This is a genomic window from Methylopila sp. Yamaguchi (genome assembly GCF_002897035.1).
Lineage (GTDB): Bacteria > Pseudomonadota > Alphaproteobacteria > Rhizobiales > Methylopilaceae > Methylopila.
Genome location: NZ_BAUX01000009.1, coordinates 1 through 56379, shown reverse-complemented (window position 1 = coordinate 56379; position 56379 = coordinate 1). Strand labels below are relative to the sequence as shown.

Sequence of the window (56379 nt, the reverse complement as noted above, 5' to 3'; positions counted from 1 at the left end):
CCAGCGTGATCAGATGGTCCGCGAGCGCCTGCAGGCCGATCCAGCCGACGACCAGCATCAGCGCGGTGAGGCCAAGCGACTTCAGCAGCACGGCGCGGAACGGCGGCGTGAACATCTGCCGCGCGGAAAGCAGCGCCGCCTCGATCATCGCTCAGCCCTCAAGCACCGGGGCGGGCGTCGAAACGCCCTCCGCCGCGTCCGGCGAGGTGGCAACTGGGCGGGCGCCGCCGCGCAGGGCGTGTGACGTCATGCGGCGGACCTGCTGCTCCAGCTCCCGCGTCAGCGTCTTGCGGTTCACCGAGGCGTCGACCCGGACCGGCGTCCCGAAGGCGACCGTGACGTCGATAGCGCCGTTCCTCAGCACCGCCCAGAGGTGCGGCACGAAGTCGATGTCGCCGTACCATGCGATCTCGGAACGAGTCCTGAGACCGAGCGGCAGCCCGTTGCGCTTGACGTAGGCGATCGACACCGGCTGCACGTAGACCGCGCCCGCCCCCTCGCCGCCGATCGCCTGCTGCGCCGCGCCGAGCAGCGCGGAGCGGAACGGGAGCACCCGGTTGCCGTCGCTGGAGGTGCCCTCGGCGAACAGCACGACGGCGTCGCCGGCTTGCATGCGTTCCGCCATCTCCCGACTGACGGCGGAGGTCGCGGTGCGGCGGGCGCGGTCGACGAAAATCGAGCGCTGCAGCCGCGCCAGCGAGCCGAAGACGGGCCAGGACGCGATCTCGGACTTCGCCACGAAGGAAACCGGCGTGATCGCGCCGAGCACCAGAATGTCGAGCCAGGAGCTGTGGTTCGACGTCATCAGCAACGGCCGCCCCTTCGCCGGCGCGCCGACGACATGGGTGGTGACGCCGATCGCGCGCAGGGCGTAGCGGTGGAACAGCACGGGGACGCGCCCGGGATCGCCAAGGCTGAACTTCAGGATGAGCGTCTGAAGGGGAATGCCGATCGCGATCACGGGCGCGAGCGCCGCCACCGTGGCGGCGGCGCGGAGGGCCTTCGCGTCCAGCCCCAAGCTCAACCCTCCCGGTCGTCGAGCGGAACGGCGTAGAGCTCCAGCCTGTGGTCGACGAGCTTGTAGCCGAGCCGCTTGGCGATCTCCGCCTGCAGGCGCTCGATCTCCTCGTCGCGGAATTCGATCACCTTGCCGGAGCGCAGGTCGATGAGATGGTCGTGGTGCTCGTCCGGGATGGGCTCATAGCGCGAGCGGCCGTCACGGAAATCGACCTTGGCGATGATGCCCGCGTCCTCGAACAGCTTCACCGTGCGGTAGACCGTCGAGATCGAAATGCGAGGGTCGACGCCCGAGGCGCGGCGGTAGAGCTCCTCGACGTCCGGGTGGTCGTCGGCCTCCGCCACGACGCGCGCGATCGTGCGCCGCTGCTCCGTCATGCGCATGCCCTTGGCGGCGCAGAGGCTCTCGATGGTGTCCGGCTTGAGGACGCTCAACTCTCAGCCTCCTCGTCTGGCGGTGCGACTCGTCGAGAGGCTTATAAAAGTCGCGCGGTCCGCCGTAAACGACGCCGGCGTCATGTCATGTCGAGCGCGAGGATCCTTGCGCCGCCCCGGGTCCCGTCGGCGCGGCGATAATAGGCCTTCCGGCGCCCCACTTCGGTGAAGCCGAAGCGGGCGTAGAGCGCGAGCGCGGCCGCATTGTCCTCGTCCACCTCGAGCGCCACGCGCCGCACGCCTTCGCCCGCGAGCTGCCCCAGATGGCGGGCGAGCAGCGCATGGCCGCCCCCGCCGCCGCGGCTGCGCTCGAGCACGGCGATCGACAGCACCTCCGCCTCGTCGACGGCAACGCGCGAGGCCGCGAAGCCCACCGGGCGCGATCGGCCTTCGGGATAGAGCGCGCAGGCCCGAACCGCCCGGTCGCGCAGCAGTTGCTCCATCTCGTCGATGCTCCAGCCGCGCGCGAAGCAGGCGGCGTGGATCGCGGCGAGATCGTCGGCGTGTCCGGCGTCCGCCGGTTCGATCGCCCAGCGTCTCAGACCCGAGGCCCAGGCGTTCCAGAACCACAGCCAGTACATCGAGACGTCAGCGGCGCGGAATGCGGCCGCCCTCCTGCGGGTGGGCGTCGGCGGCCTTGAGGTAAAGCGGCCGGGGGGGAGAGGACTGAGGATCGCACGCGGCGCCGAGCCGCGCGAGCCAGATTGGGTCCGGCGCGTGGTGCGGGCCCTCCGCCTTTCGCAGCAGGCCGCCGACCGCGGCGTCGATCACGAGCTCCGCGCCGGAGCCGACCGCAAGCGCAGGCCCGTCGCCGAGGACGGCGGCGGCGTCCGCGGCTGACACGAGGCCGGCCGGCGCGAGCGGCGCGGCGTCGGGCGCGAACGCCTGGAAGAACACGCGGCCATGGCGCGCGTCGATGGCGGCCGCCACGGGCAGGCCGTGGCCGGCCGCGAGTTCAGGCGCGGCGAGCGCCGCCAGCGTCGTCACGCCGACGATCGGGACGCCGCGCGCCAGCGCGAGGGCGCGCGCCGCGGCGAGCCCCACGCGCAGCCCCGTAAAGCTGCCGGGACCGACGGTGACGACGATGCGCTCAACCGTCGACAATCCACCCGCCGCGGCGAGCGCGTCACGGACCTGAGGCATCAGCGCTTCGGCGTGGCCGCGCGCCATCGCAACCGAGACGACGTGCGCCGGCGCGGCGTCGTCGTCGGTCTCGACGACCGCGACGGAGGCGGCGCCGAGGGCCGTGTCGATGGCGAGCACGCGCATGCCGGGAGGCCGGTCAGACGATCTTGCAGAACTCGTCGAAGTCCGGCCGCGGAAGGCGCTCGAACATGTTCTTGCCGTCGCCGTAGCCGAGGTTCACGAGGAAGTTCGAACGCAAGGTGGTGCCGGCGAAGAAGGCCTCGTCGACGGCCTTGCGGTCGAAGCCCGCCATGGCCCCAGTGTCGAGGCCGAGCGCGCGGGCGGCGAGGATCAGGTAGCCGCCCATCAGCGAGCCGTTGAGCTGCGCGCCGCTTTCGATGGCGGCGTCATTGCCTTCGAACCAAGACTTGGCGTCGGCGTGCGGGAAGAAGCGCGGCAGGTTATCGATCCAGCGCAGGTCGTAGGCGACGATCGCCGTCACCGGCGCCGCGGCGGTCTTGTCGCGGTTGCTGGCCGAAAGGGTCGGCAGCAGCTTCGCCTTGGCCTCGGGGGAGGTCACGAACACGAAGCGGCCGGGGAGGCCGTTGGCGCTGGTCGGCCCCATCTTCACCAGTTCGAACAGCGCGCGCAGTGTCGTCTCGGAGACCGGCTCGGGCTTGAACGAATTGTGCGTCCGAGCGGCGCGGAACAGCGCGTCGAGCGCGGCGTCGTCGATGGGGGCGCGGTGCGGTCCTGTCACGTGCGATCTCCTGGACACCAAGGGGCGGCGACGGCCGCTTCGGTCGCGTCCCTTTTAGCAGCCGCGCGCCGCCGCGCCAGCGGTGCGCGGACGCGGGATCGCCGCAGCCCTCAGGCGATGGTGTCGACCACGCCGCCGTCCACGCGCAGCGCGGCGCCGGTGGTGGCGGAGGCCTGTCGCGAACAGGCGTAGACCACCATGTTCGCGACCTCCTCCACCGTCGCCGCGCGCTGGATGATCGAGGTCGGCCGGTTGGCCTTCACGAAGGCGGCGCCCGCCTCCTCCAGCGTGTGGCCGGTCTTCGCGACCTCGTCCTTCAGCATCTCGGCGACGCCCTCCGACAGCGTCGGGCCGGGCAGAACGGCGTTGACCGTGACGCCGGTCCCCGCGAGGCGCTTGGCGAGGCCGCGGGAGATCGACAGCGCGGCGGTCTTGGTGAAGCCGTAGTGGATCATGTCGGCCGGGATGTTGAGGCCGGACTCCGACGACAGGAACACGATGCGCCCCCAGCCGCGCTCCGCCATGCCCTTGGCGTAGGCGCGGGAGAGCCTGACGCCCGACATGACGTTGACCTCGAAGAAGCGGGTCCATTCCTCGTCCGGGATCTCGAAGAAGTCCCGCGGGCCGAAGATCCCGACGTTGTTGACGAGGATGTCCGGCGCCGGGACCGCCGCCACCAGCGCCTCGGCGCCCTCCGCCGTTTCGAGATCGGCGGCCACGCCGCGCACCTCGGCGCCGGGAACGGCGGCGCGGATCGCCTCGACGGCCTTGTCGACCGCCTCGGCCTTGCGCCCGTTCACGACCACGGTTGCGCCGGCCTCCGCGAGGCCCTTGGCGATGGCGTGGCCGATGCCCGCCGTGGAGCCGGTGACGACGGCGGTCTTGGACGTGAGATCGATCTTCATGGGCTGTCTCCTCGCAGGGCGGGTTTGCGGAGACAGCTAGGGAGCGCACCCGCCGCGAACAGCGTGCGTTGCGCTCCGCTCGCCATGTCCGCTCAGGCGGCGGCCTTCGCCTCGGCCTCCTCCAGCGCCTTGACCTCGGCGTCGGAGAAGATGCGCGAGCGGATGTGGAAGCGGACCTCGCGGCCGTTCTCGAGGCTGAACATGCCGCCGCGTCCGGGCACCACGTCGAGCGTCAGCGCGGTGTGCCGCCAGTACTCGAACTGCGACGGGCTCATGTAGAAGCCGGCGCCGCCGACCTCGCCGAGCTTCACGTCGTCGTCGGACAGGATGTAGTCGCCGACGCCGTAGCACATCGGCGAGGAGCCGTCGCAGCAGCCGCCGGACTGGTGGAACAGCACGTCGCCGTGCTCGGCCCGCAACTCGGCGATCAGCGCCAGCGCCTTGTCGGTGACGGCCACGCGGACTGGAACGTTCTGGGTCATGGGTCGAACTCCTCCGCGGAACAACATAGGCCGGGTCCCCGCTGCGGCGAAGACCCGGCCGGATGCTCCGTTCGGCGGCCGGCCCGGGCCTCAGCGCTCGCTGTCGAGATGCGCCATCTGCGCGGGCGCGTAGCGCTCGCCGGCGGCCGCGCCTTTCGGGACGGCGCGCTCGACCGCCGCCAGGTCCTCGTGCGTCAGCGCGACGTCGATCGCGCCGAGCGCCTCCGCGAGGCGGCGAGGGCTGCGTGCGCCGATCACCGGCACGATGTCCGCGCCCTGCGCCAGGACCCAGGCGATCGCGATCTGCGCGACGCTCACGCCCTTCGCGTCCGCGATGACGCGAAGCGCCTCCACAAGCTTCAGGTTGGCTTCGACGTTGCCGTCCTGAAAACGCGGGCTCATCGCGCGGAAATCGCCGGGGGCGACCTTCGTGGGAGCGTAATGCCCGCCGATGAGCCCGCGCGACAGCACGCCGTAGGCCGTGATCGCGACGCCGAGCTCGCGGGCCGCAGGCAGCACCTTGTCCTCCGGTCCACGGGAGATCAGCGAGTATTCGATCTGCAGGTCGACGATCGGATGGGTCGCCGCGGCGCGCCGCAGCGTCTCGGCTCCGACCTCGGAGAGGCCGATGTGACCCACGTAGCCGGCCTTCGCCATGTCGGCGATCGCGCCCACCGTGTCCTCGATCGGAACCTTGGGATCGAGGCGGGCGGGGCGGTAGACGTCGATATGGTCCACGCCGAGCCGCTGCAGGGAGTAGGCGAGGAACGTCTTTACGGCCTCGGGCCGGCCTTCGAAGCCGAGCCAGCTCCCGTCGGGACCGCGCTGGGCGCCGAACTTCACGCTGAGCTGGTAGCTGTCGCGCGGCCGGCCCTTCAGCGCCTCGGAGATCAGCAGCTCGTTGTGGCCCATGCCGTAGAAGTCGCCGGTGTCGAGCAGCGTCACGCCGGCGTCGAGCGCCGCATGGATCGTGGCGACGCCTTCGGCGCGGTCGGACGGGCCGTAGGCACCGGACATGCCCATGCAGCCGAGCCCGAGAACCGAGGTCTCCGGCCCGGTGCGTCCAAGCTTGCGAGTGGTCATCGAAACCTCCTGGTTGATCGCTCCAGGCCGATGTGGACCAGATCAGGCTGTGCGATAATCCCGTAGTCGGAGAACGGACCGTGCGGAAAGGCGAACAATGGGCCAGATCGACCTCAACGACGTCGCCCGCCTTGTGACCGTGGCGGAGGCCGGAGGCTTCCGCGCCGCCGCCCAGCGGCGCACCGATTCCGCCTCCGGCCTGAGCGAGGCCGTGCGGCGACTCGAGGAGGCGCTCGACGCCCGCCTGCTCAATCGCACCACGCGCAGCGTCGCGCTCACCGAAGCCGGGGCGCGGCTGATCGACCGGGCGCGTCCGGCGCTCGCCGAACTCGCGGCCGCGCTGGACGCCGTGTCGACCGACTCCGATCGGCCGACGGGCACGCTGCGCCTGAATGTGCCGACCTTCGTGGCGCGGCATGTGCTGCCGCCGATCGCCACGGCGTTCCTGAAGCGTCATCCCGGCGTGCGGATGGACGTGACGGCGCAGGACAGCTTCATCGACGTGCTGGCCGAGGGTTGCGACGCGGGCATCCGCTACGAGGAGCGCCTGGCGCTCGACATGATCGCGACGCCGATCGGGCCGCGCCGGCAGCGCTTCGTGCTGGCGGCCGCGCCGTCCTACATCGCAGAGCGCGGCGCCCCGGCGCATCCCAATGATCTGCTGCGGCACGCGCGGATCGGCCACCGCTTCCTCGGCAGCAAGGCGCTCGCCATCTGGGAGTTCGAGCGCGACGGGGAGGTCATCCGGGTGCCGCCGGAAGGGCCGCTGACCGCCTCGACGTTCGAGATGCAGATCGCGGCGGCGGTCGCGGGACTGGGCATCATCGGGCATTTTGGGGAGGCGCTGGCGGCCGATCTCGCCACCGGCGCGCTGGTCCCGGTGCTGGAGGATTGGTGGCAGGAGTTCTCCGGCCCGATGCTCTACTACCAGAGCCGCCGCCATATGCCGGCCCCGCTCAGGGCGTTCGTGGATTTCGTGAAGGCTGGCTAGGCCGATGATTTCAGGCTGAAGCGCCACGTCATGCCCGCGCTCTTGCGCGGGTATCCACGACTGCGGCGTAGAGCTGGATGCTCTCATTAAGTCATGGATACCCGGCTCCGCCGGGCATGACGACGCGGGTGTAAGTTGGCCGATGCGAGCGACGCTGATCCCGAAGGGCTTAAAAGAAAAGGGCGGCCCGGAGGCCGCCCTTCGCAGTTTTCGATGCGCGTCCCGTCTCAGAAGAACCCGAGCTTCTTGGCGGAGTAGCTGACCAGCATGTTCTTGGTCTGCTGGTAGTGGTCGAGCATCATCTTGTGGGTCTCGCGCCCGATGCCGGACTGCTTGTAGCCGCCGAAGGCCGCGTGGGCGGGGTAGGCGTGGTAGCAGTTGGTCCAGACGCGGCCGGCCTGAATCCCGCGGCCGAAGCGGTAGGCGCGGGTGCCGTCGCGGGTCCACACGCCGGCGCCGAGGCCGTAGAGCGTGTCGTTGGCCTGGGACAGGGCGTCCTCGTCGTCCTTGAAGGTCGCGACCGAGAGCACGGGGCCGAAGATCTCCTCCTGGAAGATCCGCATCTTGTTGTGGCCCTTGAACACCGTCGGCTTGACGTAGTAGCCGCCGGCGAATTCGCCCTCGAGCTCATTGCGGCCGCCGCCGGCGAGCACTTCCGCGCCCTCCTGCTTGCCGATGTCGATGTAGCTCAGGATCTTCTCGAGCTGCTCCGAGGAGGCCTGCGCGCCGACCATGGTGGACGCGTCGAGCGGCGAGCCGAGTTTGATCGCCTCAACGCGCTTGATCGCCTTCTCCATGAAGCGGTCATAAATCGACTCCTGAATGAGCGCGCGGCTCGGGCAGGTGCAGACCTCGCCCTGGTTCAGCGCGAACATGACGAAGCCCTCGATCGCCTTGTCGAAGAAGTCGTCGTCCTCGGCCACCACGTCGGCGAAGAACACGTTCGGCGACTTGCCGCCGAGCTCCAGCGTCACCGGGATCAGGTTCTGGCTGGCGTACTGCATGATCAGGCGGCCGGTCGTGGTCTCGCCGGTGAAGGCGATCTTCGCGATCCGGTTCGACGAGGCCAGCGGCTTGCCGGCTTCGAGGCCGAAGCCGTTGACGACGTTCAGCACGCCCTCGGGCAGGATGTCGCCGATCAGCTCCAGCAGCACCATGATCGAGGCCGGCGTCTGCTCGGCCGGCTTCAGCACGACGCAGTTGCCGGCGGCGAGCGCCGGAGCGAGCTTCCACACCGCCATCAGGATGGGGAAGTTCCACGGGATGATCTGGCCGACGACGCCCAGCGGCTCGTGGAAGTGGTAGGCGACCGTGTCGTGGTCGATCTCGGACAGCGCGCCTTCCTGCGCGCGGACGCAGCCGGCGAAATAGCGCCAGTGGTCGATCGCCAGCGGAATGTCCGCCGCCATGGTCTCGCGGATCGGCTTGCCGTTGTCCCAGGTCTCGGCGAGCGCGATGGTCTCGAGGTTCTCCTCCATCACGTCGGCGATCTTGAGCAGCATCGCCGCGCGCTCGGCGACCGAGGTGCGGCCCCAGGCGTCCTTGGCCTTGTGAGCGGCGTCGAGCGCCAGCTCCACGTCTTCCTTCTGCGAGCGGGCGATCTCGCAGATCTTCTGGCCGTTGATCGGGCTGGTGTTTTCGAAGTAGCGGCCGCCGACCGGAGGCACGAAGCGGCCGCCGATGAAGTTGTCGTAGCGTTCCTTGAACGGCGCCTTGGTGAAGGCTTCCATGCGTTCCGGCTTGTTCATCGTTATGTCCTCCCGAGACAGCGTTGTGCCTGCCGCCCCTATGGCATCAGCCGTGCCAAACGCCGTTGTGCGGTTGCTCTGACGGCCGCGCGCGCCGCGGAGGGCGCTGTGGTTTCAAGGAGAAAGGCCGCCGGACCGGCGGCGCCGACCTTCGACGAGGTGGACGGACGGCCGACGGCCGTGAAACAGTGTCGCCAAAAGAAGCGCCGCCGGTGCGACAGCTGTCGCAGCATGCGACGCCAGCACAGGGACGGACGCCATGCGGCAAGACCCGCCGCGCGCCGACGTGATCCAGGCGCGCCATGATTTCTTCGACCTCGGCGCCGCGCCGACCGGCCTCGTTCCCGGCGCGATCCTGCGCTCGTGGCAGCGCTGCGCCGCGCGGGGGTTCGACAGCCACGACCGCCCCCGGCTGGAGCCCGGCCTCGCCAGCGAGCTGCGCGAACTGAAGGAGCGCAACGAGCGGCTGATCCGGCTGTCGCGTCCCGAGCTCGAAAGCCTGACGCGCGAGGCGGCGGAGAGCGGCGGCATCGTCATCCTCACCGACGGCGCGGGTTTCGTGCTGGACGCGCTGGGAGACCCGGCCTTCGCCGGCAAGGCGGCGAACGTGGCGCTGCGCCCCGGCGTGCCCTGGAGCGAAGCGACCGCCGGCACCAACGCGATCGGCGCGGCGCTGGTGGAACGTCGCGCCGTAGAGGTGCGCGGGGCCGAGCATTATTTCGAGCCGCACCGCATCCTGAGATGCGCGGCGGCGCCGATCCTCGACCCCTACGGCGCGCTGGTCGGCGCGCTCGACCTCACCGGCCACGCGGCGCTGCCGCACGACCGCGCTCTGACGCTGGTGCGCTCCTGCGTCGACCAGATCGAGCACCGCATGTTCGCCGAAGCCTTTCCGAAGGCCGAGGTGATCCGCCTGCACTCCGACCCCGAGCGTCTCGGCGTCGCGCAGGAGGGCGTGCTGGTGTTCGAGGGTTCGCGCCTCGTGGCCGCCAACCGCCACGGCCTGAAGCTGATGGGGCTCGACTGGAACGCGCTCGGCGCGCGCTCCTTTGGCGACCTGTTCGACGGCGGCCCCCGAGGCGAGGGCGAGCTCAGCCTGCTCCGCAGCCGCGACGGTCGCGATCTCCACGCCCGGCTGCGCCGCGCGCCGGCCGCGACGCCCGGCGGCGGGCCGAAGGCTCCGCCCGCGCCCGCCCCGCAACCCGCCTCCGCGCCTCAGCCCCGCCGGGCGTCAGGACCGGTGTTCGACGCGCAGACCGAGCGCGACCTCGCCCGCGCGGCCCGTCTCGTCGACGGCGACGTGCCCGTGCTGATCCAGGGCGAGACCGGCTCGGGCAAGGAGGTGTTCGCCCGCGAGGTTCACCGGCTCAGCCGCCGCGCCGACAAGCCCTTCGTGGCGGTGAACTGCGCGGCCCTGCCCGAGGGTCTGATCGAGGCCGAGCTGTTCGGCTACGAGGAGGGCGCCTTCACCGGCGCCCGGCGCGCGGGCTCCAAGGGCCTGATGCGCGAGGCGGACGGCGGCGTGCTGTTCCTGGACGAGATCGGCGACATGCCGCTCGCCCTGCAGGCCCGGCTGCTCAGGGCGGTGCAGGAGCGCACGGTGACGCCGCTCGGCGGCGGGAAGCCGCACCCGATCGACGTGCGCCTCGTCTCCGCCACCCACCGCGACCTCAAGGCCATGACCGAGGCCGGCGCGTTCCGGCCCGACCTCTACTACCGCATCGCCCAGTACGGCTTCGCCCTGCCGGCCTTCCGCGCCTTGCCCGACCGGGCCGGCGCCCTCGCCGCGCTGTGGGAGAGGGTCGCGCAGGACGGCCGGACGCTCGCGCCGGCGACGCTCGCGCGCCTGGCCGCCTACGACTGGCCCGGCAACCACCGCGAGGCGGTGGGCGCGATGCGGGCGATGGCGGCCCTGTCGGAGCCCGGCGAGCGGATCGGCCCCGAACTGCTGCCCGCCGCCATCCGCGACGTGACGCCTGCGCCTACGGCGCCTGTCCCGGCAGAGGGGCTTGAGGGCCTCGCCCGCGCCGCCATGCGCGCGGCGATCGAGGCCGCGGACGGCAATGTGGCCGAGGCTGCGCGTCGTCTCGGGGTCAGCCGCAGCACGCTCTACCGCCGCGCCGTACCGGGCGGCCCGCGCCGCCGTCGGGTAGGCGGCTGACGCGGCCTGCGTAAACCTTCCCGCATCCCGGAGTTAACCTGATGTCCCGCATCCTCGAGGTCTACCTGTCCGTGCTGTCGCCCTGGGCGCACCTCGGGCACGCGCCGTTCCTCGAGCTCGCCGCGCGGCATGGGCTCGCACCCGTATGGCGGCCGGTGCATCTGCCGGGGCTGTTCTCCGAGACCGGCGGCCTCCCGTTGGCCCAGCGCGCCATCCAGCGCCAGCGCTACCGCTTCGTGGAGCTGCAGCGCTGGGCGGAGGCGCGCGGCCGTCCGATCCACCTGCGCCCGAAGCACTGGCCGTTCGACGCGACGCTCGCCGACGCCGCGGCGCTCGCGCTGATCGCCCGGGGCGAGGATCCCGCGCCTTATCTTGGCGCCGCCATGCGCGGCGTGTGGGAGGAGGAGCGCGACCTCGCCTCGCGGGACACGATCGCGGACGTGCTCGCCGAGCAGGGCTTCGACGCCGACGCCGTGATGGCTGAGGCCGCCCGCCCGGAGACCGCCGCGGCCTATGCCCTCAACCGCGCAAAGGCGACCGACGCGGGCGTGTTCGGATCGCCCGCCTATGTGCTCGACGGCGAAGTCTTCTGGGGCCAGGACCGGCTCGAGATGCTCGACCAGGCGCTCGCCAGCGGCCGCGCCCCTTACACGCCGGACTTCTGACGCCGCCTCGGTTCCGCCACGCTCCGCGCGCTCAACTGAGACCGAGACGCGACGAGGAGGCCCGACCCATGCGCACTTTGTCCGCCATCGCCGCCGCGAGCCTCGTCGCGGCGCTGTGCGTCGCCGCAGGCCTCGGCGGGGGTCCCGCCGGAGCCGACACGCCCCGGGTCGACCGCTACGCCTTGACCCCCGCGGACGGCGGCTTCCTCAGGCTCGACCGCGAGACCGGCGCGACCGCGTTCTGCGCGACCGCCGGCGACGGCTACGCCTGCCGACCGACCAAGGAGGAAAAGGCGCTCGGGTCCGGCGGCCGTGAAGGCCGGCTCGAGGCGCGCGTGGCCGAACTCGAGGCCAAGGTGAAGCGGCTCGAGGACGGTCTGCCGCCGCAGCCTTCCGCCAAGGACGGTCCGCTGACCCGCGACGACCAGACCTTGCGGCTGCCGACCGACGAGGAGATCGACAAGATCGCCGGCTTCTTCGAGCGCGCCATGAAGCGGATGCAGCGTTTTGCGGAAAGCCTCGCGCGAGACCCCGCCCCGGAGCCGGATCAGCAACGGCTTTGAGCCGATCGCATCCGCGTGGCCTTTCGGGCGCAGCCGAGGCGCCGCCACATCACGAGACTTCGGCGACGCTTACCGTCCCAGCGCGGCGTCGATCAGCTTGAGCGCGTCGGGGCTCGCCCATTCGGCGGGGCCTGGCAGGTAGCCGATCTCGCAGCCCGCCTTGTCGAGGATCAGCGTCGTCGGCAGCCCGGCCCCGCGGCCCGCCGCGCGGAGGTCGCGGAACATCTTGTTCGACGGATCGGCATGGAACGGCAGGTCGGTGACGCCGATCTCCTTGAGGAAGGCCTTGGGCTTCTCGACGCCGCCGAAATCGAGCGCGATGGGCGCGACCGCGAAGTCGGGACCGCTGCGCGCGCGGGCCAGCTCCGCGAGCGCCGGCATCTCCTTGCGGCAGGGCGCGCACCAGGTCGCCCAGAGGTTCAGCACCACGACCTTGCCGCGATATTGCTCCAGCCCGCCGTTCGCGCCCGCCTCGTTCTGAAACACGAGTGGAGGAAGCGGTCGGGGCGCGTCGGGCGTGACGACCGCCGCCACTTCGCCGACGGCCGCCGCCTTCATGGCCTTCAGGGTTTCGGGCGAGGCGGCGCAGGCGGCTTCGCCCTTGTCCTGCGCGGCGATCCCGTATAGGGCGAGCGCGCCTAGAGCGGCGCCGGCGACGAGCGCGAGCGCCACGAGGCGGACAGCGGAAAAGCGCGGGCGGCCCGCGGGGTCGGACATGGCGTCTCGCCTTCGTTTCGGCGCGCCGTCTCCGCAGATTTCGAAGAGCGGCGGCAAGGGACCTGATCGCGATGAGCAACTCGATGTGGGGCGGGCGGTTCGCCGACGCGCCGGACGCGGTTCTCGAGGCCATCAACGCCTCGATCGATTTCGACCGCCGCTTCTACGCCCAGGACATCCGCGCCTCCAAGGTCCATGTGGCGATGCTCGCCGCGACCGGCATCGTGGCGCGCGAGGACGCGGCCGCGATCTTCAAGGGTCTGACCGAGGTCCAGGCGGAGATCGAGAAGGGCGATTTCACCTTCTCGCGAGCGCTCGAAGACATTCACATGAACATCGAGAGCCGTCTGGCGGAGATCGTGGGTCCCGCCGCCGGGCGGCTGCACACCGCGCGCTCCCGCAATGACCAGGTGGCGACCGATTTCCGCCTGTTCGTCCGCGACGCGCTCGACGCGCTCGACCTCAGCCTCGCACAGCTGCAGACCGCGCTGGTCGACAAGGCGATCGAGCACTCGGCCACGGTGATGCCGGGCTTCACCCACCTCCAGAGCGCGCAGCCGGTCACCTTCGGCCACCACCTGCTGGCCTACGTCGAGATGATCGGCCGCGACCGCAGCCGCCTCGCCGACGCCCGCAAGCGCATGAATGAATGCCCGCTCGGCGCGGCGGCGCTCGCCGGCACCTCATTTCCGATCGACCGCACCATGACGGCGCGCGGACTCGGGTTCGACCGGCCGACCGCGAATTCCATCGACTCCGTCTCCGACCGCGACTTCGTGCTCGAAACGCTTTCGGTCGCAGCGATCTGCGCCGGGCACCTCTCGCGCTTCGCGGAAGAGATCGTGCTGTGGTCGACGCCGCAGTTCGGCTTCATCAAGCTCTCGGACCGGTTCTCGACCGGCTCGTCGATCATGCCGCAGAAGCGCAATCCGGACGCGGCCGAGCTGGTCCGCGGCAAGTCGGGCCGCGTGACCGGCGCGCTGGTCGCGATGCTGACGGTGATGAAGGGCCTGCCGCTCGCCTACTCCAAGGACATGCAGGAGGACAAGGAGGGCCTGTTCGACGCGCTCGACACCCTCGACCTCTGCGTCGCCGCGACGGCCGGCATGGTGGTCGACATGACGCCGGACCCGGCCGCCATGCGCCGCGCCGCGGGCTCCGGCTACTCGACCGCGACCGACCTGGCGGACTGGCTGGTTCGGGTCGTCGGCATGCCGTTCCGCGAGGCCCATCACGTCACCGGGCGCATCGTCGCCAAGGCCTCGGAGACGGACACGCCGCTGGAGAAGCTCACGATCGAGGAGATGCAGGCGGTCGAGCCTCGCATCACCGAAGAGGTGTTCGAAGTGCTCGGCGTGCGGAACTCGGTGAAGAGCCGCACCAGCTACGGCGGCGCGGCCCCCGACAACGTGCGCGAGCAGGCCGGCCGTTGGCGGCGCATCCTCCGCAAGGAGATCGCCAAGCTGGAGACGCCGGCCGAGGAGATCTGAGGGGCGACGCCCCTCGCGCTCGCGCGCTCGGGCCAGTTGCGCGCGGGCGGCAAACCGTCTCTAAGGGTTTTCCGCCCGACCGCCGCTTTCGAGGAAGCCGCCCCGTGACGAGCTCGCTCCGCTCCGCCGCCGTCCTGGCTCTGCTCGTCGTCGCCGCCGCGCTTGGCGGCTGCGGGCGCAAGGGCCCGCTCGAGCCGCCGCCGGACGCGCCGAAGACCACGGTCACCAAACCGGACGGCACGACAGAGCAAAAGATCGTCAAGCCGTCGCGCCCCTTCGTGCTCGACGGCCTGCTGAACTGACACGCACGGGCTGAACGGCCCCCGGACGCACGCAATGCATCATTTCGCTTACGCCGAGGGCGCCCTCCATGCGGAGAACGTGCCGCTCGCTCGCATCGCCGCGGAGGTCGGAACGCCGGTCTACGTCTACTCGACGGCGACGCTGACGCGGCACGTCCGGGTGTTCTCCGCCGCGTTCGAGGGCGTCGACCATCTCGTCTGCTACGCGCTCAAGGCGAACTCGAACCAGGCGGTGCTGGCGACGCTCGCCCGTCTCGGCGTCGGCATGGACGTGGTCTCGGGCGGCGAACTTGCCCGCGCGCTCGCGGCCGGCGTGCCCGGCGAGCGCATCACCTTCTCGGGCGTCGGAAAGACCGCAGAGGAGCTGTCGGCAGCGCTGGACGCGAAGATTCTCGCCTTCAACGTGGAGAGCGAGCCGGAGCTGCGGCTGCTGTCGCAGGTCGCCACGCAGAAGGACGCGACCGCCCATATCGCGCTGCGGGTGAACCCCGACGTGGACGCGAAGAGCCACGCCAAGATCTCGACCGGCTCCTCGGAGACCAAATTCGGCGTGCCGATCGCCGACGCCCGGCGGGTCTACGCCGAGGCCGCGCGGCTTCCGGGGATCGCGGTCGCGGGCGTCGACATGCACATCGGCAGCCAGATCACCGCGCTCGACCCCTTCGACAGCGCCATCTCGCGCCTGGTGGCCTTCGTCGGCGAGCTGCGCGCGGACGGCCACAGCATCGACCACGTCGACCTCGGCGGCGGGCTCGGCATTCCCTACCGCGACGACAACGAGCCGCCGCCCCACCCCGACGCCTACGCGGGCGTGGTGAAGCGCCTGACTGAGGGGCTCGAGGCCAAGCTGATCTTCGAGCCGGGCCGGCTGATCGTCGGCAACGCCGGCGTGCTGCTCACCCGCGTGATCTATGTGAAGGACGGCGCGGCGAAGCCCTTCGTGATCGTCGACGCCGGCATGAACGACCTGATCCGACCGACGCTCTACGACGCCCATCACGAGATCTGGCCGGTCGTGCGCCCCGATCCGGACGCGCCCCGCGTAAAAGCCGACGTCGTGGGGCCGGTCTGCGAGACCGGGGACTACATGGCGCTCGGCCGCGACATGGCGCGGCCTGCGGCCGGCGACCTGCTGGCGATCATGTCCGCCGGGGCCTACGGCGCGGTGCAGGCCTCCACCTACAATTCGCGCCCCCTCGTGCCGGAGGCGCTGGTGAACGGCGCGGCCTATGCGGTCGTCCGCCCGCGACCCTCGGTCGAAGAGCTGATCGCGCTGGACCGGGTGCCGGAGTGGCTCGAAGGCTGACCGGCTCACGGCGGCGTGACGCGCGCCGCGGTCCGCGGGGTAGCGTCGTGCGTACGCCGTGCTAGTCTCCGGACTTCGAGTGCGGAACGCCTTGGGGACGGGCGCGCACGGGAGACCGGCGTTTGAACGAGACCCAGCCTGACCCACGCGGCGCGCGCGGGGCCCTGATCGACCGGCTGGTGCGCCGCGCCCGGCTCGCGTTCGTGTGGGAAGGCGTCTGGCCGGCCCTCGCTGCAGCCATCACCGTCGTCGCGCTGTTCCTCAGCCTGTCGTGGTTCGGCCTGTGGGACGCGCTGCCGCCGCTCGGCCGCATGGCGGGCGTGGCGCTGTTCGCGCTCGCCGGCCTTGCCGCTCTCGCGCCGCTGATCCGGATCGCCGCGCCGGGGCGGGGCGATCTGCTCGCCCGCATCGACCGCGCGAGCGGCGTCGCGCACCGGCCCGCCACCAGTCTCGACGACCGGCTGGCGCCGACCACAAGCGACGATCCGCTGACCCGGGCGCTTTGGCAGGCCCATCGCGACCGGGTGGAGGCCGAGGCGCGGCGCTTGAGAGCGCCCGCGCCCGCGCCGCGGCTCGCCGCGCGCGACCCCTACGCCCTCCGGTTCCTCGTCGGGCTCGTGCTGGTCGTGGCCTTCTCGGTCGCCGGCGGCGACCGAGCGGCGCGAGTTTCGGCCGCCTTCGACTGGACCACCCCCGCGGCGGAGGCGACGCCCGCCCGCATCGACGCCTGGGTCGCTCCGCCGGCCTACACGGCGCGTCCACCCATTTACCTGACGGCCGGCCGCCCCGCCGCCGCCGTCGATCCGCGCGCCGCCGCGGCGCCGGACGCGGCGCAGACCGCGGAGGCGGTTCGCGCGCCGACCGGGTCCATCCTCGTCGTGCGCGCCGCTGGCGGATCGGCGGACATCCGGGCGACCGGAGGCGTCGAACCGGTCGAGCTGCCGGGAAAGACGCCGGACGGGGTCGTCGAGCGCCGCTTTAAGCTCACGGGCGAAGCCGAGGCGACAGTGGAGACCGCGGGCGCCGAGCCGCGCGTTTGGCGCTTCGCGGTGATCCCCGATCAGCTGCCGACGATCGCGCTCGTGAGCCCGCCCCAGCGCAACGCCCGGGGCACGCTGACGGTCTCCTACGACGTCAAGGATGATTACGGCGTGGCCGGCGCGGAGGCGCGCTTCGCCCTCAAGCCCGCGCCTCCGCCCAAGCCGCTGTTCGGCCAAAAGGCCTCGACCGAGGAGCCGGTGGCGAAGCGCCCGCTCTACGACGCGCCGAAGGTCGCGCTCGGTCTGCCGCGCGCCCGGGCGCGCGAGGGCCAAGCCCAGACGCCGCTCGATCTGATGGAGCACCCCTGGGCCGGCGCCGACGTCGTCATGACGCTGCACGCCCGCGACGAGGCGGGGCAGGAGGGCGCGAGCGCCGCGACCCCGCTGCGCCTGCCGGCGCGGCCCTTCACCAATCCGCTCGCCCGCGCGCTCGTCGAGCAGCGCCGGGACCTCGCGCTTGACGCCAACGCCAAGCCTAAGGTGGCGCAGGCGCTGCAGGCGCTGATGCTGCTGCCGGAGGAGTTCACGCCGCAGGCCTCGATCTACCTCGGCCTGCGCACCGCCTACCGCCGGCTCGAGCTCGCCCATGCCGACGATCAGCTGCGCGAGGTCGCCGACTACCTCTGGCAGATGGCGCTGCGCATCGAGGACGGCGATCTGCCCGAGGCGGAGAAGAACCTGCGCGCGGCCGAGGAGGCGTTGCGCCAGGCGCTCGAGAACGGCGCCTCCGAACAGGAGATCGCCAAGCTCACCGAGGACCTGCGCAAGGCGCTCGACCAGTTCATGAAGGAGCTGGCGCAGAAGGCCCAGCACCAGCCGAATGGCCAGGCGCAGAAGAGCCCGAACGGCGCTCAGGCCGTGACGCCGCAAGACCTGCAGAAGATGATCGACCGGATGGAGCAGATGGCGAAGTCGGGCGCACGCGACGCCGCCCGGCAGGCGTTGAACGAGCTTCGCCAGATGCTCGACAACCTGCAGACCGCCCAGCGCCAGCAGCAGGATCCGAACAGTCAGGCGCAGCAGCAGCAGCTCGACAAGCTGCAGGACATGATCCGCGACCAGAGCAAGCTGCGGGACAAGACCTTCCAGCAGTTCCGCCAGAACGAACGGGCGGATCGCAACCAGCGCGGCCAGGGCCGCCGCCAGCCGGGGCAGCAGGGCCAGAAGGGCGAGCAGGACCAGATGGGCGCGCTCGCCGAGCAGCAGCAGGCCCTGCGCGACAAGCTCGACCAGCTGATGAAGGAGATGCAGGAGGGCCAGGCCGGCCAACAGCAGCGGCAGGGCCAGCGCCGGTCCGGGCAGCAGCAGGGTCAGCAGCCGGGCCAGCAAGGGCGCCAGCCCGGCCAGCAGGGGCAGGGCCAGCAGCCGGGTCAGGGTCAGCAAGGCCAGCAGGGCCAAGGCGAGCAGGGGGAAGGCGAGAACGCGCTGGGCGAGGCCGGCCGGAGCATGGGCGACGCCCGCGGGTCGCTCGGCCAGGGCGAGACGGGACAGGCGCTCGACGACCAGGGCAGGGCGCTCGAGAACCTGCGCAAGGGCGCGCAGAACCTCGCGAACCAGATGCAGGAAGGCCAGCAGGGCGGCCAGCCCGGCCAGCAACCGGGCGAGGGAGCGCAGGGCATGCGGGAAGGTGAGGACGGCCGCGACGACGATCCTCTCGGCCGCCCGGTGCGCCGCCGCGAGAGCGACGGGACGACGACCAAGGTCCCCGGCGAGATCGAAGCCCAGCGCGCCCGCCGCGTGCTCGAAGAGCTTCGGCGGCGGCTGGGCGAGAACGAGCGCTCCCGCGATGAGCTCGACTATTTGGAACGCCTGCTGACGCCGTGACGCCGGCGTCCGTCGCTCCTCCGACCGCAGCGGCGGCAGGCGCCGGTCCGCTGCGCAGTTCTCGGTCAGCTCGATGACGCTCGGCAATCTTCTGAACCCGCTTCCTGACGCGTCCGACGAGGAGCAGTTCGCCGACATCCTGACGCGGCCGGGCTGCCGGATCGAGCGGATCGTGTCGCAGGGCCAGACCACTCCGGCGGACCGGCCCTACGTTCAGGGCCATGACGAATGGGTGCTGGTGCTGGCGGGGAGCGCGCGGATCGCGACGGCCGCGGGCGAGACCGCGCTGTCGGCCGGAGATCACATGCTGATCCCGGCCGGCGTCGCGCACCGGGTCACCTTCACGGACCCCGACCGGCCCACCGTCTGGCTCGCCGTCCATTTCGAAGACCGACGCTCCGAAACGTAGTCCCGCGAGGCCCCTAGGGCTCAGTCCCCGCTCGCCCCGCCCTCGCGGCGGGGGTCGGCGGCGCCGAGCAGGCCTTCTGGCGCGATCTCGACCGCCTGGATCCCCGAGGTCAGGTCGGTCGCGACCGTGCGGAAGCCGAGCGCCTGCAGCGCGGGCCCCAGCGCCTCAGCGGAGGTGCCCGCCTCCAGCTCGAAAGGTCCGTAGCGGTTGACGAGGTTCGGCAGGGCGATCGCCTGGGCTATGTCCATCCGCCAGTCCAGCCGCGCCACCAGCGCCTTCGCCACATAGCCGGCGATCTGCGACCCGCCGGGCGAACCGAGCGCGAGCAGGGGCCGTCCATCCTTCAGCACGATGGTCGGCGCCATGGTGGAGCGCGGTCGCTTGCCGGGCTCGACACGGTTCGCGACCGGCGTCCCGTCGCGGTGGCTGCGGAAGGAGAAGTCGGTCAGCTCGTTGTTCAGCAGGAAGCCCCTCGCCATGAGCCGGGAGCCGAACCCGGCCTCGATGGTTGTGGTCATGGAGACCACGTTTCCCTCGGCGTCGACGATCGACAGGTGGCTGGTCGCCGGCAGGTCCAACGCCACGCCGTCGACGAAGGCGTGCGAGAATTTTGGCCGTCCCGCCGGGGCCTCGTCGAGCGCGCGGGGGCCGGAGAGCAGCCGGGCGCGATCGGCGAGATAGTCGCGGGCGAGCAGGCCGCGGGTCGGCTGCGGAACGAAGGCGGGGTCCGCGACGTAACGCTCGCGGTCGGCGAAGGCGAGGCGGGAGGCGTCGCCGATCAGCCGCCAGGCCTCGGCGCTTGCAGGCCCGAGGCCTGCGATGTCGGCGGGTTCGAGCATCCCCAAAATCTGCGCGACCGCGATCCCGCCGGACGAGGGCGGGCCCATGCCGCAGATCTCATAGAGTCGGTAGGGCGCGCAGACCGCGTCGCGCTCGACGACCTGATAGCGCGCGAGGTCGCCGGCGGCGAGCAGGCCGGGATTCGTCGGCGCGAAACGAACGGCCTGCACGACGTCGACGGCGATCGGCCCTTCATAGAAGGCGTCGGCGCCGCCGTCCCGGAGCGCCTTGAGGGTCTCGGCGTAGGCGGGGTTGCGGAGGGTCTCGCCCGCCCGGAGAGGTCGGCCGCCGGGCAGGAAATAGGCGGCGGTCGCCGGGATTCGGGCCAGGCGCTCCGCGTCGTCGGCGATCTGAGCGGCGAGCCGGGGCGAAACGGCGAAGCCCTCCTCGGCGAGGCGCAGCGCCGGACCGAACAGCTCCGCCCAAGGCAGGCGGCCTGAGCGCTGGTGCAGGCGCTCCAGCAGCCGCGGCGTTCCCGGCGTCCCCACCGAGAGCCCGCCGATGACGGCGTCCAGCCGTGACAGCGGCTCGCCGCGCTCATCCTGGAACAGCGTCGGCGTGGCCGCCGCCGGAGCCGTCTCGCGGCCGTCGAAGGTAAAAAGGCGCTTCTCCGGAGCGCTCCACACCAGGGCGAACGCGCCGCCGCCGAGGCCTGAGGACTGCGGTTCGACGAGGCCGAGGGTCAGTTGCGCGGCGATCGCGGCGTCCGCCGCCGAACCGCCGGCGCGCAGCATGGCGATGGCCGCGGCGGTGGCGTGGCCGTTCGCGGTCGCCGCCATGAAGCGCTGCGCGCGCACGAGCGGCTTGGGCGCGAAGCCCGTCGCGATCTCGGGCGGCGCGCCCTCGGCGGCGTGCGTCGAGTCTTGAGCCGCGACTGGGAAGACCGCAAGCCCGGCGAGAAGGGGCGCGAGGCGCAGGAGCGAACGCATGCGGGCCGTCTGGAGGAGCATCCTGAAATCATAACCTGGATTAGGCTGTTAACCGCGCATTAGGGTTAACGGATTATGACTTCGGACGGGGACGCCTCTGGGAGAGGCGCGGCTGTTCGGGACTCGATCATGCTTTCCAGCGCCACGCTCGCGCTCGGCCGGTTCGCTGCGGTCGCATTGTTCGCCGCAGGACTCGCCGGCTGCAAGACGGACGGGGACGTCACGGGCTCGATCTTCAAGACCAGCGCGTCGCGCGAGATCGCGACGCCCGAGGCGAAGGACGCGCAGCTGCGCAAGATGGCGGCGTCCTACGGCGCGTCCTATGCGAAGAACCCGAACGACGCCGCGACGGCCTACGCCTACGGCGTGACGCTCCGCGCGCTAGGGCAGAAGGCCCAAGCGCTGGCGGTGCTCGAAAGCGCGAGCATCAAGAATCCTTCGCAGAAGCAGATCCTCGGCGCCTACGGCCGCTCGTTGGCCGACGCCGGCCGCCTGGAGGACGCGCTGAACGTGCTCGGCCGCGCCCATGCGCCAGAAAGCCCGGACTGGCGCATCCTGAACGCGCAGGCCGCGATCCTCGACCAGCTCGGGCGCAGCGGAGAGGCGCGGGGCTACTATGAGGCGGCCCTGAAGATCGCCCCCGGCGAGCCCGCCATCCTTTCGAACCTCGGACTGTCCTACGCGCTGAACCGCGACCTGCCCAAAGCCGAGCAGATCCTTCTGCAGGCGGCGGCGAGCCCGCGGGCCGACGACAAGGTGCGCGCCAACCTCGCGATGGTGCAGGGGCTGAAGGCCGGCAAGCCGGGCCTGGCGATGAAGCGGGCCACGCCCGCAGGCTGAGTTCCAAACGCTGCGTGTTCGGCGGCGCGGGACTGCTCAGGCCGCTGCGAACGCCGCGAGGTGGACGCCCGCCGCGCGCAGGCGCTGGCGGACGGCCCTGGCCATGGCCACGGCGTAATCGGAATCTCCGTGGACGCAGATCGAGCGGATCGGGGTCGTAAGCCGCGCGCCTGACGTGGTGACGATCGCGCCCTCTTCGACCATGGCGATGGCGCGGTCCGCGGCCTCGTCGGCGTCCTGAAGCAGGGCGCCGGGTTTGCCGCGCGCGATCAGCTGGCCGGCCTCGTCGTACCCCCGGTCGGCGAAGATCTCCTGGTGCACGGCGAGCCCCGCGGCCTCTCCCGCCGGAACCTGCGCGCTCAGGGCGATCGCGAGCAGCGCGAGCGTCGGATCGACGGCCTTCACCGCCTTCGCCACGGCGTCCGCCACGTCGCGTTCGGCTGCGGCGAGATTCGCGAGCGCGCCATGCGCCTTAACGTAGGTGATCCGGTGGCCGGCGTAGGCCGCGAGCGCCTGCGCCGCGCCGACCTGGTAGGCCACGAGACGCTCGATCTCGGCTGCCGTGAACGGCATACGCCGGCGGCCGAATCCCCAAAGGTCAGGGAAGCCGGGGTGGGCGCCGACGGCGACGCCCTTGGCTTTGGCCATGGCGAAGGTGCTCGCCATGATCTCCGGGTCGCCGGCGTGCAGCCCGCAGGCGACGTTGGCCGAGGTGACGACGTCGAGCATCGCCCTGTCGTCGCCGCAGGCGTAGGCGCCGAAGCCCTCGCCGAGGTCGGCGTTGAGGTCGATGGTCGGCATCGGCTCTTTCCTCGCTTCAGCTTGCGGCGGCCGCCGGGGCCGCGGCGTTCTTGACGTCGCTCGGGGAATCGTCGGCTTCGAGCTCCCGGCCGGCCGTCTCGGGCAGCAGCAGGGCCGCGATCACCACGAGCGCGTAGGCGGCGACCGCCATTACGCCGATCGCAACACCGAGCGTGAGCGAGCCGCTGAGGTGGCCGACGACCGCGGGACAGATCGCCCCAACGGCGCGGCCGAAGTTGTAGCAGAAGCCTTGCGCCGAGCCCCGCACCCGGCTTGGGAACAGCTCGCTCAGAAAGGCGCCCATGCCGGAAAACACGCCGGACAGGAAGAAGCCCAGCGGAAAGCCGAGGAACAGCATGGCCGTGTCGTTGATCGGGATCAGCATGTAGCTCGACACCAGCACGCCGGCGCAGACGCCGAACAGGATGAAGCCCTTCCGCCGGCCGATCCGGTCCGACAGCCACGCGCTGGTGAGATAGCCGATGAAGGAGCCGAGGATCAGCACGAGCAGGTAGCTGCTGGTGTTGAGCACCGAAAGGTTGCGCTCGGTCTTGAGGTAGGTCGGCAGCCACGTGGTGACGGCGTAGTAGCCGCCCTGCATGCCGGTCGCGAGCAGGCTGGCGAGCAGGGTGCGGACGATCAGCGGACGCGAGAAGATCTCGAGAAAGTTGCCCGTCTCGCCGCGCTCCAGCATGCGGGCCTTGGTGTCGGTGTAGACCTGCGGGTCCTGAACCTTGCGGCGGATGTAGAAGATGATGACGGCGGGCAGCGCTCCCAGCCAGAACAGGATGCGCCAGGCGAGCTCAGGCTCCACGAAGGCGAACACCGCCCAGTAGGCGATCGCCGCGCAGGCCCAGCCGACGGCCCAGCTGCTCTGCACCAAGCCGACCGCCTTGCCGCGATAGCGCGCCTGGATCGACTCGGCGATCAGCACCGATCCGACCGACCACTCGCCGCCGAAGCCGAAGCCCTGCATGGCGCGCGTGAACAGCAGCTGCTCGTAGGAGTTGGTGAACCCGCTCAGCACCGTGAACACCGAGAACCAGGCGACGGTGAGCTGGAGGACACGCACCCGGCCGAAGCGGTCCGCCAGCACGCCCGCGGCCCAACCGCCGATGGCGGAGGTGATCAGCGCGGCGGTCGCGATGTTGCCGGCCTCGGTCTTCGAAAGACCCCACACCACCGCGAGCGTCGAGATCATGAAGGTGTAGATCATGTAGTCGAACGCATCGACGCCGTAGCCGGCGAAGGCCGCCGTCAGGACACGCCTTTCGCTGGCGTTCGTGTCTTTCAGCCACATCGAAGCTCTCCCTTGAGGGTCGCGGCCGGGCGTCCCGGACCCGCGGCGTGAGATCAGACGAAGGCGAGGTCTCGGTTCAGAAGATCCGTGATCAGCATCAGGCCGGGGGCGTGGGTGACGCACAGCGCGGGCTTCGCCGCCATCGCGACGGCCTGCGGAGTGACGCCGCACGCCCAGAACACCGGCAGCTCGTCCGGTAGGATTGCGACGGGGTCGCCGAAGTCGGGCGCGGCGATGTCGGCGATCCCGATCAGCGACGGATCGCCGATGTGCACCGGCGCGCCGTGCACCGCCGGCAGGCGGCCGGTGATCTGGATGGCGCGGATGGCGTCCGCGGCCTTCATGGGCCGCATCGAGACGACCAGCGGCCCATGGAACGGGCCGGCGGCGGTCGTCGGGATCGCGGTCTTGTACATCGCGACGTTGCGGCCTTCCGCGACGTGCCGCAGCGGCACGCCGGCGGCGAGCAGCGCCTCCTCGAACGAGAACGAGCAGCCGATGACGAAGGTCACGAAGTCGTCGCGCCAGATCGCCTCCAGATCGGGGACCTCGGCGGTCAGCTCGCCGTGCTCGAACACGCGATACCCAGGCGCGTCGGTGGCGAGGTCGAGGTCGAGCCCGAGGGCGGGAAGCCGCCGCGCTCCGGGCTCGGACACGCCGAGCAGCGGGCAGGGCTTCGGATTCGCTTGGCAAAAGCGCAGGAAGTCGCCCGCGAGATCCGCGGGGAGGATCATCAGGTTGCCTTGCACGTGGGCCGGGGCGAGGCCGACGGTGTGGCCGGTCCAGGCGCCGCTGCGGATCGCGCGGCGGGCGTCGGCCGCCGTGCGGAACGGCGTCGCGGGAGCGAGGCCGGCGTGATCGACGGGTTGGTTCATGTGGCTCTCCGTTGCGTCACGCGGTGACGCCGTCGATAAGGTTCAGGCCGAGCAGGAACTCGGAGCTGAAGACGGTGCGGACGACCGGCTCGAGGCGGATGGCCGGGACAAGCGCGGCGCGCTCCGCACGGCGGGCGTTGACGGCCTCTTCGATGGAGACTGCGGCGAAGCGCATCATCACGCCGGCTTGCGCCTGGGCGAGGCGGCCGATGTCGGCGCCGATCACGGTCGCGATCTTGGGGTAGCCGCCGGTCGGCTGACGGTCCGCCATCAGCACGATCGGCAGTCCGTCGCCCGGAACCTGGATCGCGCCCATGGCGATCCCGTCCGAGACGATGTCGTGGCCCGCCGCATGGCGTAGCGGCCGTCCCTTCAGGAAGCACGCCATGCGGTCGCCGCGCGCCGTCACGGTCCAGCCTTCGTTCAGAAAGGCCTCGATCTCGTCCGGGACGAAGGCGTCCGCCTGGGGACCGAGCACGACCCGGATGCGGTCCGGACGGCGGTCGAGCCAAGGGACGGTCATCGCCGCGGGCTCGCCGAGCGTCGCCCTGGCGGCGTCGACGACCAGCGCGTCGCCGGCCCGCAGGGCGCGCCCGTCGAGCCCGCCGAAGCCGGAGCGGGTGTGGGTGGCGGCCGAGCCGAGCGTCGGGGCCACGTCGATCCCGCCCCCGACGGCGAGATACCCCCAGGCGCCGTCCGCGCCAGCCTTCAGCGTCAGGAGGCTGTCGGGCTTTAGCGTCAGAGCGACGTTGGACGGCAGCGCCCGGCCGTCGTGCTCGATGCGGAAGCCGCCGCCCGCGATCGCCACGTCGAGCGGGCCCTCGGTCACGACGGAAAGCCCGCCGACCGAGACCTCGACCGCGGTGGCATCGAGGTCATTTCCAAGCGCCCTGTTGGCGGTCGCGAAAGCCAGCGGGTCCATTGGGCCCGCCGGGGTCACGCCGTAGCGCATGTAGCCGTGGCGTCCCGCGTCCTGCAGGGTCGCCCCAGCGCCGGAGAGGATCTTCAGTCGCGCCGCCGTCACGCCTGCGGCTCCACGAGACGCGCCACCACCTCGCCGGCGCCGGCCCGGGCGTCGAGTTCCGCGAAGGCCGCGGCGTCGACGGCCTCGAAGTGGAGCGTGTCGCCCGCCTCGAACAGAAAGGTCGGATCGCGCCGCGCCGAGAACAGCCGCTCGGGCGTGCGCGCCAAGACGTACCAGCCCGTCGGCATCGGGAAGGAGGCGACGGCGGCGAGGCCGCCGCCGATCATCAGCGCGCCCTCGGAATGGGGCGGGCGCGGCGTCGGTCGGCGCGGCAGGCCGAGCGCCTGCGGCAGCCCGCCCAGATAGGCGAAGCCGGGCGCGAAGCCGTACATGTAGACGCGGTATTCGGCGCCGGAATGCAGCGCCACGACCTTGTCCGGGGTAAGCCCGACCTTGTCTGCGACCTCGGCCAGGTCCTCGCCGAAGGCGGGTTCGTAGCAGCAGGGCACGATCCAGGCGCGGCCGGGCGCGCGCTCAGCGGCCTCGGCCCGGCTCAGGCCCTTCACCGCCTCCACCAGCGCGCCGCGGTCGAGGGTCAGCGGGTCGTAGTGGATCATCAGCGAGCGGTAGGTCGGGACGGTTTCGGTGACGCCCTCGGGCGTCCGCGCGCGCAGCGCGGCGTCGAGCGCCAGCACGCGGTCGTTGACCGCGGGATCGACCGTCGCGCCGAACTCCACCACGAGCGCGGCCTCCCCGGCGTCGAGAAAGCGGGGCGTTTCGAGGTGCGACGACGGCGTCTCGGTCATGGCGCGCCTCCCGGCGGCGGTTGGGCGGGGCTCAGGCGACCAGCGGTCAGGCCAGTGCGCTATTCGCGTGCCCAGGATTGCGGCAGCGTGATCTCCTGCCGCCATTTTCGCCAATCGTGATTCCCGATCGGCGGCGATAAGCGCCCTTTATGGCGCTCCGCCGGGAGGGCGTAGGCTCGAGGGGTCATGCGGTCGCTTCGCCCGCGACCTCCTGCGCGATCCGTGCGGCCTGCTCCGCCAGATACTGACCGGGGCGATTGGCGTAGGTCGCCGTGAAACCGATCGACGACAGCCGAACGTCGGTGGGCGCCACCACGAGTTCGCCCGTGGCGATCTCCTTCCGTACGATCGCCGGCGGGATCACGCAGATTCCGAGCCGTTCCACCGTCATCTTCACGATGGTGGCGAGCGAGGCGCTGGTATGGATCTGCGGCGGGGGCCCGCTCGCCCGCAGGATCAGGTCGCGCAGTTCCACGTAGGGGCTCGTGTTCTTGGGATAGGTGATGAGCGGGTGGCGCAGCAGGTCGTCGAGCGCGAGCTGGCGGCCGCAGTCCAGGAGCTGCGGGGAGGCGATCCAGGCGACCGGCGTGCTGAACAGAGGGCGGTTCACGAAGTCCGGCAGGGTGATCGGGCCGACCAGGAGCGCGAGATCGATCTCGTTGGCGAGCAGCGCGCCCTGCATGTTGGTGGAGATGTCGACCGAGATGTCGACAGTGACGCCGGGGTAGACGGCGCGGAGCCGCTCCACGAACGGTATCAGCCAAAGGTGCACGATGGTCTCGGACACGCCGAGCCGCAGGGAGCCGGTCATGGTCGCGGGGCTCGCGAGGTCGGCCGTCATCTCGGCGCGTAGCGCAAGGAAGCGTTCGGCGTAGGCGAGGACCCGCCGGCCCGCGTCGGTCAGCGCGACGTCCCGGGCGCGACGCTCGAGCAGCGGCCCGTACTCCTGCTCGAGCGCCGCGATCCGCTGGGAGACGGCCGGCTGGGTGGTGTTCACCTGCTCCGCCGCGCGGCGAAAGCTCGCGAGCGTCGCCACCCAGTAGAAGATCTCGAGGCTGCGCAGGTCCGCCATGGGGCGAGGCTCTCCGGACGCGGGTTTGGCCAAGCATGCCCCGCCCACCGCCGTCCGTCATGCGCCGCGCGGGACGCAGGGCCCAAGGCCCGCACGCTCGACGGCGCGGCGCGGAGGTCGTACATCCCTGCCCCCAAGAGAACGATCCATAAGAACCGGACCTCCGAGGACAGCCGCCATGCCCGCCTATCGCTCCCGCACCACGACCCACGGCCGCAACATGGCCGGCGCCCGCGGGCTTTGGCGCGCGACCGGCATGAAGGACAGCGACTTCGGCAAGCCGATCATCGCGGTGGTGAACTCGTTCACGCAGTTCGTGCCCGGCCACGTTCACCTGAAGGACCTCGGGCAGCTCGTCGCGCGCGAGATCGAGAAGGCCGGGGGCGTCGCCAAGGAGTTCAACACCATCGCCGTCGATGACGGCATCGCGATGGGCCACGACGGCATGCTCTATTCGCTGCCCTCGCGCGAGCTGATCGCCGACAGCGTCGAGTACATGGTCAACGCGCATTGCGCGGACGCCATGGTCTGCATCTCGAACTGCGACAAGATCACCCCCGGCATGCTGCTGGCGTCGCTGCGCCTCAACATCCCGACCGTCTTCGTGTCAGGCGGACCGATGGAGGCGGGCAAGGTCGTCCTCAAGGGCAAGGAGGTCGCGCTCGACCTCGTCGACGCCATGGTCGCGGCCGCGGACGACCGCGTCGCCGAAGAGGACGTGGCGAAGATCGAGCGCTCGGCCTGCCCGACCTGCGGCTCCTGCTCCGGCATGTTCACCGCGAACTCGATGAATTGCCTGACCGAGGCGCTCGGCCTGTCGCTGCCGGGCAACGGCTCGACCCTGGCTACCCATGCCGACCGCGAACGCCTGTTCGTGGAGGCCGGCCATCTGATCGTCGACATCGCGCGCCGCTGGTACGAGAACGACGACGACGCCGTGCTGCCGCGGAAGGTAGCGAGCTTCAAGGCGTTCGAGAACGCCATGAGCCTCGACATCGCCATGGGCGGCTCGACCAACACCGTGCTGCACCTGCTCGCCGCGTCGTTCGAGGGCGAGGTCGGCTTCACGATGGAGGACATCGATCGGCTGTCCCGCAAGGTGCCCGTACTGTGCAAGGTCGCGCCCGCGAAGTCGGACGTGCACATGGAGGACGTGCACCGCGCCGGCGGCGTGATAGGCATCCTCGGGGAGCTCGACCGCGCCGGCCTGCTGCACCGCGACCTGCCCACCGTGCACAGCGCCACCATCGGCGATGCGCTCGACCGCTGGGACGTCGCGGTCACGACCAGCGAGGCCGTGAAGACCTTCTACCGGGCGGCCCCGGGCGGCGTGCCGACGCAGGTGGCCTTCAGCCAGGACCGCCGCTGGGACGATGTCGACGTCGACCGGGAGAACGGCGTCATCCGCAGCGCGGCCCACGCCTTCAGTCAGGACGGCGGCCTCGCGGTGCTGACCGGCGACCTCGCGCTCGACGGCTGCATCGTGAAGACGGCCGGCGTCGACGAGTCGATTCTGAAATTCTCCGGCCCGGCCAAGGTGTTCGAGAGCCAGGACGACGCGGTGAGCGGCATCCTCACGGGCAAGGTGGTCGCGGGCGAGGTGGTCGTCATCCGCTACGAGGGTCCGCGCGGCGGCCCCGGCATGCAGGAGATGCTCTACCCCACGAGCTACCTGAAATCGAAAGGCCTCGGAAAGGCCTGCGCGCTCGTCACCGACGGCCGCTTCTCTGGCGGATCGTCGGGGCTCTCGATCGGCCACGTCTCGCCGGAAGCGGCTGAAGGCGGCCTGATCGCGCTGGTGGAGGACGGCGACATGGTCGAGATCGACATCCCCGGCCGCTCGATACGGCTGGCGGTGGCCGCGGACGTGATCGCCGCCCGGCGCGCCGCGGAGATCGCCCGCGGCGCCGACGCCTGGAAGCCGAAGGCGCGTAAGCGCAAGGTCTCAGCCGCGCTGAAGGCCTACGCCGCCTTCACAACCAGCGCCGCCCGCGGCGCCGTGCGCGACGTCGATCAGGCGCGCTGATCCAACGCGACGGACTGGCGGCCGCATAAAGCGCGGCCGCCAGTGATTTCGCGCCCCGCAGCCCAACTCTGACATCTCCACGCTCGGCGGCCCGCGGCGCCGGGCACGGTCGCGCTTTACCTCTCGGCTGGTCTGTGGCAGAAAGTGCGAACGAACGTTCGCTCTTTTTAGGCTGCCGGCATGAACGACATGACTCCGCCGCTTGGACTGCGGGCCCAGCGCCAGGAAGATCAGCGGCGGCGGATCCTCGACGCGGCGATCGCTTGTTTTGCGCGCGGCGGCTTCCACGCCACCGGCATGCAGGCGATCTGCGCGGAGGCCGGCATGAGCCCGGGCGGGCTCTACCGTTACTTCCCGTCCAAGGAGGCGATCATCGAGGCGATCGTCGAGCGCGACCGCGCCGACATCGCGCCCCAGCTCCTGCCGCTGCTCGAGGCCGACGACGTGGTCGGCGCGCTGATCGACACGGCCCGCGCCTTCATGACCGGCAACCTGATGCCGGAAAGCCTTGTGATCTTCCCGGAGCTGAACGCCGAGGTGGTTCGCAATCCCGCCGTGCGCGCGATCGCGGAGCGCTGCGAGGACGAGATGCGCGACATTCTCGTACGCGTGCTGGAGCGCGGCATGAGGCTTGGACAGATCGACCCCACGCTCAACGCGCTCGACGCCGTACGGCTGCTGATGGCGATGACCGACGGCGTGTTGATGCGGCTCCTGATCGAGCCGGGCGCCAAGCTCGACGGCTTGATGCCGATGTACGAGCGGGCGATCCGCAACTTCCTGGCCCCGCAGTCCTCGCGCGCCGCGCCGACCGAGGCGCGCTCATGAACGCCCCCTTGCGCACCCGCCCAGATGCGGCGACTCCCGTTGAAACCACGCCGCCCGTTCGTCGCCGTCGACGCTGGCCCTGGGTTCTTGGCGCGCTCGCCGCGCTTGGCGTCGGCGCGTTCCTGTTCAAGGACGACCTCGCCCGCTACGCCGCCGAGCGCCAGACGCCGTCGCAGGCGGCGGACGCCGCAGCTCCGGCCGCGAAGCCCATTTCGGTGACGGTCGCGACGGCGACGCGACGTGAGATCGCCCAGGTCGAGCAGGTCACCGGGACGCTGGTCGCCCGCGACGAGGTGCTGGTCGGCGCTCAGATCGACGGCCTTCGGCTCGACGAGTACTTGGTCGACGTCGGCGACCGGGTGGCCCAAGGCCAGGTGCTCGCTCGGCTCGACCGCGACATGCTGGAGACCCAGGCGCTGCAGAACGCCTCTTCGATCGCCAAGGCCGAGGCCGCCATCGCGCAGGTCGAGGCCGCGATTGCCGAGGCCGAGGCCTCGCAGGTCGAAGCCTTGGCGTCGCTGAAGCGGGCCGAACAGCTCAAGGGCTCCGGCAACGTCACCGGCGAGACTCTTCAGGCCCGCCAGACGGCCGCCCAGGTCGCCGCTGCGCGAGTGCGGGCGCAGGGGCAGAACCTGAAGGTGGCGCAGGCTGATAAGGCGCTGGCCGAGGCTCAAGGCCGCGAGATCGCGCTGCGTCTCGCGCGCACCGAGGTCCGGGCTCCCTCCGCCGGCGTGGTCGCGAGCCGCACGGCGCGCGTGGGCCAGATCGTCGGCATGGCCGGGGAGCCGCTGTTCCGACTGGTGCGGGACGGCGAGATCGAGCTGATGGCGGAGGCGACCGAGACCCGGCTGCACTCCATCGCCGCCGGCCAGCCGGCGCGGGTGACGGCGGCCGGCGTGCCGGAGCCGTTCGAGGGCCGGGTTCGGCTGGTTGAGCCGACCGTGGATGCGACCACGCGGCTGGGCGTCGTGCGGATCGCGCTGCCCACGGACCGAGCGCTGCGGCCGGGACTGTTCGCGCGCGGTCAGATCGAGACCGCTCGCCGCGAAGGGGTGACCGTCCCGCAGTCGGCGATCCTCTATGGCGCCGAGGGCGTCTTGGTGCAGGTGGTGAAGGACGGCGTCGTGGCCGAGCGGCGCGTGACGCTTGGGCTTCAGGACGCCGACGGCGTCGAAATTCTCGAGGGGATCGCTGCGGGCGAGGCGGTCGTCGCCCGCGCCGGCGGGTTCCTGCGCGACGGCGACCGCGTGGCGCCGGTGACGACGCCGGCGGCCTCGGCTTCGGCAGCGGATCGATAACGATGGCCCTCAACGTTTCCGCCTGGTCGATCCGCAAGCCGATCCCGCCGTTGGTGCTGTTCGTCGTGCTGACGGCGATCGGTCTGTTCTCGTTCGCGTCGCTCCCTGTGACGCGGATGCCGAACATCGACCTGCCGCTGGTGTCGGTGACCATCAACCAGACCGGCGCGGCGCCGAGCGAGCTCGAGTTGCAGGTGACGAAGCGCGTCGAGACCGCGGTCGCGGGGCTCGCGGGCGTCAAGCACATCACCTCCTCGATCGGCGACGGCGTGTCCGTCACCAGCATCGAGTTCCAGCTCGAGACCCAGGTCGACCGCGCGGTCAACGACGTGCGCGACGCCGTCACCGGCATCCGCACCGACCTGCCGCAATCGATCGAAGAGCCGCTGATCCAGCGGATCGACATCGAAGGCATGGCGATCGCGACCTACGCCGCGTCGGCGCCGGCGATGACGCCGGAGGAGCTGAGCTGGTTCGTGGACGACCGCATCGTCCGTGCGCTGCAGGGCGTGCGCGGCGTGGCTCAGGTGAAGCGCGAGGGTGGGGTCGACCGCGAGATCCGCGTGGCGCTGGACCCGGCCCGCCTGCAGGCGCTGGGCGTCACGGCGGCGGACGTCAACGCGCAGCTCCGCGCCACAAACGTCGACCTGGCGGGCGGCCGCGGCGAGGTCGGCGCGCAGGAGCAGACCGTGCGCACGCTCGCCGGCGCGCTGACCGTGGAGCGTCTCGCGGAGGCGCGCATCTCCTTGCCGGGCGGGCGCGAGGTGCGCCTGTCCGACCTCGGCACGGTGCGCGACGGCTCGGCGGAGCCCCGCGCCGCCGCCCGCCTCGACGGCAAGCCGATCGTCGCCTTCGGCGTCTACCGCGCCAAGGGGTTCTCGGACGTCGTGGTCGCGGAAGCCGCGAAGGCGAAGCTCGACGGGCTCGCTGCGAGCAACCCCGAGGTGACGATCACGCCGATCGACACCACCGTCCGCTACACCAAGGCGGACTACGAGAGCGCGATGCACACGCTGATCGAGGGCGCGGTGCTCGCGGTGATCGTGGTCTTTCTGTTCCTGCGCGACGTGCGGGCGACCCTGATCTCGGCGCTCGCGATCCCGCTGTCGATCCTGCCGACCTTCTGGGTGATGGACGCGCTCGGCTTCTCGCTCAACGGCGTCAGCCTGCTCGCGATCACGCTCGTCACCGGCATCCTCGTCGACGACGCCATCGTCGAGATCGAGAACATCGTGCGCCACATGCGCATGGGCAAATCCGCCTACCGCGCCTCGATCGAAGCGGCGGACGAGATCGGGCTGGCGGTGGTCGCGACCACCGCCACGATCATCGCGGTGTTCATGCCCGTGAGCTTCATGGGCGGGATCGCGGGGCAGTACTTCAAGCAGTTCGGCATCACGGTGGCGGTCGCCGTCGCGTTCTCGCTGCTGGTGGCGCGGCTCATCACCCCTCTGCTGACCGCCTACTTCCTGCGCGACCATGGCGCCCATGAGGAGCGCGACGGCGTCGTCATGCGCTTCTACACGCGCGTTCTCGCCTGGTCGGTGCGGTGGCGCTTCGTGACGGTCGGCACCGGCGTCCTGCTGTTCGTGGGCTCGGTCATGCTGGCGGGCCTGCTGCCGTCCGGGTTCTTGCCAGAGAACGACACCTCGCGATCGATCCTGAAGATCGAGCTGCCGCCGGGTTCGACGCTCGACCAGTCCGAGGAGGTCGGCCAGCGCATCACCCGGCTGCTGCTGGCGCGGCCCGAGGTCGCCTCGGTCTACGCCTCCGTCGGCTCGGGCGCGCAGGCAGGTCCGATGGCGGCCTCGGGCGAGGTCCGCAAGGGCGTGCTGATCGTCAATCTCAAGCCGCGCTCCGAGCGGACTTTGAGCCAGAAGCAGTTCGAGGGCGAGGTGCGCGGCCAGCTCGCGGCGATCCCGGACATTCGCACCAACTTCGGCAACGACGGCGGCCAGCGCGAATTCACGCTGATCGTCTCCGGCTCCGACGGCGCCGCGGTGGAGAAGGCCGCGGTCGCTCTCGAGAAGGAGACGCGGGCGTCCGTGCCGGGCCTGCTCAACGTCGTCTCGACTGCCGCGATCGACCGACCGGAGATCCGCATCGTGCCCAAGCTCGACGAGGCGGCTAAGCTCGGCGTCTCGGTCGCGCAGATCGCGGAGACCGTGCGCGTCGCGACCATCGGGGACGTCGAGCAAAACCTCGCGAAGTTCTCAGCCGGGGACCGGCAGGTGCCGATCCGCGTCCAGCTGGACGAGGCGGCGCGGGCCGACGTCGCGACCTTCGAGAACCTGCGCGTGCGCCGCGACGCCGGCGGCAGCGTGCCGCTGTCCACCGTCGCCGACGTGAGTTTCGGGAAGGGGCCGACGAGCCTCGACCGCTACGACCGCGACCGCCGCGTCGCGATCGAGGGCGACCTCGCTCCGGGCGTCGCTCTTGGCACAGCCCTCGAGGCGGTCAAGGCGTTGCCCGCGGCGAAAAACCTGCCCGAAGGCGTCACGCTGAAGGAGTTCGGCGACGTCGAGATCATGAACGAGGTGTTTTCAGGCTTCGCGGTCGCCATGGGCGCCGGCGTGCTGCTGGTGTTCGCGGTGCTCGTGCTGCTGTTCGCCGACGTGGCCCAGCCCGTCACCATCCTGATGTCGCTGCCCTTGTCGATCGGCGGGGCCTTCGTCGCGCTGCTGCTGACTAACAACTCGGTCAGCCTGCCGGTCGTCATCGGCTTCCTCATGCTGATGGGCATCGTGACCAAGAACGCGATCCTGCTCATCGACTTCGCGATCGAGGAGGTGGCCCGCGGCGTCGACCGCACGACGGCGCTGATCGACGCCGGCCGCAAGCGCGCTCGGCCGATCGTGATGACGACCGTCGCCATGGCGGCGGGCATGGTCCCTTCGGCGCTCGCGCTTGGCGAAGGCGGCTCCTTCCGCGCGCCGATGGCGATCGCGGTGATCGGCGGCTTGCTGGCCTCGACCCTGCTGAGCCTGGTCTTCGTGCCGGCCGTCTTCACCATTATGGACGACCTCAGCCGCCTGTTCGGCTGGATCTTCGGCCGTTTTGTCGGCCCGAAAGACGAACCGGAGACGGGCCCGCGCGCCCTGCCGCGTGAGACGCTCCGCGCAGCGGAGTGACGCCCGCCCTCAGGATTAGAATCCAGGACGCCTCAGGCCGGAGGCTGTGAACGTGATCGTGCATCCGGCCGTGCCGTCGAAATTCGTCAAGGTCCCTCTCAGCGACATAGTCTGAGTGGTCGTCGCGAATGTCGCGGGTTGGGCGACGAAACTTCTGTAAGCGCCTGTGAAGGTCGTCGACGCCGCGCCGCCGCCGATCGAGATCGAACTATGCGTGCCGGACGTGGCGAACCGCGCTCCGGTTGAAGGCGCGTAGCTCATCGCGCGGCGGGTTCCGAAGAGGGCGAAGACTTGCCTCGTCGTCTCTGTCCTGAACACGAAGACGAAGTTGTCGCCAACTTCGGCGGCCGGCTCCGCCGCGCAAGCGGCGCTCGCGCTGGTGACAAAAAAAGTCCCTTGATACCGCTGCTGCGCGGTCTGGGCGTTAGCTGCAAAGGCTGAGGCAGCGAACAACACCAAAGCTGAGACGATAGACTTCACAGCAATTCCCCAGTATCCCGCCAATAATCGGCAAGACACTAGGCGAGGTGTTGCCGACGGATAAGTCGGTCGAATGGCATAGAGCCTTTATGGCTCCCGCCGATCCAACCCGCGGGCGGTGCGGAGCTGCGGGAATCGCCACGCCCAGATCGCCGCCACCGCCATAGCGCCTATCCCACCGACGACGATCGCCGGCATCACGCCGATGAACGTGGCGGTGACGCCCGCCCGGAACTCGCCGAGCTCGTTCGAGGCGCCGACGAACATCATGTTGACGGCGTTGACCCGGCCGCGCACCTCGTCGGGCGTCCAGAGCTGCAGCAGCGTCTCGCGGATCGTCACGCTCACCATGTCGGCCCCGCCCATCACCGCGAGGGCAGCGACCGAAAGCCAGACCGTCGTCGACAGGCCAAACACCACGGTCGCGAAGCCGAACAGGCCGACGCAGGCGAACATGATGCGGCCGGCGTGGTCGCGGATCGGGACGACGGAGAGCAGAGCCGCGACCGCGATCGCGCCGACGCCGGGCGCGGCCCGCAGCAGGCCGAGGCCCCAGGGGCCGACGTCCAGCACATCGCGGGCGACCGCCGGCATCAGCGCCATAGCCCCGCCGAGCAGCACCGCGAAGAGGTCAAGGGTGATGGCCCCCAGCACGACCTTCTCGCGGAAGACGTAGTCGAAGCCTGCGACCAGCGTGCGCCAGTTCGCCTCAAAGGCGCGGCGCGGCTGGCGCACCCGGATCGCGGCGACAAGGGCGAGCGCGAGCAGCAGCAGCGCCGCCGCCACGGCGTAGGCGACCGCGCCGCCGAGCCCGTAGAGCAGGCCTCCTGCGACCGGGCCGACGATGCTCGCGAACTGCCAGGCCGACGAGGTCCACGTGATCGCGTTGGCGAGGGCTTCCTTCGGCACGAGGTTCGGCACGATCGAGGTGCTGGCCGCGCCGAAAAAGGCCCGGGCGACGCCGAACACGAACAGCACGGCGAAGATCGAGACGACCGAAATCTCGTGGGCGAAGGTGAGCGCGACGAGCGCGAGCGCCCCCGCCGCCTCCACCGCAACGCAGATTCCCATGATCAGACGCCGCGAGAACCGGTCGGCGGCGGGGCCCGTCACCAGCACGAGCGCGAAGGCCGGCAGGAACTGGACAAGACCGACGAGCCCTAGGTCGAAGGGGTCGCGCGTGAGGTCGTAGACCTGCCAACCGACCGCCACCGACACGATCTGGATCGCGAAGGTGGCGCACAGACGGGCGATCCAGAACAGCGTGTAATTGCGGTGGCGGAACGCAATCGGAGAGACGGGCGCGCCGCTCGCGGGCGAGGGCGCGTCGGGTCCGATGACAGTCATGGGGCAGGCCACCCTGTGCACGTGCGGTCCGCCGCTTAAAGCGCTCAGACGCTCACATGTCGAGGCGCAAGCTGCGGGACGCTGCCTCCCGCGGGTCGCTCTGGTTCTTTAGTCGAGGCGGTAGGCTACGAGCTTGCCCTCGTGGTTCAGCGGCAGGACGGCGGTCTTGGACGCCGCGTCGTAGGAGAGGTCCGCCGACCCGGGGCTGAGCGCCAGAAGCTGCTCGTGCTTCCCGCTGGCGTCGATAAGGTGGAGCGGGCCCTTGAGGTAGTCGGTCGCGAGGTACCCGCCGCCGCCTAGCGCGACCAGACCGTCCAGAGCGCCGATCGGCGCTCCGCTTCCCAGCGGGCGCGCCGTTCCGCCCGCCAGCGGAAGCTGCACGAGGTGCCCCTTGGCGGTCGGCTTGCCGTCGACGAAGGGGCCGAAGCCGGCGATGATCAGCCGGTCGCCTTCGATCGCGAGGCCGTTGGGGCCGTTGAGCTCCGGCCCTTCCGCGAACCGCGTGATGGCGCCATCCTTGAGCGCGAAGATGACGTTCTTGGCGGTGTCCGAGACCAGGACGCGGCCGTCAGGCGTCGCGACCACATCGTTGAGAAATCCCGCGCCCTCCGCAGGGTAGCGGTTCGCCACCTTGGCGGAGGCGACGTCGATCTCGACCAACTCGTCGATGTCGGCCACGTAGAGCTTGTCTCCGACCAGCGCCATGCCTTTCGGCGCGTTCAGGCCCTTGATCCATTCGGGCTCGAGCATCCGCCCGTCGACCGTCGTCTTAGCGATGAAGCCGACGCCGTCCTTTTCCGTCATCGAGCCCGCGACGAGGCTGACGTAGAGGAAGCCGTCGCTGGCCGGCAGCACGGACTCCGGCTGGCGCAGATCGCCGATCTCCCAAAGCTTCTGCGGCTCGGCGGCGGCGACAGGGCCGGCGAGAACGGCGAGCGACAGGGTCAGGGCGATGCGGCGGACGGACATGGGGGCGTCTCCTCGGGACGAAGCGCGTTCGCCGCGCTCTGGCGCGCGTGGATCCGCGCGCGCGTTCCCTGGGTCATATGGGGCGCTCACGCGGATTGACTGCGATCTCCGCACGCATCCGTGTCCCGGCGGTGGCCTTTTGCCTCCGGCTGCGGCATATCGCGGGCCATGAGCCTAGACGTCATCACCTTTGGCTGCCGGCTCAACGCCGTGGACAGCGAGACCATCCGCGCCCATGCGCGCGGGCGGGACGATCTCGTCGTGGTCAACGCCTGCGCGGTCACGGCTGAGGCCACCCGGCAGGCACGCCAGGCGGTCCGCCGGGCCGCCCGCGTCAACCCCGGGGCGGAGATCGTGGTGACCGGCTGCGGCGCCGCGATCGAGCCGCAGGCGTTTTCGAGCATGCCCGAGGTCGCCCGCGTGGTCGGCGCCGTCGACAAGCTTCGGCCTGAGACCTGGGCTCCAGGCCACGAACGTTCCGCGGCGGTCGCGGACGCCGCGATCCTCCCGCCACCGGCGGACGCCGCCATCCTCGCGCCGCGCGCGTTCGTGCAGGTCCAGACCGGCTGCGACCACCGCTGCACCTTTTGCGTCATCCCCTTCGGCCGCGGCGCCTCGCGCTCCACGCCGAAGGCGCAGGTGATCGCCGAGGTGCGCCGGGTTCTGGAGCGTGGGGCGCAGGAAGCGGTGCTGACCGGCGTCGACCTCACCTCCTGGGGGCTCGATCTTGGCGCCGGCGAGCGGCTGGGCGATCTGGTCCGCGCGGTGCTCGCCGCCGTTCCCGAACTGCCTCGGCTGCGGCTGTCCTCGCTCGACGCAGTCGAGATCGACGACGCGCTGGTGCGGGCGTTTGCGGAGGAGGAGCGGCTCGCGCCGCATCTCCACCTCTCGCTCCAGTCCGGCGACGACATGATTCTGAAGCGTATGAAGCGCCGGCACTCCCGCGCCGACGCCGTGCGGTTCTGCGGCGAGATGCGGCGGGCGCGGCCCGACGTCGCCTTCGGATGCGACGTGATCGCAGGATTCCCGACCGAGACCGCCGCGATGTTCGAGAACACCCGCTCGGCGCTCGAGGACTGCGGGATCGCCTACGCTCATGTGTTCCCCTACTCCGTGCGCCCCGGCGTTCCCGCCGCCCGCATGCCGCAGGTGGCGGGCGACATCATCAAGACCCGCGCCGCGGCTTTGCGCGCGACCGGAGAGGCCTTGCTCGCCCGCCACCTCGCAGGCCATGTGGGTCGGCGGCTAACCGTGCTGTCGGAGGGCAGGGGCCTCGCCCGAGCCGCGGATTTCGCGATGGTTCGGCTGGCGACGACCGCGCCCAAGGGGGCGTTCGTGGATGTGGCGGTCGCGGGCCACGACGGCCGCGCGCTGCTTGCGGCGGAGCGGGGCGTGGACGGCGCGTTTAGATCGGGAACAGGACAAAGCTCATGACCGAAGCTCCCGAGGCCAAAGGCTGGTTCACGCGCCTGCGCGACGGTCTCTCCAAGACCTCGACGCAGCTCACTCGCGGCATCACCGAGATTTTCACCAAGGAGAAGCTCGACGCGGCGACGCTGGACGAGCTCGAGGACCTGCTGATCCAGTCCGATCTCGGCGTCGCGACCGCCGAGCGCGTCACGGCCGCCGTGGGCCGGGCGAGGCACGCCAAGCAGCTCGACGGCGAGAGCGTGCGCGCGATCGTGGCGCAGGAAGTGGCGCGCGTGCTGACGCCGGTCGCCGTGCCGCTCGATCCGCCGGAGAGCGCGCGCCCCGCGGTGATCCTCGTCGTCGGCGTCAACGGCTCGGGAAAGACCACGACCATCGGCAAACTGGCGGAGACCTACCGCACCGCCGGCCTGAAGGTGGTGCTGGCCGCCGGCGACACCTTCCGCGCCGCGGCGGTCGAGCAGCTCGCCGTCTGGGCGCAGCGCACCGGCGCCGCCTTCGTCTCCAAGGAGACCGGAGCCGACGCCGCCGCGCTCGCCTACGAGGCCTACGCCCAGGCGCGGGCGGACGACGCGGACCTGCTGATCGTCGACACCGCCGGCCGGCTGCAGAACAAGGCCGGGCTGATGGCGGAGCTCGAGAAGATCGTGCGCGTGCTGAAGAAGTTCGACGCCGACGCGCCGCACGCCTGCCTGCTGGTGCTGGACGCGACCACCGGCCAGAACGCGCTCGGCCAAGTCGAGGCCTTCGCCAAGACCGCGGGCGTCACCGGCCTCGTCATGACCAAGCTCGACGGCACCGCCCGCGGCGGCATCCTCGTCGCGGTCGCGGAGAAGTACCGGCTACCGGTCCACTTCATCGGAATCGGCGAGGGTCTCGATGACCTCGAGCCGTTCGATCCGGATGATTTCGCCAGGGCGTTGGTTGGGCTGCCGCGCGTCGAGAAAACCTACGAGTTCTGACGAACCATCGACTTTACTCGGCGGCCTGGCCGAGCGCCGTCTGGGCGCGCGCCCGGTCGCGTGTGTACTTCACCAGATCCGCCTGCAACGCCTGCAGATCCTTGGCCGGCGTCCAGACCTTCACAGCGTATTCCACGCCGCCGTCGCTGTAGCTGGTCGGCGTGACGATCGGCTCCGGCGAGGCCAGCGCGTGCGGGTTGTCGCGGAGGAAGGCGGCGATCTCGGCGCGGGCGGACTCGAAGTCCTGGTCGGCGGGCGCGGTCAGCGTCGTCTCCACCCGGCGGGTGGGGTACTTCGACTTGTTGGTCAGCGCCGTGCCCCAGACCTGCGCGTTGGGGATCAGCACCTGCACGTTGTCGCCGCTCGCGAGCTCCGTGAAGAACAGGTTGAGGTCGCGCACCGTCCCCGCTTTGCCGGCGACCTCGATGGCATCGCCGACCTTGAACGGGCGGAACAGCAAAAGCATCACGCCCGCCGCCATGTTCGACAGAGTGCCTTGCAGCGCGAGGCCGATGGCGAGGGAGGCCGCGCCGAGGACCGCGATGAGGCTCGTCGCCTGGATGCCGACGAGCTGCAGGATGGCGACGAGCACCACGGCGAGCGTCGCGTACTGCGCGAGGCTCGAGAGGAAGGAGGCGACCGTCACGTCCATCCGCTTGGAGGCGAGGAGCCCGCGGTGGACGCCGTTGTGGATCACGCCGGCAATCCAGAAGCCGGCGACCGCCAACGCCACCGCGCCGACGACGTTGAAGCCGTAGACCACGACGAGGTTGGTGAGGAATGTGAAGTCGATCGGAATGTTGGGCATCGGCCCCTCAAGTCGTCGTCGGGCGACGCGCGTCGATGCAGCGTCGGCCGTTCTGGGATGTCGGGCGTCCCTTGGACGTAGAGCAAGCGCGTGGTCGCGCAACCCCCGAGCGCGTGTCGCAGGCGCAAGGTCTTGCCTTCGGGCGCGGCCATGGGCAATGTCGCCAGTCCCTGCGCGGCCCCACGCCGCGCCGCCTCCCGATCGCCGACGCCGCCCCCGCTGCGGCCGTCGCGCGATCTCCACCGACGACACCGGAGCGGGACGACCCACATGCGCGCGACCCTCGAGCGAGCGGCCCTCCTGAAGGCCCTTGCCCATGTCCACCGCGTCGTCGAGCGGCGGAACACCATTCCGATCCTTGCGAACGTCCTGCTCCGCGCGGGTTCCGACGGCCTCCGACTGCAGGCGACCGATCTCGACCTCGAGGTCGTCGAGACAGTGGCCGCCGAAGTGGCGCAGCCCGGCGCGACCACCGTGCCCGCCCATACCTTCTACGACATCGTCCGCAAGCTGCCGGACGGCAGCCAGGTCTCGCTGGAGATGGGCGGCGAACGCGGCACGCTGGTTATTCGCGCCGGCCGCTCGCGCTTCACGCTGCAGACCCTGCCGGACAGCGACTTCCCGGACCTCGCCGCGGGCGAGCTTCCGACCGGCTTCACGATCGGCGCGGCCGACCTGAAGCGCCTGATCGACAAGACCCAGTTCGCGATCTCGAACGAGGAGACGCGCTACTATCTCAACGGCATCTATCTGCACGCGGTCGACAGCGCGGGAGTGTCGCTGCTGCGCGCGGTCGCGACCGACGGGCACCGCCTGGCCCGGGTCGAGATGCCGGCGCCGGCGGGCTCCGTCGGGATGCCGGGCGTGATCGTGCCCCGCAAGACCGTCTCCGAGATCCAGCGGCTGGTCGAGGACCCCGAGGGCGAGGTCAAGGTCGAGCTGTCGCCCACCAAGATCCGCGTCTCCTTCGGCCAAGTGGTGCTCACCTCAAAGCTGATCGACGGGACCTTCCCGGACTACGGCCGCGTCATCCCCGCCGGCAACGACAAGCGCCTCACGGTCGATCGGCTCGAGTTCAAGAGCGCGGTCGACCGCGTCTCCACCATCTCGTCCGAGCGCGGCCGCGCCGTGAAGCTCTCACTGACCGACCGCAAGCTGGTGCTGACCGTCACCAACCCGGACTCGGGCAACGCGACGGAGGAGATCGAGGTCGACTACGAGTCCGAGCCGCTCGATATCGGCTTCAACTCCCGCTATCTGCTCGACATCGCCGACCAGCTCGAAGGCGACACGGCGCTCATCCGGCTCGCCGATCCCGGCTCGCCCACGCTGGTGCAGGATCGCGACGACGCCCCGGCGCTCTACGTGCTCATGCCCATGCGGGTGTGAGGGGCGATAGGTTGGCTCCTGACGTGCTGCGTCGTCATCCGGCCTGACCGGACGACCTATGTGCGACGGAGAACCCCCGCCCAGGATGGATCCTCCGGTCAAGCCGGAGGATGACCCGCTTCATGTGGCGAGCGTTCGAACCCATGACGTCTATCGCGGCGGGGGGTCTATGACCGCCCCTCGCCGCGCCGCCGTCTCGCGCCTGCGTCTCACGAACTTCCGCTCCTACCCCTCGCTCGACTTGGCGTCCGGAGAGGGCTCGGTCGCGCTCGTCGGGCCGAACGGGGCGGGCAAGACCAATATCCTCGAGGCGATCTCGCTGCTCGCTCCCGGCCGCGGCCTGCGCCGCGCGCCGCACGGCGAATTTGCGCGCGCGCCGGGCGACGGGTCCTGGGCGGTCGCGGCCGAGATCGCCGGCGAGGACGGCCCGACCCGGCTCGGCACGGGCGTCGAGCCCGCGCAGGACGCCACGGGCCGTCGCTGCCGGATTGACGGCGCGCCGGTCTCGGGCGCCGGCGCGTTCTCCGAGCATCTCCGCCTCGTCTGGTTGACGCCGGACCTCGACGGCCTGTTCCGCGGGCCGGCGGGCGATCGCAGACGCTTCCTCGACCGCCTGGTCAACGCCGCGGACCCCGCGCACGCCGCCCGCGCCTCGGGGCTCGAACGCGCGCTGCGCTCCCGTAACCGGCTGCTCGAGGACCCGCGCGCCGACGTCCGCTGGGTGGACGCCGTCGAACGCGAACTGGCGGAGCTGGCCGTCGCGGTGGCCGCCGCGCGCGTCGAGACCGTCGCGCGGCTGGCGGCGCTGGTCGCCGAGACCTCAGACCCGACTTCGCCGTTCCCAACCGCCGAGATCGCGCTCGAGGGGTCGGTCGAGACCGAGTTGGTCCACCTGTCCGCGACCGCAGCCGAAGACGCCTACCGCGAGCGTCTGGGCCGCGGCCGCCCCCGCGACCGCGCGGCGGGACGCACGCTTGAAGGCCCGCATCTGAGCGATCTGCTCGTGCGTCACGCGGCCAAGGACATGCCGGCGGAGAAATGCTCCACGGGCGAGCAGAAGGCGCTCCTGGTCGGCCTCGTGCTGGCGCACGCCCGCCTCGTGGCCCGCCTCGACGGCCGGGCGCCGGTGGTGCTGCTCGACGAGGTCGCGGCCCATCTCGATCCCGCCCGCCGGGAGGCGCTCTACGACGCGCTGGACGCCCTCGGCGCGCAGGTCTGGCTCACCGGGGCCGATCCCGCCGCCTTCGCGGATCTTGGGGGCCGGGCGACGGTGTTTACGGTTGCGGACGGCGAGGTTCGGCGCAAGGGGTGAGACTACCAGGCGGCGGCTTGACGGCGCGTGACCGCCGACATCTCATCCTGCCGCCATGACCTTCGCAGCGCTGCTCACCTTCTCTGCCGCCCTGTTCGTCGCCGCCGCCACGCCCGGGCCGGGGGTCGCCGCCATTGTCGCGCGGGCGCTTGGCGTCGGCCTGCGCTCGACCTTGCCAATGGTGGCGGGACTCATTCTGGGCGACGTCGTCTGGCTCGCCTGCGCCGCTTTCGGCCTCGCCGTGCTCGCCGCGACCTTCGGGACCGTCTTCATGGTCGTGAAGTACGCCGGAGCCGCGTACCTGCTTTACCTCGCCGTGAAGCTTTGGCGCGCTCCGGCCTCGGCTGAGGCCGTGGCGGCAGAGGCGCGGCCGATGTCGGCGGCGCGCAGCTTCCTCGCAGGCCTCGCCGTCACGATCGGCAACCCAAAGGCCATGGTGTTTTATCTCGCTTTGCTGCCGGCGATCGTCGACCTCGGCGCGGTGGACGCCTTTGGCTTCGCCGAGCTCGCACTGGCCACGGCGCTCGTCCTCATCGTCGTCATCGGAGGCTATGCGGCGCTGGCGTCCCGCGCCCGGGTCTGGCTGACGTCGCCCCGCGGCCGGCGCCTCCTAAACCGCATCTCGGGCGCGACCATGGGGGCAGCCGCCGCGGGCGTCGCCGCGAGCTGAAGCGGGCCCGGTCGAGCGACCGCAAAAAAGCCATGCTGATCAGGTAGTTGCTTCAGCCTACGGGGTTATCGACAGGCCCCGCCGACCGGCCTCTTCGAAACTCGCCTTTCCAGCCCTGAAAGGGTAGGAATAGGGAGTGCGAAACGCCTGATTCCTGCCGAGTTTTTCCGACGCTCGCCAGCGCTGTCCGCCCACCCCGCCGCGCACGCGGCCCCTAAGGCGGACGCCCACCGCGAGGAGACCTGACATGTCCGACACTGCTTCGAACGGCGGCGCCGAAGACTACGGCGCAGACTCGATCCGAGTCCTCAAGGGGCTCGACGCCGTGCGCAAGCGACCGGGGATGTACATCGGCGACACCGACGACGGCTCCGGCCTGCATCACATGGTCTACGAGGTCATCGACAACGGCATCGACGAGGCGCTCGCTGGTTGGGCGAACGAGGTCACCGTCACGTTGAACTCGGACGGGTCCTGCACGGTGACCGACAACGGCCGCGGGATCCCGACCGGCATCCACACCGAAGAAGGCATCTCGGCGGCCGAGGTCATCATGACCCAGCTGCACGCCGGCGGTAAGTTCGACCAGAACTCGTACAAGGTCTCGGGCGGCCTCCACGGCGTCGGCGTCTCGGTGGTGAACGCGCTGTCGGTCAAGCTCAAGCTGCGCATCTGGCAGAACGACAAAGAGCACGAAATGTCGTTCACCCACGGCGTGGCCGACGCGCCGCTCGCCGTGGTGGGCCCGGCGAACGGCCGCCGCGGCACGGAGGTGACCTTCACGCCGAGCACCGAGACCTTCAAAGGCGTCACGGAGTTCGACTACGCCACGCTCGAGCACCGGCTGCGCGAACTGGCCTTCCTGAATTCCGGCGTGAAGATTGTGCTGACCGACGCGCGGTCCGCCGACGTGCGGCGTGAGGAGCTCTATTACGAGGGCGGCGTCGAGGCCTTCGTGCGCTACCTCGACCGCGCCAAGCACCCGCTGATCGAAACCCCGATCGTGCTGCGCTCCGAGCGCGACGGCATCGGCGTCGAGGTCGCGATGTGGTGGAACGACAGCTACCACGAGAACGTGCTGGCCTTCACCAACAACATCCCCCAGCGGGACGGCGGCACCCATCTCGCCGGCTTCCGCGCGGCGCTGACGCGGCAGGTCAACGGCTACGCCGAGACCTCGGGCGTCGCCAAGAAGGAGAAGGTCTCCCTCACCGGCGACGATGCGCGCGAAGGTCTGACCTGCGTGCTGTCCGTCAAGGTGCCGGACCCCAAGTTTTCGTCGCAGACCAAGGACAAGCTCGTGTCCTCCGAAGTGCGGCCCGCGGTCGAGAACCTCGTTAACGAGGCGCTGCACACCTGGTTCGAAGAACATCCGGCCGACGCCAAGACCGTCGTGCAGAAGGTGGTCGAGGCCGCGGCCGCCCGCGAGGCCGCGAAGAAGGCGCGCGAGCTGACCCGCCGCAAGGGTGCGCTCGACATCGCCTCGCTGCCGGGCAAGCTCGCCGACTGCCAGGAGCGAGATCCGGCGAAGTCCGAGCTGTTCCTGGTCGAGGGCGACTCCGCAGGCGGCTCCGCCAAGCAGGGCCGCGACCGCGCCTTCCAGGCGGTGCTGCCGCTCAGGGGTAAGATCTTGAACGTGGAACGCGCGCGCTTCGACAAGATGCTGTCGAGCCAGGAGATCGGCACGCTGATCACCGCGCTCGGCACCGGCATCGGCCGCGAGGAGTTCAACGCCGACAAGCTGCGCTACCACAAGATCATCATCATGACGGACGCCGACGTCGACGGCAGCCACATCCGCACGCTGCTGCTGACGTTCTTCTACCGCCAGATGCCGGACCTTCTGAACCGCGGCCACATCTACATCGCCCAGCCGCCGCTCTACAAAGTGACGCGCGGCAAGTCCGAGCAGTACCTGAAGGACGAACGGGCGCTTGAGGATTATCTCATCGACTCCGGTCTCGAAGGCGTGTCGCTGAAGCTCGCGAGCGGCGAAGTCCGCGCCGGCGCCGATCTGCGCGCAGTGATCAGCGAGGCCCGCCAGATCCGCGCGCTGCTCGGCGGCCTCCATTCGCGCTACCGCCGGCCCGTCGTCGAGCAGGCGGCCATCGCGGGCGCGCTGACACCGGACGTGCTGCACGATCCCGAGGCCGCACAGCGGGTCGCCGACGACGTCGCGCGCCGTCTCGACGTGCTGGCCGAGGAGACCGAGCGCGGCTGGGTCGGGACCGTCAGCGACGACGGCTTCACCTTCGCGCGGACCGTACGCGGCGTACGTGAGGCGGCGATCATCGACGCCGCGCTGATCGCGAGCGCCGACGCGCGCAAGCTCGACGAGCACGCCGTGGGGCTCCGGGAGATCTTCGGCGAGACGCCCCAGCTGCTACGCAAGGACGCGGTCAACGCGGTGCATGGGCCGTCCGAACTCGTCGACGGCGTGCTCGCGGTCGGCCGCAAGGGCCTGACGCTGCAGCGTTACAAGGGTCTTGGCGAGATGAACCCGGATCAGCTCTGGGAGACCACGCTCGACATCAACGTCCGCTCGCTGCTGCAGGTGAAGGTGAAGGAAGTCGACGAGGCGGACGACATCTTCACCAAGCTGATGGGCGACATCGTCGAACCGCGCCGGGAGTTTATCCAGGACAACGCCCTCACCGTCGCGAACCTCGACGTCTGAGGGCGAGCGTTCGGCCCAGGACGCGCGCCGGCGTCCGTCACCGATCGGAGGCCATGCCGCCTCTCATCGATCCGCGCCGCGGCGACATTGAGGACGACGCGTCGAGCACGAAGGTCTGGTCGCTCGCGTCGCTCGCGGGCTGGGTGTTGGTCGAGATCAGCCTGCCCAAGCTGCTTCTGTCCTGGCTGTTGCTCGTGGGGCTGCCCTGCCTGTTGCTGGGGGTCGCGCCGCTCGCCGCGACGGCCTGGTTGTCGACCGTGTCGCGCACCGCTTTGGACGCCTTCAGCGGCGTCGCGCCCTTCGTGGCGCTGGCGGCGGCCTTGATCGTCGCGGGCGTCGGCGGCCGCCCGGCCTTTCGCCTGGCGGAGCGAAGCTTCTGGTCCCTGAACGCCCTCGCGGTCCAGCCGAGCTTCGTGCTGTGCCGGGAGGCCATGCGGCACTTCGTCGGGCGGCGGTTGTCGCTGTGGCTAAGGCGCGACGGCGCGCGGGTGGGCCAGGTAACCGCGATCGCGGCGGCGGTCCTGATGTCGTGTCTCGCAGGAGCCGCGGCTTGGCTCGCCTGGCCGCACTCACGCTGGATCGGCTCGTGGAGCGATCTCGCCTCTCCTCTCACCCTGCTCGGCGCGTCCTTCGCGAACAGCGTCGTGCTGTTCGGCGCCTATGTCGCCTGCGGCTCCCTGGCCTGGGGCGGGGCGGACGCCGCAATGGGGCAGCCCGTCACGCTCGACGCCTACGATCCCGAACCGGGATGCAAGGTTTGGCGCGTGGCTCACCTCTCTGACCTGCACGCCGTCGGCGAGCGCTTCGGTTTCCGCATCGAGAGCGGTCGCTCAGGTCCGCAGGGCAACGCGCGGCTGACGGCGACCTTCGAGGCGCTGGCGCGGGCTGACGCCGCGGAGCCGCTCGACCTCGTGCTGGTCACCGGCGACATGACCGACGCCGGGCGCTCCTCGGAATGGGCGGAGTTCCTGGAGGCGCTCGAGACGCTGGACCCGGCCTTGCGCGAGCGCATGCTGTTCCTCCCTGGCAACCACGACGTCAACGTCGTGGACCGCTCAAATCCCGCCCGGCTGGACCTGCCGTTCTCGCCGGGCAAGCGGCTGCGGGAGTTGCGGGCGCTCGGCCTGCTCGCGGACCTTCAGGCGGAGCGGGTCGTCGTCGCCGGGCCCAAGGCCACGTTCGACGCCACGCTGGCGGAATGGCTCGCGCCCCATGCGCAGGCGCTCGCGTCCTTCGTGCGCACCGGCCGCGGAAAGCGCGGGCGCGACGTCAGCACGCTCTGGGACGAGGCGTTTCCCATGGTGCGCCTGCCCGCCACGCCCGACGGGCTCGGCGTGATCCTGCTCAACTCGAACGCCGACACGCATTTCTCCTTCACCAACGCGCTCGGCATGCTGCCCGCGGAGCAGGAGCGCCGGACGACCGCCGTCATCCGCGCTCATCCCGAGGCCAGCTGGCTGGTGGCGCTGCACCACCATCTCGTCGAGTACCCGCGCCCGACGCGCTCGCTGTCGGAGCGCATCGGCACGGCGCTGATCAACGGCAGCTGGTTTCTTCGGCAGTTGAAGCCCGCGGCGCGCCGTGTGGTGGTGATGCATGGCCACCGCCACGTCGACTGGACCGGCCGCTGCGGCGAGCTCCGCATCGTCTCGGCGCCGTCGCCGGTGATGGGAAGGCCCCATTTTTGGATCCAGCGCTTCGGGGCCTCCGGCGGACGCCTGACCTTGCTCAAGCCGCAAAGGGTCGACATCGCCGAGCCGCCTCGAATGGCGGCGCCGGGCGTGGGGGCGGCTGGGGAAAGCGTAACGTAGGGGCCGGGCCTTCGGCGCGGCCGTCAAGCCCTAGACGGTCGGCCGCAGGAGAGCAGACGCGCTAAGGCGCTCTAGCCGCGCTCCGCCCGGGGGGTCTAGGGCGATCGCATCCCGATGACGCAACCGCCGTGGCGGGCTTACTGGAAAGCGGCGAAGGCCGGCGTGACGCGCGGATCGAGCTTCGACGCCGGCTGGAACGCGTCCGGAACGCGTGCCGAACGCTCGCGCGGCTTAGGCGCGGCCTCGGGCGCGGAGGTCGGAACGACCTGAGCCGGCTGCGGCGCGGGCTCCTCGGCGCGGCCGAACAGGCCGCCGACGCTGCGCACCCATCCGCCGATGCCGGACCCGCGCGGCTCTTCGGCGCGGGCCGCGGGGGCAGGAGACACCGCCGAGGCCATCACCGGAGGCTCGACGGCGATCTCGCGGCGTCCGGACGCAGGCTTGCGAGCGACGGCGGCCGGCGCGGCGCTCGGCAGAGGCTGCGCAGTGGCCGCCGGTTCAACGGCGGCCGTCGTCGCGGGCTCGTCGCCGCGGAACATCCGGGTGAAGAGATTGGGCTTCTCGGCTGCGGCCACGGCCTGCGGCGCCGGCGCGCGGTCGGGATTGGCGGGCGGCAAGGGCGTGTGGAGCGCGACGGTCGCAATCGGCTGCGCGGCGGGACCCGTCGCCCCGAGCGGCGTTCCAAGGGCGCGGGCGGTCCCGGCGTCGGGGGCGAAGGCCTGCGCCGAGGAGGCGGGCGTCGTGGCCGACGGCGTCACGGAGGCGATCTGGATGATCGGCTCGTCAAGCGAGCGGCGCATGCGGCCGTTCTGCGCGACGTACTCCGGCGCCGGCTCCATCGACTTCGTCAAAGCGGCGATCACGGCGTCGTCGGCGCGCTTCTTGGCGGCGACCGCCTTCGCGATCTCCGGTTGCACGGTGTAGGTCGGGCAGGCCGCGGACGGCTCGAAGCTCGACAGCGCACCCGCCGAAGCGTTGAAGACGTACTTCTTGCCGCAGGCGTCCACCTTCGGCTCGAGCTTCGTCACCTCGAAGTTGTCCGAGCCTTCCTTGAGGTTCCGCCAGAACGCGATGTTCGGGTTGTTGCGGCGGCGCGCCATGTTCTCGGCCGTCATGCGGAACGGCAGCGCCTGCACCTGGAACGCCTTCTGACCCCCGGCGAAGGCTTCGCGGGCGAGGGCGTAGATCTCGGCGATCTGAGCGTCGGTCATGGCGTAGCAGCCAGCCGAAAGGCAGTCGCCATGCACCATCAGATGGCGGCCGGTGCGGCCCAGCGCCTGATCGTACTTGTTCGGAAAGCCGATGTTGAACGAAAGGTAGTAGTTCGAGCGCGGGTTCATCTGCGCCGGGCTGACGGAGTAGAAGCCCTCGGGCGCCTGCTTGTCGCCTTCCTTGATCTTGGGACCGAGCGTGCCGGACCAGCGGCATATATCGTAGCTCTTCAGCAGCGCGTAGCGGCCGTCGCTGCGTTTCTTCCAGACCTCGGCCTTCGACTCCTCCTTGTAGATGCGGAGGAGGATCGGGTCCGTGCGCTTCATGCCCTTTTCGGACATCAGCGCTACGGTCGCGGCGGGGATCGACTGGATGCTGCGGGCGGTGGTCGCCTGTTCGTCCTTGCAGCCCGCGACGGTGAGCGCGGCGAGTGCTGCGACGGCGGCAAACGCTGAACGAGCGACGGACATTGAGAAGCCCCGAGGACGGCGGACGACGGCTTACGCGTTCCCCAACTTAACGATCGATACCCTTACCCGCTGGTTACCGCAAGCTTACCGAATCGTTGACGCCGTCCGAAGGACGCTCAGAGAGAGCGCCCGATCGCCAGGAATTTCCGCCGCCGTTCGTCGCGGATCTGCTCGGGCGCCATGTTGGAGAAGCGCGCGAGCGCGTCGGCGATGGCGTCGCCGGCGGCCTTGATCACCACGTCGGGGGCCCGATGCGCGCCGCCGAGCGGTTCGGCCACCACGCCGTCGATCACGCCCAGGCGAAGCAAATCCGCCGAGGTGATCTTCATGTTGGTCGCGGCGTCCTGCGCCTTCGCCGCGTCGCGCCACAGGATCGAGGCCGCGCCCTCGGGCGAGATCACGCTGTAGATCGAATGCTCCAGCATCAGCACGGCGTTGGCGGTGGCGATCGCGATCGCGCCGCCGGAGCCGCCTTCGCCGATGACGACCGCGACGTTCGGGACGGTCAGGTTGAGGCAGGCCTCCGTCGAGCGGGCGATCGCCTCCGCCTGGCCGCGCTCCTCGGCCTCGATGCCGGGGAAGGCGCCCGCGGTGTCGACGAGCGCTATGACCGGCAGGCCGAAGCGATCCGCCGTCTCCATCAGGCGCACCGCCTTGCGGTAGCCCTCGGGCTTCGCCATGCCGAAGTTGTGCTTCAGGCGGGAGGTCGTGTCCGCGCCCTTCTCCTGGCCGATGACCATGACGGCCTCGCCGCGGAAGCGTCCGACGCCGCCCACGATCGCTTCGTCCTCGGAGAACTTCCGGTCGCCCGCGAGCGGAGTGAAGTCCTCGACGAGGCCCTGGACGAAGTCCACGAAGTGGGGCCGGTTCGGATGCCGGGCCACCAGCGTCTTCTGCCACGGCGTCAGGTTCGCGTAGAGCTCCTTCAGCGCCGCGACCGACTTGGCCTCGAGGCGGGAAATCTCCTCGTCGATCGCGACCGCGTCGCCGCCCTCGCCGAGGGTTCGGAGTTCAGCGATCTTGGCCTGCAGCTCGGCGACCGGCTTTTCGAAATCGAGATAGCTTTTCATAGGCTCCGCTCCGCGCCGCAGGCGCCGGGGCAAAGGGGGCGCTGGTCCTTGCGGAGCGGGCGCAACTTGGTTTGCGAGGCCTACGAAAGTCAAGGCGTTACGCCTCAGTTGTCATAGGCCATCACCACGAGGTCGAGGTCCGGAACGACCAGGAGCATCGATCCGCCCCCTCGCGTAAAGTAAGCGCCGGGGCGGCCGACGGCGCGGAATATGGACGTTCTCAAAGAACGCGTCATGCCGATGCAACCGAGACCGCGGCCGAGCAAGCCGTCCGCCCGCTCGTCGTCTATCGGCGTCTCCTTCCATGGGCGCCACTCATTCGCGGACGGCGCGCGGCTCCGAAGCTGGTCGGCGAAGAACGACAGCCCAGCGTTGGCGATCGCGGCCGTTGTTCCCCTGTCGAGGTTGTGCAGAGCCGCGCCGCAGCCCTCGGGTCGTAACGGAACGAACAGGAGGAGCGGATTGAAGTCGCGGCCTGCGTACACCAATCCGGTCGTGCGCAACGCTTCGGGCAGAGCGCGGCGATAGAAGGCGGTTTCGTAGAGGGACCAAGCGGCGTAGATGGCGGCGAACAAAGCGGCGGCGCTCGCAACGCTGAGGCAGGCGCGGCTCGACAGGCCGTCGACCCGCCCGCCATAGTCGTCCCACGGATCGGGCGTTTCGACCGCCGCTTTCGTCAAGAAGCGACGTCCCCCAGCGGGTGCAGGTCGCGCACCATGGCGCGGGCGCGTTCGTCGAGGACGTGGGTGTAGATCTGGGTCGTCGCGATGTCGGCGTGGCCGAGCATCTGCTGCACGGCGCGCAGGTCCGCGCCGTTCTGCACGAGATGGCTCGCGAAGGCGTGGCGCAGCACGTGCGGGCTGACTTTCGCGGGGGACAAGCCCGCCCTGGCGGCGGCGGCCTTCAGCTCGCGCGCGAAGACCTGGCGGGTGAGGTGGCCGCTGTCGCCGGGCGCCGGGAAGAGCCAGGGGCCGCCGGCGTCGCGGCCCATGTCCGCGAGCGCCGCGAGATAGGAGGTCATCGCCTCCTTCGCGAGCGGCGTCAGCGGCACGAGGCGTTCGCGGCCGCCCTTGCCCTTGACCGCGATCGCCTGCGCCGCGGGCCGGGCGGCGGAGCGGGGCAGGCCGACGAGCTCGGAGACGCGCAGGCCCGTGGCGTAGGCGACCTCGAGCAGGCAGGCGAGCCGGGCGGCGGCCAGTCGCGCGCGCGGCGTCGGCTCGGGGCCGGCGTCGCCCGCGGCGACGATCAGACGCTCCATTTCGTCCACCGAGAGGATCTTCGGCAGCGGCCGGCCGCGCCGGGGACCTTCGAGCGCCGCGGTCGGATCGTCGGAGCGGAGACCGTCGCCGTAGAGGAACTTGTGAAGCTGGCGGACGGCGGAAAGCCGGCGCGCGGCCGAGGACGCCTTAAAGCCGCGGTCGGAAAGGTCGGCGAGATAGGCGCGGACGTCGTCCGCGGTCGCGGTCGTCACCCCCCGGCCGAGGGCCGCCAGGAAGCCGCCGTAGTCGTCGAGGTCCCGGCGGTAGGCGTCGAGCGTGTTCTTCGCCGCGCCGCGCTCGGCGCTCGCCATCTCCAGGAACGCCTCGATGTGGCGGCGGTCGCCGGCGGTCATCGGGTCTCGACCACGTCGGTCGCGGCCGCGCGGGCGCCGGCGGAGCGATCCGCGCCGTCCTGCGCGGCGGCGGCCGGGCGAAGCTTGCTCGTCGGGATGTTGACGACGATTTCCCGGGTGCGCGGCGTGACAAGCGTCGCGAGCGCAAAGACCGCGCCGAAGCCCAGCGCCGCCATCGCGGCGATCACGGTCAAAAAGCGCATCAAACTTGGCATGACTGTCCGCCTCGTCTGATCACAGACGTCGATGCCCCTCTGAAGAACGGTCGCACGCGGCACCGGCGACCGCAACAGCTTCAGTTGTGCGCGCGCGACCTTTAGGAATAGGTTGCGGTCGTTTCGGCCTTCGGCCGCCGTCAGGGGAAACGAAAACGTGAGCATGGCCACCGCGGCGGAGGAGACGGCTTCGGGATCCGGCGCGCGGCCGCGTGTCTCCACGGACGCCGCCGCTCTCCGCGCGGCCCTCGGCCGCCGTTCGATCGTGCTCGTCGGGATGATGGGGGCGGGCAAATCCTCTGTTGGCCGCCGGCTGGCTCACGCGTTGGAGCTGCCCTTCGTGGACGCCGACACAGAGATCGAGGCGGCGGCCGGCATGACGATTCCTGAGATCTTCGCCGCCCACGGCGAGCCCTACTTCCGCGCCGGCGAGGCGCGCGTGGTCGCGCGTCTGCTGGAGGAGGGGCCGAAGGTCATCGCGACGGGCGGCGGGGCGTGGCTGAACCCCGAGACCCGGGCCCGGATCGGCGAGGCCGGGGTGTCGATCTGGCTTAAGGCCGAGGTGGACGTGTTGATGAAGCGGGTGCGCAAGCGCTCGAACAGGCCGATGCTCGCCTCCGCCGACCCGGAAGGGACGCTTCGCGCGCTGGTCGAGGCGCGGTACCCCGTCTACGCCTCCGCCGACCTCACGGTGATGTCACGCGACGCGCCGCATGAGCATGTGATCGCGGAGGTGGTGCAGGCGCTGTCGGAGCGTCTCGACCTCGCGCGCCCGAACGAGGAGCCGATCTGATGGCCGACGCCGCCCGCGCCCTGGCCGATGAGGCCGAAGTGGTTCCGGTTTCCCTCGGCGACCGGTCCTACGAGATCCTGATCGGCCGTGGGCTGCTGGAGCAAACGGGCGTCCGCGCCAAGGCGCTCGGCGCCCGCAAGGTCGGCGTGGTGACAGACGATAACGTCGCCGTCGCCCATCTCCCGCGCGTGTTGGAGTCGCTTGAGGCGGCGGGGCTCGACGCCTCAAGCGTCATCGTGCCGGCGGGCGAGAGCTCGAAGAGCCTCGACAGGCTGGCGACCGTTGTCGACGGGCTGCTGGCCGCCCGCATCGAGCGCAAGGATCTGGTGCTGGCGCTCGGGGGCGGCGTGGTCGGCGACCTCGCCGGGTTCGCCGCCGCCGTGCTCCGCCGCGGAGTGCGCTGCCTTCAGGCTCCCACGAGCCTGCTGGCCCAGGTGGATTCGTCGGTCGGCGGCAAGACCGGCGTGAATTCGCGCCACGGCAAGAACCTGATCGGGGCCTTCCACCAGCCGAGCCTGGTGCTGGCCGACGCCGACGCGCTCGACACGCTGCCGGAACGTGAGTTCCGCGCCGGCTACGCCGAGGTCGCCAAGTACGGCCTGATCGACGACCCCGCCTTCTTCGCCCGGCTTGAGCGAAGCTGGCGGCAGGTGTTCGCGGGCGGCCCCGAACGCACCAACGCGATCGCCACCAGCTGTCGCGCCAAGGCCGCAGTGGTCGCGCGCGACGAGCACGAGCACGGCGACCGCGCGCTGCTCAACCTCGGCCACACCTTCGGCCACGCGCTCGAGGCGGACGTCGCCTACGACGGCGCGCGGCTGGTCCATGGCGAGGGCGTGGCGATCGGTATGGCGATGGCGTTCCGGTTTTCCGCCGCGCTTGGGCTCGCGCCGGAGGAGGACGCGGCGCGGGTCGGCGCGCATCTCGCGGCTGTGGGCCTGCCCACGAGCCCGAAGGCCATTCCTGGCGGCGTGAGCGACGCCGGGACGCTGCTCGGCCACATGCGGCAGGACAAGAAGGTCGAGGGCGGAAAACTCACCTTCATTCTCGCCCGCGGCGTCGGCAAAAGCTTCGTCGCGCGCGACGTCGACCCGGAGAAGGTGCTGGCCTTCTTGGAGAGCGAGCTCGCCTGAGGGCTTCAGGACGCCGCCGGCCGTCGAGGCGCGTTACGTCCCCCGCGGCTTCGCGCGGCTCGTCGCTGCGGCGTTCCCGGGATCTTCCGGCCAGACGTGGCGCGGGTAGCGCCCGCGCATCTCGATCCGGACGTCCCGCCAGGAGCCGGACCAGAAGCCCGGCAGGTCGCGCGTCACCTGGATCGGCCGGTGCGCCGGCGACAGCAGGCGCAGCAGCAGCGGCGTGCGGCCGCCCGCGATCGCCGGATGGCGCGTCAGCCCGAACAGCTCCTGCACGCGGACGTCGAGCGCCGGTCCCTCCTCCGCCGCGTAATCGATCGGCAGCCGCGAGCCGGACGGCGCCTCGAAATGGGTGGGAGCCTCGGCGTCGAGCCGGCGGCGCAGCGCATAGGGCAGCAGGGCGTCCAGCGCCGCGGCGAGATCGTCCTCGCGGACGTCGCGCAGCGCGGTGGCGTGGCCGAGGAACGGCGCGAGCCAGTCCGCGGCGGTCGCCGACAGCGCAGCGTCCGAGAGGTCGGGCCAGTCGGCGTCGGGCTCCGCGCGGCGCACGAAGCGCACGCGCTCCAGCAGCGCGGCCTGCGCTCGGCTCCAGGGCAGGCGGTCGATCCCGGCGGCGGCGATCCCCTGCGCCAGCGCCTGCGCAGTCTCGGGGCCCGGGGGGACCGAGGTCGGCCGCTCGGCCAGAGTGATCGCGCAGAGCTTGCGGCGGACGCGGCCGCGCACCGCCATGGCCTCAGAGTCGAAGGCGATCTCCACGCGCTCCTCGACGCGGGCGCCCGCCGCCTCGACCAGGTCGGCTTCGCTCAAGGCCGCCGCGAGCAGGATGCGGCCTTCCTGCGCCATGCCGGTGAGGTCGACGACCGCGATAAACCCTTCCCGCGACAACGAATCCGCCGGATCGAGCGCGGCGCCACGGCCGTTCGCCAGCAGGAAGGCGCCGGGCTTCCCCCCGCCGCGCGCCTTGGCGATGCGGTCGGGGAAGGCGCGGCCGACGACGAGACCTGCGCGCGTGGGATCAATGACGCCCGGCGTGCCGCCGGCCGCCCTCAGCCAGCCCTCGGCGAGGCGCCGCGCGCCCTCCGCCCGCGGTCCGCGCTCGCGGGGCAGACGCTCCAGCCGCCGGCCGAGATCGACGCCGTCGCCGGCGAGCCCGCGCTCGACCGCGAGGAGGGCCACCGCGGCCCCCGGTCGGGCCGTCGCCTGCCGCGACCGCGTCGACCACCAGCGCCGCGAGCCGGGGCGGCAGCGGGATGTCGCGGAGCGTTCGGCCGCGCGCGGTCAGCCGGCC

General features: G+C 70.9%; 50 protein-coding genes and 1 pseudogene (1 of these 51 only partly in view). 23 read left to right on the top strand and 28 right to left on the bottom strand.

The features are described from left to right. The 9 genes from METY_RS11950 to METY_RS11910 all read right to left on the bottom strand — a co-directional run. Positions 1 to 148, bottom strand: partial view of a sulfate transporter family protein gene (locus METY_RS11950; RefSeq protein WP_103121623.1) — the 5' end (the start) only. The gene continues 560 nt to the left of window position 1, outside the view; the window shows 148 of its 708 coding nt (coding positions 1-148); the start codon lies at positions 146 to 148; its stop codon lies beyond the left edge, outside the window. Positions 149 to 151: 3 nt separating this feature from the next. Continuing rightward, positions 152 to 1018, bottom strand: a complete 867-nt coding sequence (locus METY_RS11945) for a lysophospholipid acyltransferase family protein (protein WP_103121622.1) — start codon at positions 1016 to 1018, stop codon at positions 152 to 154. A gap of 2 nt (positions 1019 to 1020) precedes the next feature. Beyond that, positions 1021 to 1401, bottom strand: coding sequence for a Fur family transcriptional regulator (locus METY_RS11940; RefSeq protein WP_103121735.1), 381 nt, complete (start codon positions 1399 to 1401; stop codon positions 1021 to 1023). A gap of 131 nt (positions 1402 to 1532) precedes the next feature. Beyond that, positions 1533 to 2033, bottom strand: a complete 501-nt coding sequence (locus METY_RS11935) for a GNAT family N-acetyltransferase (protein ID WP_103121621.1) — start codon at positions 2031 to 2033, stop codon at positions 1533 to 1535. Between the two features lie 7 nt (positions 2034 to 2040). Beyond that, entirely contained in the window at positions 2041 to 2721 is a 681-nt protein-coding gene (tsaB, locus tag METY_RS11930; protein WP_103121620.1) for a tRNA (adenosine(37)-N6)-threonylcarbamoyltransferase complex dimerization subunit type 1 TsaB, read from the bottom strand. Between the two features lie 13 nt (positions 2722 to 2734). Continuing rightward, the gene (locus tag METY_RS11925; protein WP_244593624.1) at positions 2735 to 3337 is read right to left on the bottom strand and encodes a malonic semialdehyde reductase; all 603 of its coding nucleotides are present in this window, start codon (positions 3335 to 3337) and stop codon (positions 2735 to 2737) included. A 110-nt stretch (positions 3338 to 3447) separates the two neighbouring features. After that, positions 3448 to 4242 carry an SDR family NAD(P)-dependent oxidoreductase gene (locus tag METY_RS11920; RefSeq protein ID WP_103121619.1) on the bottom strand — a complete coding sequence of 265 codons (795 nt, stop codon included), beginning with the start codon at positions 4240 to 4242 and terminating at the stop codon, positions 3448 to 3450. A gap of 92 nt (positions 4243 to 4334) precedes the next feature. Further along, the gene (locus METY_RS11915) at positions 4335 to 4724 is read right to left on the bottom strand and encodes a DUF779 domain-containing protein (RefSeq protein ID WP_103121618.1); all 390 of its coding nucleotides are present in this window, start codon (positions 4722 to 4724) and stop codon (positions 4335 to 4337) included. 90 nt (positions 4725 to 4814) lie between these two features. Further along, positions 4815 to 5807, bottom strand: a complete 993-nt coding sequence (locus METY_RS11910) for an aldo/keto reductase (RefSeq protein ID WP_103121617.1) — start codon at positions 5805 to 5807, stop codon at positions 4815 to 4817. Between the two features lie 97 nt (positions 5808 to 5904). On the opposite strand from METY_RS11910, the gene METY_RS11905 reads away from it, so the two are divergent. After that, complete coding sequence (locus tag METY_RS11905; RefSeq protein WP_103121616.1) at positions 5905 to 6798, top strand: LysR family transcriptional regulator; 894 nt, start codon at positions 5905 to 5907, stop codon at positions 6796 to 6798. Between the two features lie 227 nt (positions 6799 to 7025). On the opposite strand, the gene adh is transcribed toward METY_RS11905, so the two are convergent. Next, entirely contained in the window at positions 7026 to 8546 is a 1521-nt protein-coding gene (adh, locus tag METY_RS11900) for an aldehyde dehydrogenase (protein ID WP_103121615.1), read from the bottom strand. A gap of 259 nt (positions 8547 to 8805) precedes the next feature. Here adh and METY_RS11895 point away from each other — a divergent pair, with 259 nt between their 5' ends. From METY_RS11895 to METY_RS11885, 3 genes are all read left to right on the top strand, one after another. Next, the gene (locus METY_RS11895) at positions 8806 to 10707 is read left to right on the top strand and encodes a sigma-54-dependent Fis family transcriptional regulator (protein WP_103121614.1); all 1902 of its coding nucleotides are present in this window, start codon (positions 8806 to 8808) and stop codon (positions 10705 to 10707) included. A gap of 41 nt (positions 10708 to 10748) precedes the next feature. Next, positions 10749 to 11372: a 2-hydroxychromene-2-carboxylate isomerase gene (locus METY_RS11890; protein WP_103121613.1), complete on the top strand. Its 624-nt coding sequence runs from the start codon at positions 10749 to 10751 to the stop codon at positions 11370 to 11372. 68 nt (positions 11373 to 11440) lie between these two features. Beyond that, entirely contained in the window at positions 11441 to 11935 is a 495-nt protein-coding gene (locus tag METY_RS11885; RefSeq protein ID WP_103121612.1) for a hypothetical protein, read from the top strand. Between the two features lie 69 nt (positions 11936 to 12004). Here METY_RS11885 and tlpA read toward each other — a convergent pair whose 3' ends face one another. Then, a complete protein-coding gene (gene tlpA, locus METY_RS11880) occupies positions 12005 to 12652 on the bottom strand; it encodes a thiol:disulfide interchange protein TlpA (RefSeq protein ID WP_103121611.1) in 648 nt (215 codons plus the stop codon). 71 nt (positions 12653 to 12723) lie between these two features. Between tlpA and argH the strand changes: the two genes are divergently transcribed. The 5 genes from argH to METY_RS11855 all read left to right on the top strand — a co-directional run bounded on the left by argH (position 12724) and on the right by METY_RS11855 (position 19023). After that, complete coding sequence (gene argH, locus METY_RS11875; protein ID WP_103121610.1) at positions 12724 to 14142, top strand: argininosuccinate lyase; 1419 nt, start codon at positions 12724 to 12726, stop codon at positions 14140 to 14142. 104 nt (positions 14143 to 14246) lie between these two features. Continuing rightward, positions 14247 to 14444 (top strand): LPS translocon maturation chaperone LptM, encoded by a 198-nt coding sequence (gene lptM, locus METY_RS11870; RefSeq protein ID WP_103121609.1) that lies wholly within the window; start codon positions 14247 to 14249, stop codon positions 14442 to 14444. Between the two features lie 34 nt (positions 14445 to 14478). Beyond that, the gene (gene lysA, locus METY_RS11865; protein ID WP_103121608.1) at positions 14479 to 15750 is read left to right on the top strand and encodes a diaminopimelate decarboxylase; all 1272 of its coding nucleotides are present in this window, start codon (positions 14479 to 14481) and stop codon (positions 15748 to 15750) included. A 122-nt stretch (positions 15751 to 15872) separates the two neighbouring features. Then, positions 15873 to 18614 carry a TIGR02302 family protein gene (locus tag METY_RS11860; RefSeq protein ID WP_103121607.1) on the top strand — a complete coding sequence of 914 codons (2742 nt, stop codon included), beginning with the start codon at positions 15873 to 15875 and terminating at the stop codon, positions 18612 to 18614. 73 nt (positions 18615 to 18687) lie between these two features. Next, positions 18688 to 19023 (top strand): cupin domain-containing protein, encoded by a 336-nt coding sequence (locus METY_RS11855; RefSeq protein ID WP_103121606.1) that lies wholly within the window; start codon positions 18688 to 18690, stop codon positions 19021 to 19023. Positions 19024 to 19043: 20 nt separating this feature from the next. On the opposite strand, the gene ggt is transcribed toward METY_RS11855, so the two are convergent. Next, positions 19044 to 20792, bottom strand: coding sequence for a gamma-glutamyltransferase (gene ggt / locus METY_RS11850; protein ID WP_103121605.1), 1749 nt, complete (start codon positions 20790 to 20792; stop codon positions 19044 to 19046). A 129-nt stretch (positions 20793 to 20921) separates the two neighbouring features. On the opposite strand from ggt, the gene METY_RS11845 reads away from it, so the two are divergent. Next, the gene (locus METY_RS11845) at positions 20922 to 21632 is read left to right on the top strand and encodes a tetratricopeptide repeat protein (protein ID WP_103121604.1); all 711 of its coding nucleotides are present in this window, start codon (positions 20922 to 20924) and stop codon (positions 21630 to 21632) included. A 36-nt stretch (positions 21633 to 21668) separates the two neighbouring features. On the opposite strand, the gene METY_RS11840 is transcribed toward METY_RS11845, so the two are convergent. The 6 genes from METY_RS11840 to METY_RS11815 all read right to left on the bottom strand — a co-directional run bounded on the left by METY_RS11840 (position 21669) and on the right by METY_RS11815 (position 27450). Continuing rightward, entirely contained in the window at positions 21669 to 22433 is a 765-nt protein-coding gene (locus tag METY_RS11840; protein ID WP_103121603.1) for a 5-oxoprolinase subunit PxpA, read from the bottom strand. A gap of 16 nt (positions 22434 to 22449) precedes the next feature. Beyond that, positions 22450 to 23733, bottom strand: a complete 1284-nt coding sequence (locus METY_RS11835; RefSeq protein WP_103121602.1) for an MFS transporter — start codon at positions 23731 to 23733, stop codon at positions 22450 to 22452. Between the two features lie 53 nt (positions 23734 to 23786). Next, a complete protein-coding gene (locus METY_RS11830; RefSeq protein ID WP_103121601.1) occupies positions 23787 to 24608 on the bottom strand; it encodes a putative hydro-lyase in 822 nt (273 codons plus the stop codon). Between the two features lie 16 nt (positions 24609 to 24624). Next, positions 24625 to 25632 (bottom strand): biotin-dependent carboxyltransferase family protein, encoded by a 1008-nt coding sequence (locus METY_RS11825; RefSeq protein WP_103121600.1) that lies wholly within the window; start codon positions 25630 to 25632, stop codon positions 24625 to 24627. Further along, positions 25629 to 26378, bottom strand: a complete 750-nt coding sequence (locus tag METY_RS11820) for a 5-oxoprolinase subunit B family protein (RefSeq protein WP_103121599.1) — start codon at positions 26376 to 26378, stop codon at positions 25629 to 25631. Before METY_RS11820 ends, METY_RS11825 begins: the two co-directional genes overlap by 4 nt. A gap of 184 nt (positions 26379 to 26562) precedes the next feature. Beyond that, positions 26563 to 27450 carry a LysR family transcriptional regulator gene (locus METY_RS11815; RefSeq protein WP_103121598.1) on the bottom strand — a complete coding sequence of 296 codons (888 nt, stop codon included), beginning with the start codon at positions 27448 to 27450 and terminating at the stop codon, positions 26563 to 26565. Between the two features lie 178 nt (positions 27451 to 27628). On the opposite strand from METY_RS11815, the gene ilvD reads away from it, so the two are divergent. From ilvD to METY_RS11795, 4 genes are all read left to right on the top strand, one after another. Continuing rightward, on the top strand, positions 27629 to 29476 hold the full coding sequence (gene ilvD / locus METY_RS11810) for a dihydroxy-acid dehydratase (protein WP_103121597.1): 1848 nt from the start codon (positions 27629 to 27631) through the stop codon (positions 29474 to 29476). Positions 29477 to 29656: 180 nt separating this feature from the next. Beyond that, complete coding sequence (locus tag METY_RS11805) at positions 29657 to 30304, top strand: TetR/AcrR family transcriptional regulator (protein WP_103121596.1); 648 nt, start codon at positions 29657 to 29659, stop codon at positions 30302 to 30304. Next, positions 30301 to 31602 carry an efflux RND transporter periplasmic adaptor subunit gene (locus METY_RS11800; protein ID WP_103121595.1) on the top strand — a complete coding sequence of 434 codons (1302 nt, stop codon included), beginning with the start codon at positions 30301 to 30303 and terminating at the stop codon, positions 31600 to 31602. Before METY_RS11805 ends, METY_RS11800 begins: the two co-directional genes overlap by 4 nt. A 2-nt stretch (positions 31603 to 31604) precedes the next feature. Next, a complete protein-coding gene (locus METY_RS11795; protein ID WP_103121594.1) occupies positions 31605 to 34733 on the top strand; it encodes an efflux RND transporter permease subunit in 3129 nt (1042 codons plus the stop codon). A gap of 15 nt (positions 34734 to 34748) precedes the next feature. Here the strand turns inward: METY_RS11795 and METY_RS11790 are convergent, their stop codons facing one another. The 3 genes from METY_RS11790 to METY_RS11780 all read right to left on the bottom strand — a co-directional run bounded on the left by METY_RS11790 (position 34749) and on the right by METY_RS11780 (position 37529). Next, entirely contained in the window at positions 34749 to 35213 is a 465-nt protein-coding gene (locus METY_RS11790) for a hypothetical protein (protein WP_146035714.1), read from the bottom strand. 87 nt (positions 35214 to 35300) lie between these two features. Beyond that, on the bottom strand, positions 35301 to 36560 hold the full coding sequence (locus METY_RS11785; RefSeq protein WP_103121592.1) for an MFS transporter: 1260 nt from the start codon (positions 36558 to 36560) through the stop codon (positions 35301 to 35303). A 108-nt stretch (positions 36561 to 36668) separates the two neighbouring features. Then, complete coding sequence (locus tag METY_RS11780; RefSeq protein ID WP_103121591.1) at positions 36669 to 37529, bottom strand: SMP-30/gluconolactonase/LRE family protein; 861 nt, start codon at positions 37527 to 37529, stop codon at positions 36669 to 36671. Between the two features lie 168 nt (positions 37530 to 37697). On the opposite strand from METY_RS11780, the gene mtaB reads away from it, so the two are divergent. Both mtaB and ftsY read left to right on the top strand, forming a co-directional pair. Then, complete coding sequence (mtaB, locus tag METY_RS11775) at positions 37698 to 38963, top strand: tRNA (N(6)-L-threonylcarbamoyladenosine(37)-C(2))-methylthiotransferase MtaB (protein WP_103121590.1); 1266 nt, start codon at positions 37698 to 37700, stop codon at positions 38961 to 38963. A gap of 5 nt (positions 38964 to 38968) precedes the next feature. Further along, positions 38969 to 39919: pseudogene (gene ftsY / locus METY_RS11770) on the top strand (signal recognition particle-docking protein FtsY); the annotation flags it as partial. A 13-nt stretch (positions 39920 to 39932) separates the two neighbouring features. Here ftsY and METY_RS11765 read toward each other — a convergent pair. Then, positions 39933 to 40727 (bottom strand): mechanosensitive ion channel family protein, encoded by a 795-nt coding sequence (locus METY_RS11765; RefSeq protein ID WP_103121588.1) that lies wholly within the window; start codon positions 40725 to 40727, stop codon positions 39933 to 39935. A 270-nt stretch (positions 40728 to 40997) separates the two neighbouring features. On the opposite strand from METY_RS11765, the gene dnaN reads away from it, so the two are divergent. The 5 genes from dnaN to METY_RS11740 all read left to right on the top strand — a co-directional run bounded on the left by dnaN (position 40998) and on the right by METY_RS11740 (position 48586). Next, entirely contained in the window at positions 40998 to 42116 is a 1119-nt protein-coding gene (gene dnaN / locus METY_RS11760; RefSeq protein WP_103121587.1) for a DNA polymerase III subunit beta, read from the top strand. Positions 42117 to 42285: 169 nt separating this feature from the next. Next, a complete protein-coding gene (gene recF / locus METY_RS11755) occupies positions 42286 to 43428 on the top strand; it encodes a DNA replication/repair protein RecF (protein WP_103121733.1) in 1143 nt (380 codons plus the stop codon). Between the two features lie 55 nt (positions 43429 to 43483). After that, positions 43484 to 44098, top strand: coding sequence for a LysE family translocator (locus METY_RS11750; protein WP_103121586.1), 615 nt, complete (start codon positions 43484 to 43486; stop codon positions 44096 to 44098). A 247-nt stretch (positions 44099 to 44345) separates the two neighbouring features. Then, on the top strand, positions 44346 to 46775 hold the full coding sequence (gene gyrB / locus METY_RS11745) for a DNA topoisomerase (ATP-hydrolyzing) subunit B (protein ID WP_103121585.1): 2430 nt from the start codon (positions 44346 to 44348) through the stop codon (positions 46773 to 46775). A 53-nt stretch (positions 46776 to 46828) separates the two neighbouring features. Then, a complete protein-coding gene (locus METY_RS11740) occupies positions 46829 to 48586 on the top strand; it encodes a metallophosphoesterase family protein (protein WP_103121584.1) in 1758 nt (585 codons plus the stop codon). Positions 48587 to 48723: 137 nt separating this feature from the next. Here METY_RS11740 and METY_RS11735 read toward each other — a convergent pair whose 3' ends face one another. The 5 genes from METY_RS11735 to METY_RS21410 all read right to left on the bottom strand — a co-directional run bounded on the left by METY_RS11735 (position 48724) and on the right by METY_RS21410 (position 53336). Beyond that, entirely contained in the window at positions 48724 to 50268 is a 1545-nt protein-coding gene (locus tag METY_RS11735) for a hypothetical protein (RefSeq protein WP_103121583.1), read from the bottom strand. A gap of 116 nt (positions 50269 to 50384) precedes the next feature. Further along, a complete protein-coding gene (locus METY_RS11730; RefSeq protein WP_103121582.1) occupies positions 50385 to 51338 on the bottom strand; it encodes an acetyl-CoA carboxylase carboxyltransferase subunit alpha in 954 nt (317 codons plus the stop codon). Positions 51339 to 51442: 104 nt separating this feature from the next. After that, positions 51443 to 52018 (bottom strand): hypothetical protein, encoded by a 576-nt coding sequence (locus METY_RS11725; protein WP_103121581.1) that lies wholly within the window; start codon positions 52016 to 52018, stop codon positions 51443 to 51445. After that, positions 52015 to 52950, bottom strand: coding sequence for a site-specific tyrosine recombinase XerD (locus METY_RS11720; RefSeq protein ID WP_103121580.1), 936 nt, complete (start codon positions 52948 to 52950; stop codon positions 52015 to 52017). The genes METY_RS11725 and METY_RS11720 overlap by 4 nt, the downstream gene beginning before the upstream one ends. After that, complete coding sequence (locus METY_RS21410; protein ID WP_244593623.1) at positions 52947 to 53336, bottom strand: hypothetical protein; 390 nt, start codon at positions 53334 to 53336, stop codon at positions 52947 to 52949. Before METY_RS21410 ends, METY_RS11720 begins: the two co-directional genes overlap by 4 nt. Here METY_RS21410 and METY_RS11710 point away from each other — a divergent pair. Together METY_RS11710 and aroB are read left to right on the top strand one after the other, a co-directional pair. Then, entirely contained in the window at positions 53329 to 53958 is a 630-nt protein-coding gene (locus METY_RS11710) for a shikimate kinase (RefSeq protein ID WP_103121578.1), read from the top strand. The two genes, METY_RS21410 and METY_RS11710, sit on opposite strands and share 8 nt — an antisense overlap. Next, positions 53958 to 55091, top strand: a complete 1134-nt coding sequence (gene aroB, locus METY_RS11705; RefSeq protein WP_103121577.1) for a 3-dehydroquinate synthase — start codon at positions 53958 to 53960, stop codon at positions 55089 to 55091. Before METY_RS11710 ends, aroB begins: the two co-directional genes overlap by 1 nt. A 33-nt stretch (positions 55092 to 55124) precedes the next feature. Here aroB and METY_RS11700 read toward each other — a convergent pair whose 3' ends face one another. Beyond that, positions 55125 to 56267, bottom strand: a complete 1143-nt coding sequence (locus METY_RS11700) for an ATP-dependent helicase C-terminal domain-containing protein (protein WP_244593622.1) — start codon at positions 56265 to 56267, stop codon at positions 55125 to 55127. Positions 56268 to 56379: the final 112 nt, after the last annotated feature.

What these genes read in the sequence shown, in the direction of transcription:
- METY_RS11710 (WP_103121578.1), top strand. Translation starts at nt 53,329, where the DNA reads ATGGCCACCGCGGCGGAGGAGACGGCTTCGGGATCCGGCGCGCGGCCG.
- METY_RS11885 (WP_103121612.1), top strand. Translation starts at nt 11,441, where the DNA reads ATGCGCACTTTGTCCGCCATCGCCGCCGCGAGCCTCGTCGCGGCGCTG.
- METY_RS11800 (WP_103121595.1), top strand. Translation starts at nt 30,301, where the DNA reads ATGAACGCCCCCTTGCGCACCCGCCCAGATGCGGCGACTCCCGTTGAA.
- METY_RS11905 (WP_103121616.1), top strand. Translation starts at nt 5,905, where the DNA reads ATGGGCCAGATCGACCTCAACGACGTCGCCCGCCTTGTGACCGTGGCG.
- METY_RS11840 (WP_103121603.1), bottom strand. Translation starts at nt 22,433, where the DNA reads ATGCCGACCATCGACCTCAACGCCGACCTCGGCGAGGGCTTCGGCGCC.
- recF (WP_103121733.1), top strand. Translation starts at nt 42,286, where the DNA reads ATGACCGCCCCTCGCCGCGCCGCCGTCTCGCGCCTGCGTCTCACGAAC.
- METY_RS11785 (WP_103121592.1), bottom strand. Translation starts at nt 36,560, where the DNA reads ATGACTGTCATCGGACCCGACGCGCCCTCGCCCGCGAGCGGCGCGCCC.
- METY_RS11890 (WP_103121613.1), top strand. Translation starts at nt 10,749, where the DNA reads ATGTCCCGCATCCTCGAGGTCTACCTGTCCGTGCTGTCGCCCTGGGCG.
- METY_RS11720 (WP_103121580.1), bottom strand. Translation starts at nt 52,950, where the DNA reads ATGACCGCCGGCGACCGCCGCCACATCGAGGCGTTCCTGGAGATGGCG.
- METY_RS11765 (WP_103121588.1), bottom strand. Translation starts at nt 40,727, where the DNA reads ATGCCCAACATTCCGATCGACTTCACATTCCTCACCAACCTCGTCGTG.
- ggt (WP_103121605.1), bottom strand. Translation starts at nt 20,792, where the DNA reads ATGCGTTCGCTCCTGCGCCTCGCGCCCCTTCTCGCCGGGCTTGCGGTC.
- METY_RS11750 (WP_103121586.1), top strand. Translation starts at nt 43,484, where the DNA reads ATGACCTTCGCAGCGCTGCTCACCTTCTCTGCCGCCCTGTTCGTCGCC.
- argH (WP_103121610.1), top strand. Translation starts at nt 12,724, where the DNA reads ATGAGCAACTCGATGTGGGGCGGGCGGTTCGCCGACGCGCCGGACGCG.
- METY_RS11910 (WP_103121617.1), bottom strand. Translation starts at nt 5,807, where the DNA reads ATGACCACTCGCAAGCTTGGACGCACCGGGCCGGAGACCTCGGTTCTC.
- METY_RS11915 (WP_103121618.1), bottom strand. Translation starts at nt 4,724, where the DNA reads ATGACCCAGAACGTTCCAGTCCGCGTGGCCGTCACCGACAAGGCGCTG.
- tlpA (WP_103121611.1), bottom strand. Translation starts at nt 12,652, where the DNA reads ATGTCCGACCCCGCGGGCCGCCCGCGCTTTTCCGCTGTCCGCCTCGTG.
- dnaN (WP_103121587.1), top strand. Translation starts at nt 40,998, where the DNA reads ATGCGCGCGACCCTCGAGCGAGCGGCCCTCCTGAAGGCCCTTGCCCAT.
- METY_RS11830 (WP_103121601.1), bottom strand. Translation starts at nt 24,608, where the DNA reads ATGAACCAACCCGTCGATCACGCCGGCCTCGCTCCCGCGACGCCGTTC.
- METY_RS11805 (WP_103121596.1), top strand. Translation starts at nt 29,657, where the DNA reads ATGAACGACATGACTCCGCCGCTTGGACTGCGGGCCCAGCGCCAGGAA.
- METY_RS11845 (WP_103121604.1), top strand. Translation starts at nt 20,922, where the DNA reads ATGCTTTCCAGCGCCACGCTCGCGCTCGGCCGGTTCGCTGCGGTCGCA.
- METY_RS11780 (WP_103121591.1), bottom strand. Translation starts at nt 37,529, where the DNA reads ATGTCCGTCCGCCGCATCGCCCTGACCCTGTCGCTCGCCGTTCTCGCC.
- METY_RS11730 (WP_103121582.1), bottom strand. Translation starts at nt 51,338, where the DNA reads ATGAAAAGCTATCTCGATTTCGAAAAGCCGGTCGCCGAGCTGCAGGCC.
- lysA (WP_103121608.1), top strand. Translation starts at nt 14,479, where the DNA reads ATGCATCATTTCGCTTACGCCGAGGGCGCCCTCCATGCGGAGAACGTG.
- METY_RS11795 (WP_103121594.1), top strand. Translation starts at nt 31,605, where the DNA reads ATGGCCCTCAACGTTTCCGCCTGGTCGATCCGCAAGCCGATCCCGCCG.
- METY_RS11820 (WP_103121599.1), bottom strand. Translation starts at nt 26,378, where the DNA reads ATGACCGAGACGCCGTCGTCGCACCTCGAAACGCCCCGCTTTCTCGAC.
- tsaB (WP_103121620.1), bottom strand. Translation starts at nt 2,721, where the DNA reads ATGCGCGTGCTCGCCATCGACACGGCCCTCGGCGCCGCCTCCGTCGCG.
- ilvD (WP_103121597.1), top strand. Translation starts at nt 27,629, where the DNA reads ATGCCCGCCTATCGCTCCCGCACCACGACCCACGGCCGCAACATGGCC.
- aroB (WP_103121577.1), top strand. Translation starts at nt 53,958, where the DNA reads ATGGCCGACGCCGCCCGCGCCCTGGCCGATGAGGCCGAAGTGGTTCCG.
- METY_RS11920 (WP_103121619.1), bottom strand. Translation starts at nt 4,242, where the DNA reads ATGAAGATCGATCTCACGTCCAAGACCGCCGTCGTCACCGGCTCCACG.
- gyrB (WP_103121585.1), top strand. Translation starts at nt 44,346, where the DNA reads ATGTCCGACACTGCTTCGAACGGCGGCGCCGAAGACTACGGCGCAGAC.
- METY_RS11935 (WP_103121621.1), bottom strand. Translation starts at nt 2,033, where the DNA reads ATGTACTGGCTGTGGTTCTGGAACGCCTGGGCCTCGGGTCTGAGACGC.
- METY_RS11815 (WP_103121598.1), bottom strand. Translation starts at nt 27,450, where the DNA reads ATGGCGGACCTGCGCAGCCTCGAGATCTTCTACTGGGTGGCGACGCTC.
- METY_RS11940 (WP_103121735.1), bottom strand. Translation starts at nt 1,401, where the DNA reads ATGCGCATGACGGAGCAGCGGCGCACGATCGCGCGCGTCGTGGCGGAG.
- METY_RS11740 (WP_103121584.1), top strand. Translation starts at nt 46,829, where the DNA reads ATGCCGCCTCTCATCGATCCGCGCCGCGGCGACATTGAGGACGACGCG.
- METY_RS11895 (WP_103121614.1), top strand. Translation starts at nt 8,806, where the DNA reads ATGCGGCAAGACCCGCCGCGCGCCGACGTGATCCAGGCGCGCCATGAT.
- adh (WP_103121615.1), bottom strand. Translation starts at nt 8,546, where the DNA reads ATGAACAAGCCGGAACGCATGGAAGCCTTCACCAAGGCGCCGTTCAAG.
- METY_RS11855 (WP_103121606.1), top strand. Translation starts at nt 18,688, where the DNA reads ATGACGCTCGGCAATCTTCTGAACCCGCTTCCTGACGCGTCCGACGAG.
- mtaB (WP_103121590.1), top strand. Translation starts at nt 37,698, where the DNA reads ATGAGCCTAGACGTCATCACCTTTGGCTGCCGGCTCAACGCCGTGGAC.
- METY_RS11735 (WP_103121583.1), bottom strand. Translation starts at nt 50,268, where the DNA reads ATGTCCGTCGCTCGTTCAGCGTTTGCCGCCGTCGCAGCACTCGCCGCG.
- METY_RS11835 (WP_103121602.1), bottom strand. Translation starts at nt 23,733, where the DNA reads ATGTGGCTGAAAGACACGAACGCCAGCGAAAGGCGTGTCCTGACGGCG.